This window comes from Flavobacterium branchiophilum FL-15, assembly GCF_000253275.1.
In the GTDB taxonomy this organism is placed as follows: Bacteria; Bacteroidota; Bacteroidia; order Flavobacteriales; family Flavobacteriaceae; genus Flavobacterium; species Flavobacterium branchiophilum.
Window position 1 is genome coordinate 3,336,199 of sequence record NC_016001.1, and the last position, 57,671, is coordinate 3,393,869.

The following is a 57,671-nucleotide window of genomic DNA, read 5'->3' on the forward strand; positions in this document are numbered from 1 at the left end:
CCAAACCATCAATAAATTGAATTTTTTAATAACTCTTTTTAGTTTCTTTATAAGTTTTGTCGCCACCGCAACAAACACCACCACCTTTGTCTACGACCAAATGGGCTTAGAAATACAACGCCTCCTACCTGGGCAAGTGCAACAAATCACCACCCGAGATGCCCTTGGCAGACCTACCGAGCAACTCACAGGGCACGCCAGCAAACGCCAACGCAGCCGAAAATACAACTGGACCACCAGCAACCGCCTCACCCAAATTATAGACAGCGCCACAGGCACCACCCACTTTGACTACAACAAAGAAGGCTACCTCACGCAAGCCAAATATGCCGATGGCACCACCACCAACCGCTACCCAGATGCAAAAGGCAACCTCTATGAAGATGCCAACCTCAAAGACCGAGAATATGCACATGGTGGCAAACTAATAAAAAAAGGCAGTTGGCACTACAAATACAACCACCAAGGATTTCTAACTACAAAATACAAAAAAGTAGGCAGAATATTTGTAATAAAAGAAGACGAATGGAACTATGAGTGGAACTCCGCAGGACTTTTAGAAAAAGTTTACAGACCCGATGGAGCGATTGTGAAATTTGGTTACGATGCTTTAGGCAGAAGAATTTTTAAGCATTATAAACAAACTTTTACTAATTTTGTTTGGGATGGAAACGTACCTTTACATGAATTTAAAAGTTTTCAAACGCAAGATGCTCTAACTCCCCCTTCGGGGGTTGGGGGGCTTATAACGTGGATTTTTGAAGAAGATTCATTTTCTCCTATAGCCAAATTGCGTGGCGAGAAAAAATACAGTATTTTAGCCGACCATTTAGGCACACCTTACGAAAGCTACGATGATAAAGGCGATTTAGTTTGGAGCAGAGAACTTAACAGCAACGGCAAAGTTTTAAAAGAAACAGGCATAGCCAACTTTTGCCCATTTTTGTACCAAGGACAATCATTTGACAATGAGATAGAACTTGCATACAACCGTTTTAGATATTATGATGTAGAGGATGGCAGGTATATAAGTCAAGATCCAATTGGGTTGCTCTCAGGGGAGTTTGGGTTTTATAATTATGTGGAGGATAGCAACTCGGTTATTGATGTTTTTGGACTTGCGAAAAGTTATGTAAGAAAAAACCAAGTGTTAACATATAATAATTTCAAGAAAAAATCAAAAGTTGGGGATAAATTAGCAGGACATGAATTACTACAAAATTCAATTTTAAAAAAGAAGGGATTAACAAAAAAAAGATTAGATACAGATGCATCAAAAAACAATCCTGTAATTGCTTTAGATGATGAAACACATAAAATTGTAAATAAAGCACAAATAGATCAAAAAACTTCAGAAATGAATGTTGTCGATAATATTGAAACAAATGCAAAAATACTTTCAGATAATGGAGTTCCGCAAACTAAAGTCAATGCAATTAAAAAACAAGCCATTAAACATGCAAAAAATTTAAAAATTTATTAATTATGAAAAATTTATTAAAAAAAATACAAGAACAAGTTAATTCATTAGATGTAGATGAATTAAATGAAATTATTTGTTTACTTGAAGCAAAACCTTATATGGAGTATAAAAATGAAATTATGGAAATACTCTTTTCTATTTTAGAGAATAATCCAGATGAAGATTTTGGAATTCCAGGAGAGATTGTACATTTTTTAGAAAAATTTTATAAAAATGGTTATGAGGAAAAGTTAGTTGATTCATTAAACAGAAAGCCAACAAGCCATACAGTTTGGATGCTAAACAGAATTATAAATGATACTGAAAATGAATCTTATAAAAGTTATCATCAGTTTATGGTAAATTTATTAAATAGAAATGATATTGAAAGTGATTTAAAAGATGAAATTAGAGATTTTCTGAATTAAAAGAAAATTTAGGTAATGTATCAAACATGTGGTTTTTATAAAAATAAAAGCACAATACATTGTTCGCCTCTGTTTTTTTTTTAACCGCTACCCCCAGCTCCGCAAAGAGTTCCTCTGAAAAGCTCCGCAAATGTCTCCTGACTTTGCGGAATTTCTTTTGGTAACGAAACCTTAGACAGAAGAATTTGGAAAAACTACCGCCAAACCACCACCCACTGGCATTGGGACGGCAACGTACCTTTGCATGAATGGAAAGGCTTTGTTAGTAAAGACCCGCTCTCCGAAAACCTCATAACGTGGATATTTGAGGAAGACAGTTTTAGCCCAATAGCAAAATTGCGTGGAAATAAAAAATACAGTATCTTAGCCGACCATTTGGGTACACCTATTGAAGCTTACGCAGATGATGGCAACCTAGTTTGGGAACGCTCTTTGAACGCCAACGGCAAAGTATTAAAAGAAACAGGCATACAAAACTTTTGCCCTTTCCTCTACCAAGGACAAAGCTATGACAGTGAAATTGAACTTGCTTATAATAGATTTAGATATTACGATGTAGAAGATGGTAAGTACATAAGCCAAGACCCGATTGGGTTAATGGGAGGAATGATTTTTTATGGGTATGTAGATGATGTAAATACTTTTATTGATGTATTTGGGTTAAGTGGTAATTTAGCTAGTGTTATTACTTTTACTGATTCTGCTGGCACTACTTTAACCACTAATGGTTATACAGATATAAGTCACTTAACTAATACACAGTTAAGTCAGTTAGAATACATGAACACTACAGGTCCAGGATTGTCACCAAAAGATAAACAAGGTAATGTGATTGTTGCCCATCATTATAAACAAAATCCTCAAGGACCAATTGTTATGATGCCAGCTAAACATCATGATAAGAAGCATACTAATCCAGGTCAACATCCTAATGGGAAGAAAAAAGGAGGAGGATTAACCGATGCTGAAAGAAAAGCATTCAATAATTGGAAAAAAGAATATTTTGCACATTTAGCCTCTGAAGAAAAGAAAAGAAGGAAAAACAAAACTTATAGTAAAAAGTAAATTTATGACAGAAGAATTATTAAAAAAATTATCAAATTATATCATTCCGAATGAATCTATAAATTTAGCTGGTATGCCTGCAAATGATGATGAAATAAAAGATGCGGAAAAACAATTAAATATAAAATTTCATGATGATTATATAAGTTTTATAAAAAAATTTGGCGGAGCATATGCTGGAATACCCATATACGCTTTTACAAATAATGAAATGTTGTCAACTGATAGTATTGTAGATTTAACCAATAGTTTTAGAGAAGATTATGCGGATGATTATAGAAGTAAAATAATTAAAGAAAGTTATGTTATTTCATTTGATGGTTCTGGAAATCCAATACTAATTAACAAAAAAGGAGAAGTAATTATTTTTTATCATGACAATAATGAATATAAGATACTTTCAGGTTCTTTATCAAAACTATTAGAAGATATTCTTGATGGGAAAATGGAAAATGAATTCTAACCCTGCTCCGCAAAGAGTTCCTGTAAAAAGCTCCGCAAATGTCTCCTGACTTTGCGGAATTTCTTTTGGTAACGAAACCTTAGACAGAAGAATTTGGAAAAACTACCGCCAAACCACCACCCACTGGCATTGGGACGGCAACGTACCATTGCATGAATGGAAAGGCTTTGTTAGTAAAGACGCCCTCTCCGAAAACCTCATAACGTGGATATTTGAGGAAGACAGTTTTAGCCCAATAGCAAAATTGCGTGGCGAGAAAAAATACAGTATCTTAGCCGACCATTTGGGCACACCAATAGAAATGTACCAAGATGACGGTTCTTTGTTTTGGAGTAGAGAAATTAATGCCAATGGTAAACTAATAAAAGGCGATAATAATAGTTGCCCTTTCTTATTTCAAGGGCAGTATTTTGATGCAGAAATTGAACTTGCTTACAACCGTTTTCGTTACTATGATGTTGAAGATGGTAGGTACATAAGCCAAGACCCAATTGGGTTAATGGGGGGAATGATTTTTTATGGGTATGTAGATGATGTAAATACTTTTATTGATGTATTTGGATTAAGTGCATATATAGGTAAAAAAAGAGGTCCAAAAACTAAAGATGATGGTGGACCCCACAATGATAAAATAGGTGATATTGCTAAAAAATTGCAAGATGATGGTTGGGTAATTGAAGCAGGAGGTAATGTGAAACCAGAAATTTTAGTTAAAACAGGAGGTAAAAAAGATAGAAGACCAGATATAATTGCCAAGAAAGAAGGAAAAACAAAGGTAATAAATGTAGGGAAAAATGATTCTAAAGGAAATCCTGTGCCTCGAGAAATTGATGCAAAAGCAGATTTAGAAAAAGTTTATGGACAAGGCAATGTAGATTTTGTACCTTATAATTAATTTAAATATGAAAAAAGTAAACATTCAATTTTATTCAACAATAGATGAAAATATATTGTTTATTAAAAATTTATTCGAGTTAAATGAATATAAAATTCTGTTAAGAATTGATGAGCCTAAATTAAATATTATTATAACATCTGAAAATATAGAGAATATAAAAGAATTACTGTTTGAAAATAATTTAAAATACTGGAGTACGGAAGTATATTTTTCAAAAAGTAAATTCAATATAGATCAGCCCTTTAATGTTTTTTCAGATTTTAATACAAATTCAATGTTTTTAAAGATTGGCAAACAAGATAATACCTCTTTAGAAGAAAGTTGGCTTGCAACATCGTTAAAATTTGATGATGAAGAATTACTAAAAAGATTTGTAAAAATTGGCAACGAATTAAAAAAGAATACTTCTTGTGGAGGATATTATAATGAAGGTAATTGGAAAAAAGGTAAATTTGATAAATTAATTAGATATACTGAAGGTGCTTTAAAGTTCAATCAACAAGGAGGGTTAGTCTATCAGTTTAATCCAAAAATAAATTTTATTTTAGAAAAATAAATTTAGTTTTAAAGAAGACGAATGGAACTATGAGTCGAACTCCGCAGGACTTTTAGAAAAAGTATATAGACCAGATGGTGCCGTAGTTTCTTTTGGATATGACGCATTAGGAAGAAGAATATGGAAAAACTACCGACAAACCACCACCAATTGGGTTTGGGACGGCAACGTACCACTACACGAATGGAAAGGCTTTGTTAGTAAATACCCGCTCTCCGAAAACCTCATAACTTGGATTTTTGAAGAAGATTCATTTTCTCCAATTGCCAAATTGCGTGGCGAAAAAAAATACAGTATCTTAGCCGACCATTTGGGTACACCCATAGAAGCTTATGCAGATGATGGAAATTTAATTTGGAGCAGAGAACTTAACAGCAACGGAAAAGTTTTAAAAGAAACAGGAATACAAAACTTTTGCCCATTTTTATACCAAGGACAATCATTTGACAACGAGATAGAACTTGCTTATAATAGATTTAGATATTATGATGTAGAGGATGGAAGGTATATTTCTCAAGACCCGATTGGGTTATTGAGTGGAGAATTTGGGTTTTATAATTATGTGCATGATACGAATGGGTGGATTGATAGCTTAGGATTAGAGGGTACTTATAGAGTTCGACATTATACAAATAAAAAAGGTCGAGATGGAATAGAGAAAGATAATCTTATTGTAGCTAAAGACCAAAATAAAGTATTTACAGTAAAAGCTAAAGGAAGAATGTCTAAAGGAAGTTCCAAAGATCTAGAAAGTAAGCTTGGTATAAAACCTGGAAAAGCAAAAAATTATGTGGAATTTGATGTAAAACCTGAAGAAGTCACCATTATTGACAACCCAATTACAGGAGCAACCGAACATGTTTTAAACGGTGATGTTTCATTAGAAGGAAGAAATCCAATTTTTAAATAACCTAAATTTATGAAAGATAAAGAACTGATAAGATTGTATAGATTACTCGAAAATTTAAATACTTTTTTTCATCAACCAATGAATTTTAATGACAAAGATGTTGTTATGGATTTTGCAAAAAAAAACTATCCAGAGATAAAAGATTTTTATTATAATATTGTTTGGGAACTTCTTACAGAAGAATTTAAGAAAGAAGTTGAGAATGAATAAATCACTTATTGTACATTAGTAACCTTTGGTTATGACGCATTAGGCAGAAGAATTTTTAAACATTATAAAAAAAATTTACTAATTTTGTTTGGGATGGAAACGTACCTTTACATGAATACAAAAGTTTTCAAACGCAAGATGCTCTAACTCCCCCTTCGGGGGTTGGGGGGCTTATAACTTGGATTTTTGAAGAAGATTCATTTTCTCCGATAGCCAAATTGCGTGGAAACAAAAAATACAGTATCTTAGCCGACCATTTAGGTACACCCATTGAAATGTACCAAGATGACGGTTCTTTGTTTTGGGAAAGACAACTAAACGCCAACGGAAAAACTATAAAAGAAACCCAACAAGGAAGTTGCCCTTTCTTATTTCAAGGGCAATATTATGATACTGAAATTGAGTTAGCATATAATAGGTTTAGGTATTATGATGTAGAAGATGGAAGATATATTTCTCAGGATCCAATTGGGTTGTTGAGTGGGGTGTTAAATTTTTATAGTTACATTGATAATCCGAACGATGAAATAGACCCATTAGGTTTAGTAGGTTTAAATACGACAGGGCAATATGTTTATGGTTTATATGATGCGGGTGCAACAGAACCTTATTACATTGGAATTACGAATGACCCTGCATTGAGAGAGGCACAACATCGAGGAACTGAAAGATTATCTGAAACTGGTGAATTGAGAGTTTTGGTTGGACAGGACGGAAATCTTACTTACGCACAAGCTAGAGCACATGAGCAAGATTTGATAGAAACTCATAAAACTAAAACTGCAAAAAGAGGTGAGAAAATTTCTTCTAAAAACAGAGGAAATAAAAACAATTCTTTTAATAAGAATCGAAAAGATAAAAGAGGCAAAGCATTTAAAAAAGCTTATAACGATATTCAAAAAAAGAAAAAACATAAAACAGGGTATAAAAAATGACAAAAACAACAAAATTAAAAGAAGGTGAGATATACGCTATTCCATTATTTCTTTCAGAGGTGCCAAGTTTGAAAAGAATTCTAAAAAAAGAATTTGAAAACAGAGGTAAAGAGTTCGCCTTTTGTAGAATTATAGCTGATAAACAAGGGGGTGGTTATTTTATTGAAGTTTTTGATTTAATAGGCGATTTAAATCAAAGTATGGAAAGTATAATTTCTGCTAATAGATTGTTTGAACCCATTGCCATATCAGGTTTAGCAATGATTAAAAATCGATGGAGAAAATTGTACACCCAAGATTTTTATGATAAAGAAAAAGATTCTAAGTATTCAGAAATTAAATTAGTGTTAGGAACAAATGACGATTTAAAGTTATTTCAAAATGGCAAAGAAACCCCTATTTCAGAAATTGAAGCTACCAAGTACGAGTTTTGGAAAATTTGGGGATCATCTCAATTAGAAAAACGAATTATTGAAGAATTAAATAAACACTAAACTCACCTAGCTCCGCAAAGAGTTCCTATAAAAAGCTCCGCAAATGTCTCCTGACTTTGCGGAATTTCTTTTGGTAACGAAACCTTAGACAGAAGAATTTGGAAAAATTACAAACAAACCACAACCCACTGGCATTGGGACGGCAACGTACCATTGCACGAGTGGAAAGGCTTTGTTAGTAAAGACCCACTCTCCGAAAACCTCATAACGTGGGTATTTGAGGAAGACAGTTTTAGCCCAATAGCAAAATTGCGTGGTGAAAAAAAATACAGTATCTTAGCCGACCATTTGGGCACACCAATAGAAATGTACCAAGATGACGGTTCTTTGTTTTGGAGTAGAGAAATTAATGCCAATGGTAAACTAATAAAAGGCGATAATAATAGTTGCCCTTTCTTGTTTCAAGGACAATATTTTGATGCAGAAATTGAACTTGCTTACAACCGTTTTAGGTATTATGATGTTGAAGATGGCAGATACATAAGCCAAGACCCGATAGGGCTTTTGAGTGGGGAGTTTGGGTTTTATAATTATGTGGAGGATACAAATGACTGGTTAGATGTTTATGGTTTAAGCAGTAATGCTTATGTAAAAAATGGAGTACTTAAAATTAAAAATAAGTTTGCTAAAAATTCAGCAGAAAGTAAACAATTAAAGAAATTTGTTAAAGAATGGAATAAACAAATAAAGAAAAATGGAGGTTCTATGACACGACAATCAGTAAGTAAAAAAGACAGAAGAAAAGCGAGTTATGAAGCAAAGAAAGAAAAAGTTAACAATCCATCATTATATCAAAACGGCGAAGTTGCTGGTCATATTAGTGATGTAGGCTGGGGTGGTAACGCAACGGGGCCTTTTATGCCTCTTGATTCATCTGTCAACTCTTATGTTGGTGGTCTAACACAAGGTGTTAATACAGGTACATCTTATACTTCAGTAGTATTATTTTAATAAATAAACATTATGTCAATAAAAAGTAAATTAAAGTTAATAATCAAAGAATTAAAGGAAGAAAGCATTATTTATCCAAAAGAGGAAAAAGATCAAATTCCTACTTTTGAAAAAGGTATTTATAAAAATTTTTCTCCAATGTTAAAGGTAAGGTTTGAGATTTTGGGAGCATGGGAAGATTCTACCCATGGAGATTGGTTAAGTTTATCAGAGATGGAAAATCTTTGGAATGAAAACATAAGTGATGATAGATTGAGAGATATTAAAAATAATTTAATATCAAACCAAAACAATTGGGATAATGATGCTTTATCACTCTTTAAAGATAATCGAATTTCAATATTTGCTGCATCAGCTTACACTAATGAAAGAGTATATCTTGTATGGCTAGATGCTGTATTAGAACCTGAGATTTGGGTTTATGATACAAATGGCTTTTCTAGATTTCAAAATTTAGAAAAGTATTTAGATGCTTATATAGATGATGAAGTTGTTATAACGGAATTTCCTTTAGAATATTTAAATACTTAAAAAGGCAGTTGGCACTACAAATACAACCACCAAGGTTTTCTAACTACAAAATACAAAAAAGTAGGCAGAATATTTGTAATAAAAGAAGACGAATGGAACTATGAGTGGAACTCTGCAGGATTATTAGAAAAAGTATATAGACCCGATGGTGCGATTGTGAAATTTGGTTACGATGCTTTAGGCAGAAGAATTTTTAAGCATTATAAACAAACTTTTACTAATTTTGTTTGGGATGGAAATGTGCCTTTACATGAGTTTAAAACTTTTACAAGTAAAGATGCTCTTTCAAATAATGTAATTACGTGGTTATTTGAAGAAGACAGCTTTAGCCCAATTGCGAAAATAAAAAACGATAAACATTATAGCATTGTAAACGACCATTTAGGTACACCCTACGAAAGCTACGATGACAAAGGCGATTTAGTTTGGAGCAGAGAACTTAACAGCAACGGCAAAGTATTAAAAGAAACAGGTATAGCCAACTTTTGCCCATTTTTATATCAAGGACAATCATTTGACAACGAGATAGAACTTGCTTATAATAGATTTAGATATTACGATGTAGAGGATGGCAGGTATATAAGCCAAGACCCGATTGGGTTACTCTCTGGAGAGTTTGGGTTTTATAATTATGTTGAAGATACTAATCGGTGGATAGACATCTTTGGGCTGACTAAAAGTTATACTCGTAGAGAAAAAACTGAAGGTGATATTGATTTCAAAAAAAGAAGATCTGCTAGAAGAGAGGCTATGAGAAGACAAGGTATCTCAACAAGTCAGTATTCGAGAAGTATTATAACTAGAGATTCTAAAGATAAAAGGTTTATGACAGAATCATTATATGATTCTCATGGAAATAAAATTGGAGAATTATCACTTCATCAAGACGGACACTACTTCGATGATACAAAAACATTTGAAAAACCACATTATCATGACAAAAATGGTGCTCATATAAATTTTGATAAAGGGAAAGTAAGAAGTACTAATCCGAATAAAAGTCCTATTGGCATTTAGATTATGGAACTAATAAAGGAAATTGAGGCTCAAGGATATTTTGTTTCTTACCATGATGTAACAAAATTTAAAGAATTTTATAGTGAATTTTTATTATGGGGATTTTTCAAGTTTTCAGAGTATAAAAAAACAAAAAATTATTTAATCAATCCTAAAATTATTAAAAACAAAAGTGCTTTTTTAAATATTGGATTTGAATTTAACAATGTTATTAAAAACAATATAGAGATTAATTCTGATATTTTATTTTATGATTCTGTTGAATTAAATGTTAACAGTATTAATAATTTTTTTAACATAAATATTTATTCATATAATATAGGTATATTATTGAAAAACGATAATGATATTGATTGGAATCAATATAAACTCATTTTTGAAAAGATATTAAAATACTATTATTTGAATACAAATCTAAAAGAATTACAAAATATGTATATAAAAAATTTCATTAGTTTAGGATTTGATATTCCCTTTTTTGTTAAAAATTTAAAAGAAGAGTACAAAGTTGTATTAGTTTCAAGTAAACCAATAAAGCATACTACAGAGATAGATTTCAATGATTTTGATAGAATTTTAAATTATTTTGATGTTCCAGCCTATGAATTAAGCTATTTTTACAAGTATCCATAACACCGTTAAACCCAGCTTCGCAAAGGTGTGCTGTGAAAAGCTCCGCAAATGTATCCTGACTTTGCGGGATTTTTTTAATAGTTTAATTTAACGAGAGGTAAACTTATTAAGAAGTGTCAAATACAACAACGGAAATTTCAAATACAACGATAAAAATGCCAAATCCACTAATGAAAAAAGCAAATACTTAAACCAAACCATCAAAAAATTGAATTTTTTAATAACTCTTTTTAGTTTCTTTATAAGTTTTGTCGCCACCGCAACAAACACCACCACTTTTGCCTACGACCAAATGGGCTTAGAAATACAACGCCTCCTACCAGGGCAAGTGCAACAAACCACCACCCGAGATGCCCTTGGCAGACCCACCGAGCAACTCACAGGGCACGCCAGCAAACGCCAACGCAGCCGAAAATACAACTGGACCACCAGCAACCGCCTAACCCAAATTATAGACAGCACCACAGGCACCACCAACTTTGAATACAACAAAGAAGGTTACCTCACGCAAGCCAAATATGCCGATGGCAGCACCACCAACCGCTACCCCGATGCAAAAGGCAACCTCTATGAAGATGCCAACCTCAAAGACCGAGAATATACACATGGCGGCAAACTAGTAAAAAAAGGCAGTTGGCACTACAAATACAACCACCAAGGTTTTCTAACTACAAAATACAAAAAAGTAGGCAGAATATTTGTAATAAAAGAAGACGAATGGAACTATGAGTGGAACTCCGCAGGACTATTAGAAAAAGTATATAGACCAGATGGTGCCGTAGTTTCTTTTGGCTACGATGCATTAGGCAGAAGAATTTTTAAGCATTATAAAAAAACTTTTACTAATTTTGTTTGGGATGGAAACGTACCTTTACATGAATACAAAAGTTTTCAAACGCAAGATGCTCTAACTCCCCCTTCGGGGGTTGGGGGGGCTTATAACGTGGTTGTTTGAAGAAGACAGCTTCTCTTCAATTGCCAAATTGCGTGGCGAGAAAAAATACAGTATTTTAGCAGACCATTTGGGTACACCTATAGAAGCTTACGCAGATGATGGTAACCTAGTATGGGAACGCTCTTTGAATGCCAACGGCAAAGTTTTAAAAGAAACAGGCATAGCCAACTTTTGCCCATTTTTATACCAAGGACAATCATTTGACAATGAGATAGAACTTGCATATAATAGGTTTAGATATTATGATGTTGAAGATGGAAGATATATTTCTCAAGATCCGATTGGGTTATTGAGTGGAGAATTTGGGTTTTATAATTATGTGCATGATACGAATGGGTGGATTGATAGCTTAGGATTAGAGGGTACTTATAGAGTTCGACATTATACAAATAAAAAAGGTCGAGATGGAATAGAGAAAGATAATCTTATTGTAGCTAAAGACCAAAATAAAGTATTTACAGTAAAAGCTAAAGGAAGAATGTCTAAAGGAAGTTCCAAAGATCTAGAAAGTAAGCTTGGTATAAAACCTGGAAAAGCAAAAAATTATGTGGAATTTGATGTAAAACCTGAAGAAGTCACCATTATTGACAACCCAATTACAGGAGCAACCGAACATGTTTTAAACGGTGATGTTTCATTAGAAGGAAGAAATCCAATTTTTAAATAACCTAAATTTATGAAAGATAAAGAACTGATAAGATTGTATAGATTACTCGAAAATTTAAATACTTTTTTTCATCAACCAATGAATTTTAATGACAAAGATGTTGTTATGGATTTTGCAAAAAAAAACTATCCAGAGATAAAAGATTTTTATTATAATATTGTTTGGGAACTTCTTACAGAAGAATTTAAGAAAGAAGTTGAGAATGAATAAATCACTTATTGTACATTAGTAACCTTTGGTTATGACGCATTAGGCAGAAGAATTTTTAAACATTATAAAAAAACTTTTACTAATTTTGTTTGGGATGGAAACGTACCTTTACATGAATACAAAAGTTTTCAAACGCAAGATGCTCTAACTCCCCCTTCGGGGGTTGGGGGGCTTATAACGTGGTTGTTTGAAGAAGATTCATTTTCACCAATAGCCAAATTGCGTGGCGAAAAAAAATACAGTATCTTAGCCGACCATTTAGGTACACCTATAGAAGGCTATGACGATACAGGAAACCTAGTTTGGGAACGCTCTTTGAATGCGAATGGTAAAACCATAAAAGAAACTGGCATACAAAACTTTTGTCCTTTCCTATACCAAGGACAATCATTTGACAACGAGATAGAACTTGCTTATAATAGATTTAGATATTATGATGTTGAAGATGGCAGGTACATAAGTCAGGACCCGATAGGACTGCTGGGTGGTTTACTCTTTTATGGATATGTGCATGATAGTAATTGTTGGATAGACGTTTTTGGATTAAGTGGTGCACAAGGGGATTTAGGTATTCATGGAACTTTAAAAAATATTACAGGAGGAGGACAGTCACATCATTTAAATCAGAATGCGGCATTTAAAGATGTTATTCCGCCAAATGATGGAGCAGCAATAAAATTAGAAGGAAACGCATTCAAAGACATAAATAGTGCTCACTATAAAGCACATGAAAATATGGAAAGCTTTTGGGATCAGTATAGAAAGGGAGGGGTTTTAGAAGGTAAGAAACCAACAAACTTGGAATACACAAAAGCTTTAAAAAGTTCTTTAAAAGCTGCTGGTCTTTCTGATGCGCAGATTAATAAAGCTTTAAGACATGCAATTAAAAACAGAATTAAATTTGGTCTTTTAGGAGGCGATAAGGTTCCTAAGATTCCTAGAAAAATTTATCAAAAGAAATAATTTAAATATATTTTAAGCAAAATGAAAAGTATTGAAGAAACCATAGACGAAGTATTTTCCAATAAACTTTTTTATAATATTGGAAACACAATTGATTCTATAAATATAAAAACAGAAAGTTATGAAAAATTTATTAAATCAATAAAATCTTTGAATTGGGAAAATACAAATCTTGATGGATTTAATGAATTATATAATTTTATTCATAATAGAAAAATAAAAGAGTATGAAAATTGGGATAGATATGTTGATATTATAAAAGAAAAAAGGGTTGTTTTAAATGAGTTAATTAAATTTAACGAAGAAGAGGTTTTAATTGATATAAAATATAATTTTTTATTTATTATTTTATATAAATATTACTCACAGTTCAATAAAAAAATCCCAGACTACTTTGATAAGCTTTATCAAGTTTATTTGTTTGGAAATATTCCTTGTAATTTTAAATATTTTGAAAAAGAAAATATAAATAAAGGGGTTTTTTATTATTGGTAATCTAATTTAGCAAGATTTCTGTCATCCCAGCCCCTGACGGTGCCGTAGTAAAATTCACCTACGATGCTTTAGGACGCCGCCTAACCAAAACCTACAAACAAACAACCACAAATTGGGTTTGGGACGGCAACGTACCACTACACGAGTGGAAAGGATTTGTTAGTAAAGATGCACTTTCCGAAAATTTGATAACTTGGATATTTGAAGAAGACAGTTTTAGCCCAATAGCAAAAATTAAAAACAACAAACATTTTAGCATAGTAAACGACCATTTAGGTACGCCAATTGAAGGCTATGACGATACAGGAGCTTTAATATGGGAAAGACAATTAAATGCAAATGGCAAAATTATTACCCAAAAAGGAATTGAGAATTTTTGCCCATTTTTATACCAAGGACAATCATTTGACAACGAGATAGAACTTGCTTATAACCGTTTTCGTTACTATGATGTTGAAGATGGCAGATACATAAGCCAAGACCCGATTGGGCTGGACTCAGGAGAGTTTGGGTTTTATAATTATGTGGAGGATACATGCAATATTATTGATGTTTTTGGATTAAGTTCAACTGTTTTAAATACCAATTTAGGAGGAGTAACTGGTGATGGAATGCAAGCTCATCATCTTATACCTGAACAAACATGGGGTAATAATAGCACTTTTTTAAATAATATAGGTTTATCAGGACAACGTGATGCCGCTTCAAATGGTGTTTTATTACACGATAGTGAAATTGGATCACAAAGTGCAGGAAAAGCCATTTGGCATAGAGGGAGTCATGCAAATTATAGCGATATGGTAAACCAAAGAATTAGAAGCATAGAAGCACGTCATAGAGTTCATGGTGATGATGCGAGAGCAAGGGCAGAAATTGCTGATTTACAGAGAAGATTAAGAAGAGCACTGTCAAGAAATTCTAAAGGCAAACATTATAGAGTAAGTTAATAATTTAAAAAAATATAAAATGAATGATTTATTTATTTGGTATAATACAATACCAAGAACACCAAAAGGTTTTCCACTTTTAGAAGATAGATGGTTAAGAGAAAAATATTATCCTAGTAAAAATCAAGAAGAAATGGATTATAAATGGATGAAATACAACCCATTAAAAGACGCTTTCCCTCCAAAAGGAGATTTAAAATTGCCAGATGAACTTTTTTTTATCGTTCAAAAGCAGAAAGAATTATTGTTTGATTTTATGAATTATCATTTTAATTTATTTATAGTATCAGATGTGTTTTTAAAATTAATTCAAGAATATAGATTAGATTTAAAATATGAAATTTCTAAATTAAAAATTGTTCATAAAAATGAAAAAGAATTAAAATGTGATAAAGATTATTACGCTTTAAGAGTTTCTACACATGATGATGATTTGTTCGATTATGTTGAAGATGGAAAAAAAAGAGCTTCTGGAGCAAGAGATTTCTTTCTTTATCCTAATTTAAAATTAAAACCAGATGTTCAAGATAAAGGAATATATTTTCTAAATGAATTTTGCTATCATCAAACAATTGTTGTAAATGAAGAATTAAAAAAAACAATAATCAAAAATTTTTATTCCCCAGAACTTTATAAATTAGAAGATTTCGCACAGGTCTATAATAATTCTTACAAATTGGAATTAATGCCAGAAAATATAAGATAACAAAGCTTTGGGTAATGTATCAAACGTGTGGTTTTTGGAAAAACAAAACTCACATTAAACGATATCATAAATTAAGAATAAAAAATATAGAAAGAAATGGTAAATCCCCCCCGCTACCGCACGAATCCTTTCGTGTGGTAGTTAAAAAACAGGAAGTGTTTTTAGCTTTAAAGAAGACCACTGGAAATACTTTTGGAACACCGCAGGACTATTAGAAAGTGTACAACGCCCAGATGGTGCAGTAGTAACCTTTGGCTATGATGCTTTAGGTAGAAGAATTTGGAAAAACTACCGCCAAACCACCACCAATTGGGTTTGGGACGGCAACGTACCTTTGCATGAATGGAAAGGTTTTGTAAGCAAAGACCCGCTCTCCGAAAACCTCATAACTTGGATTTTTGAAGAAGACTCATTTTCACCAATTGCTAAATTGCGTGGCGAAAAAAAATACAGTATCTTAGCCGACCATTTGGGTACACCAATTGAAATGTACCAAGATGACGGTTCTTTGTTTTGGAGTAGAGAAATTAATGCCAATGGTAAACTAATAAAAGGCGATAATAATAGTTGCCCTTTCTTGTTTCAAGGACAATATTTTGATGCTGAAATTGAGTTAGCTTATAATAGATTTAGATATTATGATGTAGAAGATGGAAGGTATATTTCTCAAGACCCAATTGGGTTGTTGAGTGGAGAGTTTGGGTTTTATAATTATGTAAGAAATAGTAATTTATTTGTTGATATTTTAGGATTAATTGCAAATGGTTCAACTTCATTTATAGGCGATGCTTTACATCCAAGCACATTAGCTGATAAAACTTTTGAAATAACAGCTACTGGAAATTATCATGATGATAAAAAAGCATTATACAAAGCAGCAGGAATTAAGGAAAAATTTTCAAGAGATTGGATTTCACACCATGTGAGTTATGATCCTACTACAAATACAATGACTATGCAATTAGTTCATAAAGATGTTCATAAAATAAAACATAATGGTGGAGTAAAAGAATATGAAGATCACCATCAAACAAAATACAAAAGAAATAGTTATAGTTAATTTAAATATATATAAATTTAATAAAAATGAAAAATAGTTTTTTATCAGAAAAATTAGAATTTGAAATTGATGGTAGTATTTTGACTGAAAATCAAATAAAAAGTATAATTCCAAATGACTTAAAAAATAAAGAAGATTTTATTAGTTTTTATATGGCTCATAATGGAATTTATTTTCATGATGGAGCTTTTATGAAGAGAAGTAGATTTTACAAGATTAATAAAAATGAATATGACGAACTAGAAGTTGAGTTTTTTTATGAAATTGGTAATGATTTAGAAAAAATGTGGAATGCTTCAAAAGAACATTCTGAAGATGCTAAATTGTTTGCTCAAAAACATATACCTTTTGCTAGTGATGCTGCTGGAAATGAATTTTGGGTTGAAATTGAAACAGGTATTGTTAAATATATTTCATGGGAATACGATTTTCCGGAAGCAATTACTATAGCAGCTCCAAGTTTTAAAGAATTTTGTCAAGCAATAGAGCCTTATAGATAAAAAACAGGAAGCCTATTTAGTTTTAAAGAAGACCAATGGTATTATGACTGGAACAGTGCGGGTTTATTAGAAGCCGTAAAACGCCCTGACGGTGCCGTAGTAAAATTTACCTACGATGCTTTAGGACGCCGCCTCACCAAAACCTACAAACAAACCACCACCCACTGGCACTGGGACGGCAACGTACCACTACACAGCCTGTCCCGATTTTTCTTCGGGAAATGGAAAGGCTTTGTTAGTAAAGACGCCCTCTCCGAAAACCTCATAACTTGGATTTTTGAAGAAGATTCATTTTCTCCAATAGCCAAATTGCGTGGCGAGAAAAAATACAGTATTTTAGCTGACCATTTAGGTACACCCATAGAAATGTACCAAGATGACGGTTCATTATTTTGGGAAAGACAACTAAACGCCAACGGAAAAACTATAAAAGAAACCCAACAAGGCAGTTGCCCATTTTTGTTTCAAGGACAATATTATGATGCTGAAATTGAGTTAGCCTATAACCGTTTTAGGTATTATGATGTAGAAGATGGAAGATATATTTCTCAGGATCCAATTGGGTTGCTATCAGAAGAATTTAATTTTTATGCTTATGTGGATGATTCTAACTTATATATTGATGAACTTGGTTTATATAAAAGTGCTTATAGAAAAAGAAGTAAAGCCAGTGTAAAAAAATTAAGGGATCGATTTAATAACAAAGTAAGAAAAAAATTTATAAAAAAACTTGCCAAAGACGAGAACTCATTAAAAGCAAGAGGATTTAGTGATACAAATATTGAAGCAATGAAAAAAGGAGATGTTCCAACAGATTATGTAGTTCATCATAAAAAACCATTATATAGAGGAGGAAATAACTCTTACGATAATTTAGAACTAATGAAAGAAAGTGACCATAGTCCTAAAGGGAAATACGGACCTTTACACGATTATCCAGAAGGTCAAAATCCGTTTGGTGCAAAATATAATTAATTTATAATAATATCTAAAAAAATGGAACATATAAAATGTGATTCTTGTAATATAGAATTCAATCCGTCAATTTTACAAATGGATGAGATTAAAAAAGCAGCAAATTCAGGAATAGAAAGATTTATTGTTTATTGTCCTAAATGCCATAGCTTAGTTTTTGTACACCCTTTGGTGCTTCTAGGAATGAAAGTAGAAAAACCTAAAGAAATTGAAGATTCAAGAATTTTTTGTTGTCCAATTACATCGTGCATTGGATTTGTCGAGAAAGATTATGATGCAAATATCTATGGTTGTTCTGAATGTGGCACAGAATGGAAAAATTTGAAGAAGATAAATGAAGATATTGATAAGATTGTTCAAAAATATGAATATAGAAAAGAAGTATATAAAAGAAAAGGGAAAACATGGGAATCAATAGATTTAGAGGAAATCCCTAAAGATTATTATAATAAAGTTCAAAAAGAAAAGTAATTTATCAACAGTAATTTCAACAATGGAAATGTCAAATTCACTAATAGAAACACCAAATCCATCAATGGTAATGATAAATCCGCTAACAGAAATGCTAAATCCAATGATGGAAATACTAAATCTAATGATAGAAATGTCAAATACACTAATAGAAACACTAAATCCATTAATGGAAACGGCAAATCTAACAATAGAAACAGCAAATCCATTAATGGAAATGCCAAATCCAATGTTAGAAATGCCAAATCTAATGATAGAAATGCCAAATCCACTAACAGAAACGGCAAATCCACTAATAGAAATGCCAAATCCACTAACGGAAATGGCAAATCTATTAGTGGAAAGAGCTAATACTTAAATCAAACCATCAAAAAAATGAATTTTTTAATAACTCTTTTTAGTTTCTTTATAAGTTTTGTCGCCACCGCAACAGGCACCACCAACTTTGACTACAACAAAGAAGGCTACCTCACGCAAGCCAAATATGCCGATGGCAGCACCACCAACCGCTACCCCGATGCAAAAGGAAACCTCTATGAAGACGCCAACCTCAAAGACCGAGAATATACACATGGCGGCAAACTAGTAAAAAAAGGCAGTTGGCACTACAAATACAACCACCAAGGTTTTCTAACTACAAAATACAAGAAAGTAGGCAGAATATTTGTAATAAAAGAAGACGAATGGAACTATGAGTGGAACTCTGCAGGACTTTTAGAAAAAGTTTACAGACCCGATGGAGCAGTAGTTTCTTTTGGCTACGATGCATTAGGCAGAAGAATTTGGAAAAACTACCGCCAAACCACCACCCACAGGCATTGGGACGGCAACGTACCACTACACAGCCTGTCCCGATTTTTCTTCGGGAAATGGAAAGGCTTTGTTAGTAAAGATGCACTTTCTGAAAACCTCATTACATGGATTTTTGAAGAAGACAGCTTCTCTCCAATAGCCAAATTGCGTGGCGAAAAAAAATACAGTATTTTAGCTGACCATTTAGGTACACCTTATGAAAGCTACGATGACAAAGGCGATTTAATTTGGAGTAGAGAACTTAACAGCAACGGCAAAGTTATAAAAGAAACAGGCATACAAAACTTTTGCCCATTTTTATACCAAGGACAAAGCCTTGACAACGAGATAGAACTTGCTTATAATAGATTTAGATATTATGATGTAGAAGATGGTAGGTATATAAGCCAAGACCCGATTGGGTTGGCAGGTAATAATCCTAATTTTTATTCATATACCAAGAACAGTAATTATTTAGTTGATCTATTTAGATTAGATCCTTTAGGAACAGGAGCTCCGCTCAAGAATGGGTTCTTATTTTATAAAAACGAATTATCGCTTTGGACAATTTATCATAAAAATGTTGATACAATAATGGCACATGTACATCTGGGTATTTTGGCTTACTGGCTTGTAAATACGATAAGATATCAACTCAAACAGCAAAAAAGTCATCACAACTTTATGGTCAAAATAATGATGATGAAATGATTTAGATGAGACGATACAAAGAAGCAAAAGTAAAAGAAATTTATGCCAAGCTAAAATATAAAATTACCCCTTCACAAAACGAAAATTTGTAGTGCACAAATCGGGACTCAAAAAAACTGAAACCCAATGTTTATGGAAAACAGACGATGGTTTGCTGCAAGTTGGGTTAAGTTATTATTGTAAGAAAAAATGATTTTGTTTTGATACCTATTTAGTCTGCTTTTGTTGCACTTTACCAATAAAAGGCAACTCATACATCACGTAAAATAGGGTGTTTTAATAGGTCGCTTCTACTCTATTAATCCAAATGGTGCCTTATTTTTCTCCTTGATTCAAATCAAAAACTTGCTCTACGTCCCAGTTTTCTCGGATATCAATTAGTTTTGGAAAATAAATGACCTCTTCAGATTGTGTTTTATTTAAAAAATGGCCCGCATCCCATTCTCTATTCCGATTGTCGTCATAAATGAGTCTCAACGTATATTTTGCAGGATCTATCAAATTGAACTCCAAACGGTTGTCTTTGTCTGAATAAGCCGTATATTTTACTGCTCCACTGTCGTCTGTAAGCGACACCATAACAGGAAATCGATGGACGTTTTGCAAAATTAAGCTCAAATTTCCATAATCCGACGTGTTTTGTGTTGTAACTTTAAAAGAAATTTTGCTGTTGTTTTTGTCAAATAAATCAGTAATGGCCCCTGGTTCTAACCAAAGGGTGTATTTTTCGAGAGGTTCTTTTTTAAACACAAATTTAAGTTCTTGCTGCCATTCGTCATATTCTGTTTTGAATGAAACTTGGGTAGAGTCTTTATTAATAAGCTTCATCTTAGACACATCAAACTTTTTTATTGGTGTACTTGATCGAAGCACTAAATCGTCTCTAAACGACAAACTGCCTTTTTGCAACGATTCTAGGTTTAGAGTATCTCTTTTTTCGGGTTTTATACGGATTTTAAACGATGTTTTGTACGATTCTTTTTCGTAAGAAATCCACAAACTATCTGTTTTTATGGGCTGATGCCAAATTAGTAACGAATCTTTTTGTGGCATTTTTGTAACCACAATGTCAAGCTTATGGTCTCGGTTTTTCAGTGTAAACTGTCCTCCTTTGGGCATTCCTTCATAAGGCACCAAGAGGCTATTGCCCGACTGTTGTTTGGGTTTTGCTATTTTCAATGGCCTTTTTTCTTTAAACAATTCTAACTCAAACACCGTGTCGTTTGGAATAGTAATGGGTTTAGTCTGGAATCCTATTTTTTCATCAGCTGGATCAAATTTATTATTGTTATTTTTGTCTTTTAACGCAATTAACAAATATTTTCCTTTTTTTAAATGATCAAAAGTAAATGTTTTTAAACTATCCAATGTATTGGTAATATACAACGGACTTTTTTTATAAATCACAGAATCGGTATATTTTGAATTGATTTCATACAACATAATCGATACAAAGTTGGTTACTTTTCGGTCAAAAGCATCTTTGATTGTTCCCTTCAATTGTAAGGAATCCAAATAACTTCCTGTCGAAAAAACATATTTGAATTGTTGTATGGGGTTGTTTTCATTGTTGTCCTGAATGCTTTGTCCAAAATTAAAACTATACGTTGTATTGGGTTTTAACGTGTCTTTTATATTGATAGTCAATTCTTTACTGGCTGTTGATGGCAATATTTCAGGCAAATGGTCAAGCGGTGGCGACACAATGAGCTGTTTGTTCAAATCTTTTGTTCTTACATATTCGTCAAAAGTTAGGGTTATTAATCCACCTTTGTAATTGGTACTGCCGTTTTTTGGAAAACTCATTTTCAAAATTGGGGCAATCGTGTCTTTTGCACCGCCTGTAATAGTGCCTCTTTTGGCACAACTTCCCAAAATGAATACTACAAATAAGGCTATTAACGAACGTTGTAACATTTGATTTTTATTTTTTTAATGAAAATACAAAATAACAACTAATTTTTTGTAATCAAAATTTTTTATTAAAATATTAGCATTTTTATAACGGTCTATAAATTATTTGTAGCACGCAAATTGTATAGTCCAAAAAATAGTAGCTTCATAAAAAGTTTTGTTTTTAGTTTGTATTGCATTTTTTTAAAGTTTTATACAAATAATATTAAAAACTTTATTGAATGTATTTTTAATAAATAATTTTTTATATTTTATTTTTATTAAAATAAAATATCTTACATTACAAAAACCATCATACTAATTCTTTTCGCATCAAATAATCGGTTTGAACTTCGTTGCCCATTGTAAAGGGATGTTTGTCAAAAATTTTGAAGCCATTTTTTTCATAAAACCGAATGGCTTTAGTATTAAATTCCCAAACACCTAGCCAAATGTATTGGGCCTTGTGTTGTATTGCTACGGCCACGGTTTGGTCCATCAAGCGTTGGGCAACTTGCTGTCCGTGATAGCTTTTCAAAACATAAATCCGTTGCAGTTCCATGCCTAAATTATCGTTTGGTTCTGTTTGAGCCGTTGCAAAATTACATTTGATAAAACCAATCATTTTTTGATTGTCAAAGGCTATATAAAATAACGAATTGGGGTTGCTCCACTCCGTAAACAATTGGTCTGGTGTAAAATGTGATGCTAAATAGGCATTCAAATTTTCAGTAGTATTATTCGATTCAAAAGTGTCCGAAAAAATGTTAATTGCCAACTGGCACAATGTTTCCAAATCATTGGAAGTTGCAGGAAGTATGGTTATCATATCAAAAGGTTAAAGGTTGTTGTGCCGCCATTCGTACAGCAATCAAATGTTCGCAAGGGCCTTTTTTTAATCCATTGTTCATATAAAAATGACACTGACATTCGCCCGAAATCAATCGTTGGTCTTTGTCTATTACAGCATTGACTTTATAAGTATAATTTTTTATTTTTATAACACCTTGCAATTCTAATTCGTTATTTTTTATATTTTTAGATACCTTAATGGATTCATTTTCAATAATATGATTGGCTTTTTGCTCTTGTTCTGATGCAAATCTGAAATGCTCAAAATTCAAAGGCTCTTGTGTTAGTTCTCGCAATCGATACACACCCAAATTCATGTCATACATTACCCTGCCTGCCTGTGTATAGGCCGTTAGAGCTGCAGCTACGGTTGCCGATTCAAGTTGTAAGTGCTTTGCCAAGTCGGTTGTGGTTGCAAACCAATTTTGTTTGAGACTTTCAAAAACTGTATTGCGAATATTTGCCGAAACATGGCCTCGAGGAGCCATCAAATCAAAATTTCCTGCCTTGCTCCAATCGTTGTTGGTCCATCCCGAAAGGCCTAATGTAAAAGTCATGTCGCCCAAATCGGCCATAAAAAAAGACGGCAACCCATTGCCCATCAAACTGACTTTAAATCGTTTGGCAATTGGTATCAAGCGTTCCAAAATGTGTAGCCTCCTGCGACCCCAAATCCGAATGGTTTTGGATGTATCGCCCTGATACACCGATCTATGAAAAATAATCGTTTCAAACCAAGGTTCAAAAACCACTTGTATAGGTTTCCCTGGTTCTAGTACAAATCGCATAGCTCGAGGGCCTTTTGTTTCACGAAATCTTCGCAAATACTGACAAATACCATGTATATCCATGGGATGCAAATAAAAACTAGTGGTTGGCAAAGTCATGGCTGCACTTACCTGCAAAAAACCTCTTACCCAAGAGTCGGGCAAATCTATTTTCATTTCCTTAAAAACATTTTCGTTGGTAGTTTGTGCCTCAAATCCAGAGGGATCTATTTTGAAAATGGTTTCTTTGTAATCTCTTATTTTTTGAAATTCATGATACAAATTTTCAGAATAATCTATGTTGGTTGTACCACATTTAAAATCTTCAATATCGTCAAACACATTGTAATTAGCACTCAATTTACCATAACTTGATTCGTCTTGACTAAAACACTCAAAAAACACTTCGTCTGGATGTACCGTTATCACAGGATCCAGTACAAACCATGCGTCTTTATCATTGCGATACAAATAATCAAAATACTGTTGTTTTGCTTTATTAAAAGGTCCTAGTAAGCGGTCTCTATCTTTATAAATTTCTGACAATCGATGCTTTACTTGTTGGATATTTTTTCGAATTTCTTCTATTTGATATTCTGCCATAAAATCACTCAACCAAAGTTTTTCTTGCTCCACAACCCATTCTTTATAAGCCGTTCGGTCTTTTGGTTTATACCTCAAATCCGATACCACCACATCGTGCAGAGCCGAAATAGCCTCTCTGAAAGGAATTTTTTTATTTAATTTACCTACAAAAAAAGTAGGATCCCGTTCCAAATCTGGAGCAAAAGCCATGTTTGTTTGCGAATTGGTGTTGTCTATTTGCGAGCTTTTAGAAAATTTATAATTAAATTCCATATCATTATATTATTTGTAAATGAATAGCTAGTTTTGGATAGCGTTTTTTCAAATCTGAAAGCAAGTCAATACACGTTGCTTTGTCTTGTATGCTTGAGGTAGCCGAAACTTCGTCTAAAATAGTGGCTACAATGGTGGCTACATCCTCCGAAAGGGTTGCTTTTTGATACAAAAGTTGGTAAATTCTATTTTTGGCAGCCCTCGATTGATTGACTTTTGTTAAAACCGATTTAAAATAATAGGCCATCGCTTGCCAACTTTTGGGGCTATCGTCTAAATATGTTTCTAATAATTGTGTTACAAGCAATTGAATATTACGGCTTGGATGTTGGCTTAATTGATACAAATAAGTTGGGGCATCTTTTTGATCAAAAAACAAGCTAATAAGCTCTTTACCAAATAGTTCCATATCTGGACGAACGGCATCTACTATACCAATAAGACATGCTGCATCCCAGTCGGTGGCAGTAAAATGGCTCCTGAAATAGTCAAATGCAAACTGCCTACTGTCTTGCCACGAAGCGTCCAAAATAGTAAGTGCAACCTTTTTTTCTTGCTTGATTCTATGGGTATGTTGTTTGTAATATTGCCAAACCCATTTTCTAACGTCTAAAAATTCATGACTTGCCAAGGCCACAATTTGCTTCATGCTAAAAGCATCAAAATCCAATCGCTTTTGCAAAAGTTCAAATCCTAACAAGGCATTTTCTTTATGATAGGCCAATAACAATTTGATGATCCATTTTGTATGTAAATTATTAATAATCAAAGCATCAGGAGATTTTATAAAAGTTCTAAATATAGAATATGCCCCTTCAAAATGTTCTTTTGAAACCAATAGCCAAATGGTTTTTTCTACCCATCGAAGTTGAATATCTTGGTTATTTCGGTCGATGTTTTGAAGTTCAAATAACGATTCAACCACTTCTTGATGAGCAGATTCAAATAGATGTAAAAAAGCCGTCCAATTTTGGGTCAATGTGCTGCTTTCATATTGCCTTAACAGCTCCAAACCATTGGCCCTAATTCGGATTTCGTCATTTTGCAATAACAACTGAATGATTCCAATGGGAAGGTCGTTGGCCTGTGTTATTTTTGATTTGGCCATTAAAATTTCGCTAGCCAACAAGGTATTATTTTCCAATTCGGACACCAATAATTGAGAAATGATTTCCCAACTAATACCCGACATTTTTTCGTAAGCCATCATTTTGAGCCTGTCGGTTACTATAATAGCCCTTTGGTTGTGGTCGTCATTGTTTTCAAAACCCATAAGTGCCACAACGGCTTTTCCTAAAATGGCCTCTTTTTGTACCTCGGTCAAACGACTGTTGTGTATCAACTCGTGTATAAATTGGTTCAAATTAGATTTGGTATTGAATATAACGGTCAGCCAAAAATCGATGTGGTTTGTAAAAAAAGACTGTTGATTCAGAATCATCTTTTGAGCCAACAGTTGGGCTTTTTCCGATTTTACATCCAATATTTTGCCAACCAATACAGCATCTGTACCAATGTTTTGTTGGTTGTGTTCAAGCACTTCAAAGCCCATTTCTTGTGCTTTTTCAAATGGTCTGTCCAATAAAATAAGCATCAACGAAGTATCTATTTTGGATATAAATTCGTGGTATTGAACATTATTTTTAATGTTTTGATATGCAAAATCTACAATTAAATTCATATTGGCTTGGGCCAAAAGTTGCAAATATGCCTCAGGAAAGGCCTCCCACAAATGAGGAAACATGGCCAAACTTTGGGGTTTTTTAGGTGCTTCATCAGTAGGTTTTGAAACTATTAACGAGGGTTCTGGTGTTTTAGTCTTGTCAAAAATTGTTTTGATAGTACTAAATACACTTTCAAAAACTGATGCTTTTTTTTGCGATGCATCTGTGGCTTCTTGTTCTGTTGTTCCATTTGGTGCAACAACAGTAGCTTTCTGGATATTGAAATAATAATCTTTGCTCGAATAAACGGTTTTTTTTGTATAAAACTGACATTTCTTATCCATAATTCTATTTGTATCATTGCCAAATAATATATAGGTCAATAAATAAGAATGAGAACACTCTGGATAGTCCACCATGGTATAATAATAGCGGCCTTTGTCATAATTGTAAGTACCGTAATCACTTAACAATTTAGATTTTGACGGGGTATAATCTGATTCTTCAAAATGCAATAACACATTCACTGCAAATTTTAAATAATCTGCCGCTACGTTTTGCATTCCTAAATTTTTCAAAAAATACACACTGTCTTTCTGAAAAAAGTATTTGGTGAACTGAGAAAAACCAATTTGACAATTGGCATTTTTATACTCTTTATGCAAGTTTATACTAGAATCTAAAGCATCAATATACTGTTGGGTTTGATACGCATTAGGGTCCAAACTTGCCGTTCGAAAATACATAGGTTGCTGTTTTTCAAAACAATAAAACAACAACGACAAGATGTGGTAATCTTTTTTAAATTTGGCCAATTTAAAAATGGCTCTAATACTTTTAAAATAAGGTGGTTTGAAAGGAATTGTGCTTAATATTTTTTTAAAAACAGGTACAAATGACTGATAATCAGTAGATAATAAATACAATATTGGTAGCTCTTTTGCAGGCATTTCATTTGCAATAGTATGAGTATAATATTGTTCTATCATAGTATATTGCCCGTCGTCTATGTGGTCTTTGATGGTATCTGGCAATAATTCCATCAAACTGTCAATGGTTTTTTGATGCTCAGTTGGATCTGAAAGTTGCAATAAAGCCTCAAAACTCAAATATCTAATATAGTCTTTTTGGCGGTTGCCGTGTGCCATACTTTCAAACAAAGGTATAGCATTTTGAGCCTTTAGGGTCATCAAGGCATATAACGAAGCGTACAACTGCATTTCATCGCCTTTTGTAGCTATTTTCAAAATATAAGGTACTGCTTCTGTAATGTTTAGCATTGCAGCTTTCCATATTACTCGTGAGGTTTTCCATACGGTTTTAAAAGAGTTTTGGCCTGTTGCTGCATCTTCCAATCGTTTTAAAATCCTACTTTTGGGAGTAGCTTCATTAGTGTTAGACAGTGTTGGCAATGCTACAAACACCTCTACTTCAGACTGGTAGCCTTTTTTTCGTTTTTCGTTTTCCAATGCCGCAAAAATGTCCAATCCCTTTTGATGGTTTACAAATTCGGGCGTTTTGGTCCCTTCTTTCAAAGCGGCACCACGTCTGCCGTATCTAAAATTGACAACATAAGCCGTTGGATTGATTTCGCATAAATCTATTTCATAAACTTTATCTGATTTGCCTTCAAAGAAAAATAATTTTACTTGTTTTATTAATTTCATCTTGTTTGCTTTAAAATAAGTTCCACCAATCTGTTTGTTTGTCGGTTGTAGCTTTTGAAATTGTTTTTTCAACAATTGGAGCTTCGGGAATAGCCGCTTTTGATACTTGCATTATTTTACTTTCAATAATTGGTCGGCCGTGTTTGGCAATAATGTTCAAAAGAGTTTGGTGAAATTTGGCCCCTTTTGCTGCATCAACCATTTTTACAAATTGAATATAACCTTCAACAGCATTGATCAAATGTATGGCTTTGCCCCAAGTTTGGTTTTGCCAACCATTTTGATCTATATTATGCAACAAAGCCCTAAATTGTCGGAGTCTTTTTCTGTCGATATTTAGCTTTTTATTTACAACGATACCTGTAACTTTTTGTTGATTTGACGGTCTCATAATCGATGTTTTATCGTTATTTACTTCAAAATCTTCAGATTTGATTGTTTTTTTGACAAAACACAAAAATTTACCCATATATTGCGCTGCTTCTTCGTTTCCTGAAAAAGTCAAATCATCGGCATATCGTGTATAGGTAAAACCATATTTTGAGGCCAGTCCATGCAAACGTTTGTCTAGTTTATAAGCGATCAAATTACTAATGGCGGGGCTTGCTGGCGAGCCTTGTGGCAAATAGCGTGGCCCTTTTTGAACATAATACGTTTCGCCATCTATTTGGATTTTTTCTATATCGCATGTTGTACAAGCCAACGCCAATAAGGTTGCCATTGATTCCGAATATCCAAAAATTCGGAACAAACCTTTGACTCTTTTGTATGAAATAGAAGGAAAAAAGTCTTTCAAATCTAAATTCAAAACCACATTTTTTTGCACATGTTGGTTTGCATTGCTCACAATAGAACGGTTTTGAACAAATCCATGAACCATAGGGGCTACAACAATTTTATTCAAAATATGTTCTAAAATCCAAAGTTGAAATGCTTTTAACTTGGTTTTTGGTGCAGTAATTTTTCGGGTGCCACCTGATTTTTTTGGAATTTCAAATACATGATAGTGTGTTGATTTGGATACTTTTCTGTTGTATGCCAAATATTTTAGGGTTGGCAAATCAAATCCAGATTGCACAGAAAAATCATAGCTGTTTTCAAAAAAATCTAAATTAAATTTTGAAAGAAGTATGGGGTTCTGCTGCTCATTTTGCAATCCTTTTGACACAGATTCGCCCAAATAAATCATTTGTTTTTGATTGACTTGCTGCCATTTTTCTGATTTCTCAATGATTTTCTGAGCCCGTTTTTGTTTATTAATGTCCCGTTTTTGCTTTGACTCCTGCATGCGTTGTTTTCGCATCGCCCTCAACATGGCTTCCTGATCGCTGTACTTTTTGTCCTGTGCCAGCAATTGATTCAATGTTTTTTGCAGTGCGGTTTCTTCGGCAATCAATTGTTCTGGCACCGATGGTATTTCAGAATTTTCCCAAAATCCAATTCTTTTCATCTCTTCTAGTATGTAACTATCTTTTGAAGAGGATTTTATCCTGTCATAAATTTGTTGTCTAGTCAATGCCACAATCGTATTTTTTAAAATCAATAATTAAAAAAAAATCCCTATTTATAATTTACTTACAAATAGGGATAAGAGCGTAACCTTCGTATTTACTAAGGACTATATCTATCAACTCCAGAGAAAGAGTACTATACGTGCATTTGGTTTCTCGGAAAATGGCCTGAAAATGCACGTATAGTACTCTTTCTCACCATAAAGATAGTATGTAGTGTAGTATGTCTTACAAACATGCAACGATGACGATACATCATCATTTCTATAAATAGAAAAGCAAGGTTATTCTTGAGCAAATATAATTTATTTTTTTATTAATCCTACTTTTTTTTTACTTTTTTTATTTTTTTATTTTAATCATAAAAAAACTAATTTTGCCCTAAAAAATTTTGCCTACTTTTAATTATAAAAATACCGCTATCAGCTACACCCTATCAGGAAGGGGGCCTGCTATTGTTTTGCTTCATGGTTTTCTTGAAAATCAATCGATTTGGCATTTTCATGCTGTCAATTTGTCTTTTCTACATACAGTAATTACCGTAGATTTACTTGGACATGGACAATCCGAATGTCTTGGATACATTCATACAATGGAAGAAAATGCTGCTATGGTTATCGAATTATTGAAACATTTAGAAATTGAAAAAGCTCATTTTGTAGGCCACTCTATGGGAGGTTATGTCGTTTTAGCTATTGCAGATTTGATGCCACAATGGGTAAAAAGTTTGGTTTTACTCAACTCTACCGCCTTGCCCGACAGCGAGGAACGCCAACAAAACAGAAACCGAGCCATACAATTAATCAAAAAAGATTGTCCAACGTATATAAGTATGTGTATTCATAATTTATTTAGCGAAAAAACACGTTCTCATTTTACGGCAGCCATAGAACAACTCAAAGTAGAAGCACTGCAAACGCCTGTTCAGGGCATTATAAAGGGATGAAAATTCGGAAGGACAGGGTTTTTATATTAAAAGAAAAAAATTACAAAAAATTGATAATACTAGGTCAAAACGATAGTGTTTTACCTATCGAGGAACAAAAAAAATCCCTCAAAAACACTTTTACAAAAATGGTTGTTCTGGAGGGAGGACATGTCAGTTTTATTGAAAACAAATTGGAATTGTTAGACGCATTGGTTTTGTTTTTCAAAAAACCTTAAATAGGCTCTTTGAAAGGCAAGTCCTGATTAAAAATTTCTTGCAATAATAGTACTATTTCTTCTATAAAACAAGCCATTATATCTGAGTCTATCACCGTATTAATCTCTTTTTCTTCTTTAAATGCAAATGGTAAAAAACCCGATTTCATATTTTTGAAAGAAATAATTCCGGCTTCCATTTGATTGTCAATAATTTGATTTTCAAACAAATAAGCATAAATCAAAATTTGAATAATTTTATCATTTTTTATATTTGTTGTCAATCCTTCCCATGATTTTAAGGTAACATTTGTTTTTTCGACTTTTCCAGTTTTATAATCTATAATTCGAACAACCTGATTACGTATTTCTATTCGATCAACCTTACCTTTCAACAAAATTGGAAAAGGAAGCAATGGGTGTTCTAAAATGCGTTTGTGTTCGGTTTCTAATGCCATAATTTTTATTGCATCGCCTTTTTTGATAGAGGCTAACTCTAGGTTCAAAAAATTCAGTACATTTCTTTTAGCCACTTCAAATGCCAATAAGTTACGGCCATGTTTAATGTCGCCTTCTTTATACACTTTTTGAAATTGTTTCAACACTTCGGCATCCATTCGATTTATAGCCTGTAAGATGTCACTTTCCGACAAAAACTTGTTCAAAAATGGTGTGTATAATACCTCTAAAGTATCGTGAATTATCGTACCCAAAGTGTTCAAAGCAATGTTTTCCTCTACCTCCTCGACTTCTTTGATTCGTAAAATGGTTTGGTAATAAAAATCTAATGGGTTTCGGATATAACTTGTTAATGTTGTAGGCGAAATACCGGCAATAGCCATTTCTTTTAACCTTTCCATAACCAAATTCGATTTTGGTATTTCAATAGATTTGGTAGTTGTATGTGGCAAAATAGGACTATATATGTCTTGTATAAGTTGGTGGTTGGGTAGTTTTTCTACCTCTAATTGTGTAATAAAACGGCTTTTTTCGCCTGCATCTATGCCATCACTTTCTGTATTATATAGCAAGTATATGTTTTTGGCTCGTTGTAATAAATGATAAAAATGATAGGTATAAATGGCATCTTTTTCTTTATATGTTGGCAGTTCCAACTCTCTTTTAACATCATAAGGAATAAAAGAATTCATGGATTTTCCTGCAGGAAATTTTCCTTCATTCATAGACGTTACAATAACCGTATCAAAATCCAACACCCTACTTTCTAAAACGCCCATGATTTGCAAGCCACTAAGTGGCTCTCCTTCAAAAGATACCTCTGCTAGGTCTATTACTTGTTTATAAATAGCGTTTAACGTTTCTATATGGTCTATTTCGGTGTGTTTGGTATAGTAATTTATCAATTTGATGATGGTTTTGTGGATAGCAAACAAAAAAGTTTTGGTTATTTTATCTGCCTCTATGTCGTCGCTCAAATTATTTTTAATTACCACCAACAAATCAGCAATAGATTCTAAAACGGGAATTGAACCATTCTCCCATTTTTGAAACAACAATAAAAACAAGTCGGTGTGTTTTTTATTCAGTTGATACAAATTTTTATGTGGAATAAAAGTATAATTATTTTTATTGATTAATCGTACCAAATCAGCCGTTTCAGCATAAGTTGCTACCATCGGATGGGTGAGTATTTCTAATACGTCTTTGTAATACAATACGTAGTTTTTAGAATCTCTATGTATAGCATTGGTGTGCATTTTAAATAACTTGGCAATCAATAGTTGTGCAGGATTGTTTTTGCTAGAAAATCCCATTGTAATATTCAAAGCTCCAACGCTTTTGGGCAAAGCATATAGCATCGGAATCAAAAGGTTTTCGTCGCCCAAAACGATGGCAACTTTATCTAAATTTTGCTTTTTTTCATGAATAATTTTTTCAATAATACTGCCCGCAATTTTGGCCTGACCAATTGTTTTTGGGGTTCCAATAACCTGAATGTTTTTGTGTTTTGAAAAATCATCAACAATCCATTCGAAAGGGTGGGATTGGTAGTAAGTCCATTTTTGCTTGAATCTTCTGATAAAAAGGCCAGCATCATGATAAGGGTCATTTAAAAATGATTGGTCTGCATCCCACAAAATTGTAGCTTTTTGTTCTTGCAACAAATACTGAATAATTTTTTCTTCGGCAGCATTTAAGGCATTAAATCCCGCAAAAACAAAACATTGGTTTGGTGTTTGTGTATTGAAATGGGCTAAATTCAAAACGGCTTCTCTATAGATGAGCCCTTGATATCCCACTTTGTTATGCAACAAATGTTTGTATAACGATTGATAATAAAGAGGCAATAGTTTCCAAAAATCGATATATCTTTCTAACAAACTGGTTTTGTTTTCAACTTCAAGTCCCCATTTTTTAATGTCTTCTATATCTTTCAAATACGTCAAAACATAATTTGGGTCTAGCAAATACCGGTCTATTTCATTAAAATCTTGCAAGAGTGTTTTGGCCCAATTGGCAAAAATTTCAAATGATTTTTGTTGGCTTACTTCGGTAATAGATAAATATACACTATAAAATTCAAACAACAATTCTATGGGGTCGATGGTTCGAATTCCAGAAATGTTTTGAATAAAATCTTCAATACTAATGATTTCGGGGGCAAATATGTTTTGTGTTACTTTGTGTTTCAATGCTTCTATTAAAAAAACTTTGGCACGCTTGTTGGGCAAAACTATCGTTGTGTTTATGAGTTTGTCCGAATAATTTTGAATGATAAAAGTAGCTAATTTATCTAAAAAAGTAAGGTCTTCCACGAATGTAAAATTTAACGATATAAATATAAAAAAAACGCTCCGAATAATCGGAGCGTTTTAAGAAAAATATTTTAAGAAAATTAGTTTACTAATTTTACTTCAACTCTTCTGTTGTTAGCTTTACCAGCTTTAGTTTTGTTAGAATCAATTGGTTTTGCTTCACCATATCCAACAGATGACAATCTGCTAGCTTCAATTCCGTTTTGAGTCAAATAAGTTACAACAGCTGCAGCTCTATTTTGAGATAATTTCAAGTTAGCAGCATCTTTACCGTCGCTATCTGTATGTCCTTCGATGCTGAATTTAGCAGTAGGATATTCTTTTAAGATAGCCGTAATAGATTGTAATACAGGCATTGTTTGAGCTTGGAAAGAAGATTTTCCAGTGTTAAACAAGATTGTTTTAGCATAGTCGTTTAATTTTTTCATAACTTCACCATCAACTACAGCTACTGGACAACCATTATTGCTAGCTGGCCCTTTTACAGTAGGACATTTGTCATCTTTGTCTAAAACTGAATCTCCGTCAGTATCTGGCCAAGGACAACCTGCGTTATCTTTAGGTCCTTTTACAGTAGGGCATTTGTCAGCTTTGTCAGCAATTCCGTCTCCGTCTGCATCTGGACATCCTTTTAACATTTTAGAACCAGCAACTTCTGGACAATCGTCATCTTTATCAGCAACTCCGTCACCGTCTGTATCAGGACAACCGTTGAAAGCAGCTAAACCAGCAACTTCTGGACAAGCATCATCTTTGTCAATGATTTTATCTCCGTCTGTATCAGGACATCCGTTAAATTCTTTTGTACCTGCAACTTCTGGACAAGCATCATCTTTGTCATAGATACCATCACCGTCTGTATCTTTACCACCAAATTTGAAAGTAAGACCAGCAAAGTGTTGCATGTGAACAGGCAAGTTGTCTGAAGCACCTCTTGTTGCTTTGTCATCAAAAGAATGTTTGTATGTAGATTGTAATGACAAACCTACTACATCTGTAAACCAAATTGTCAAACCAACACCTCCATTTACAGTTCCTCCTCTTGCATCATCTCCCCACCAAGTATAACCTCCACCAATGTGTGCACTTGGTTCAAAAGTTTTGGATTTGATCAAGCTCATAAAGCTATATTTTACAACTCCATCAACACCATAGTAACTCAAATCACCAGGATTTGATACCAAATATGGTCCTGAACCTACTCTTGGATTTACGAATCTAGAAATTTTATTTACAGATCCTGTTACTCCAAATGAAAAGTTATCACCAACATATTTAGAAACGTTCAAATAAGAAACAGATGGTAAAATGTTCCAGTTGTCTTTTGCGTTAAAAAATTGTGATATTTTTTCTTTTTTCCCAGTTGCAGCACTTACTCTAGTGTCTACTGCATTTGCCCCAAAGCTAATTGCCCAAGGATTGTTGCTATCTTGTGCTTGAGAAGTTACTCCCACAAACATTGCAGCAGCAACAAATAATTTGTTAAAATGTTTCATACTTAATTTTGTTAGATTACAATATTTATTGTGCAAAAGTAATACTAATATTTTAAATACAAAATTTATTGTCTTAAAAATACAAAAAATAAGCTGAACTGCTGATTTTTAATGGGCTGCAACAAAAAAACACCTTCTTTTTTAGGCCCAATTCATCGTTATTTTAGACCTTATTACATGACTATTTTGTATAAATTGATCCCTTTTTGAACCTTTTTACATTTGATTAACTAAATTTGTCGTCAATAATTAGTATGTAATAACATTATTTATGAAAACCTTAGCCGAACAAATTCAAACAATTCAAACATTGCATCAAGCGGGACAAACGATTGAGGCCGCATTGTATTTATTAGATGAATACGACCTTTATCATTATAACTTCAAAGGTTTTGAACTTAGAGAACCTGCTAAACCCGACTTTATATTAATGACTACCGAAGGTACTTTTGGCGAACCTCAAATTATTCGAATTCCCGAAAACACGTTTGAATTCCCTTTTGAACTGATGCTCAATTTATTAGCTCACGAAATGGTTCATGTTGTGCAAAAATCTGATGAACTTTGGATTGAAGATAAAAACGAACGAGAATGGCAAGCTTATTATGAAATGATTTTCCTTCAATTATATCCTAAAGTCCCCAATGTTTCTGTTTTTCATCAAAAATTTTTTGCCGAAAAAGCTTTTTTATATTATAACAGAATGGGCGAAAACACCCCTTTGCAACTCAAATATTTGAGCCAAAAACAACAACTTGAAGCATATATCCAAAAGTTGTAAATCATAATTTTATCCTATTTTTATGTTAAATTTCCTATTTATTTTATTATTGCAACTATCTTTGTTATTATAACTTTAAAATAAAATATAATGAAAAAATTCATGTACTTTGGACTATTTTTAATGTCATCAGGATTCATTTTTGCTCAAAGCCCACTCGAAAAAGGTGGTTTGCAAATAAATGCTGGTTTTGGAACCTCTAGCTGGGGTACTCCCGTATATGCAGGGCTGGATTATGGATTAATGGAAAATATCACCATTGGTGGCGAGGTATCTTATCGATCTAAAACCGATAATGGATTCAAATACAGCGCTTTAGGAATTATTGCTAATGGTAATTACCATTTTAACGAATTACTTCAAATTCCAAGTCAATGGGATTTGTATGGCGGTGCTAACCTAGGTTATTATAATTGGACTTCAAACATTACCAATTCTAATTACAATTCTGGTTTGGAGTTGGGTTTGCAAGTTGGCGGTAGGTATTTCTTTAACGACAAGTTTGGTGTCAATTTAGAACTTGGCGGTGGCGGCGTTTCAGGTGGGAAAATAGGTGTTACCTATAAACTTTAAAAGTCATACTTCATTAGAATAAAGAATCAATCTTAGTTGCTTATTTTTTAAAATATAAATACTATATTTTTTTAATTTATTTGTAAATTTTATCAGTATAATAATTTTTTAAGCAAGGCAAATGAATGAATTTGCCTTGCTTTTTTTACCCATGCACTTCCACTAATTGCGCTGCTGCTTTTGCTTTTTCAACCAGTTCGGTAAATGAGGTTTCTAGGGTGTCGTTAACCAAGGCTACTCCCATGCGGCGATACGGTCTTGAAGTAGGTTTTCCAAAAATCCTGAAATCGGTTTTGGGTAATGCCGCAATTTTTTCTATTCCTGTAAATGTTGGATTTTCCGAATGTTTTGAGGCTAAAATTACGGCACTGGCTCCAGCTTTTTCTAAAGTAATTTCGGCAATAGGCAAACTCAAGATGGCCCGAAGATGCAATTCAAATTCGTTAAAATTTTGTGTTCCTGCAAGCGTAACCATACCTGTGTCGTGTGGTCGTGGCGATAGTTCAGAGAAATAAACACCATCGGCTGCCAAGAAAAACTCCACGCCAAAAAGTCCAGCACCACCAAGGGCTTGGGTTACTTTTTGTGCCATTTCTTGGGCTTCTTGCAAGTCTTTTTTAGATACTAAAGCGGGTTGCCAACTTTCTTGATAATCGCCTCGTTCTTGTCTGTGACCGATGGGCGCACAAAACAAGGTAGGCAAATTATTTTGGGTTACGGTAAGCAAGGTAATTTCAGAAAGAAAGGGTACAAACGCCTCCACAATGACTTCTACCACATCGCCACGAGAGCCTTCTACGGCATAATCCCAAGCTTTTTGAATGTCGTCTTCGGTCTTGATGGTGGATTGCCCTTTGCCTGATGAAGACATGAGCGGTTTTACCACACAAGGCATCCCAATTTCCGCAACGGCTTGACGCAAGGTTTCGCCACTGGTGGCATAGCGGTAATTAGCGGTTTTTAGTCCCAATTCTTTGGCAGCCAAATCCCGAATGGCTTTGCGGTTCATGGTAAAGTTGGCGGCTTTGGCAGATGGAACTACTGTAATGCCTTGTTTTTCGTACTCATAAAAACGCTCGGTGCGAATAGCTTCTATCTCGGGAACGATAAAATCGGGTTGGTGCTTGGCAACAATGCGGTCGAGTGCCTCGCCATCAAGCATGTTGATGACTTCAAAATCATGGGCTACTTGCATGGCGGGAGCGTTGGCATAACTGTCCACCGCAATGACGGTTTGCCCAATGCGTTGGGCTGCAATTACAAATTCTTTTCCTAGTTCGCCAGAGCCTAATAGTAGTATTTTCATGGTTTTATGTTTTATTTGTGTTTTTTATGCCACAGATGCACAGATTTTTATTTTCCTTTGCGTGGTTTTTTTTGCCACAGATGCACAGATTTTATTTCATTTGCGTGGTTTTTTTTGCCACAGATGCACAGATTTTTATTTTTCTTTTTTCTTTTTTCTTTTTTCTTTTCTCTTAAATCTTACGAAAAACGTCTTTCAAAACGGGGGCTGCGTTAGGGATGGTAGCGGCATCCTTTTGTTTTTTTTCTTTAAAAAAACAAAAGATAAAGCCGAAAGCCCGACCCTTGGGGAACGCCCAAATTAATCTTCTGAAAATAATTCTTTTTGAATTAAAGTCTTATTCTCTCTAACCTCTAACTTTAATCTTCCTCTTCAATTTCAAACTCAGCGTCTTTTTCCCAGATTTCCATTTCGCAGGGTTTGCAGTTGAATTTGAGTTTGTATTCGAGTTCGCCTTGCTTCAAAACCAAAGGTTCTTTGACTTTTTTGTCGCGGTGCTCGGGATGGTATTTTGGACAACGCTCGAGTTCGTATTTGATGCAATATTTGGTGGTCATTACTCTCGATTTGCCTGGATCCCATTGGAGTTCAAAGGCTTTTTCGATTTCGGTAACGCCGTGACGTTCGTAGAATTTGCGTGCCATTTTATTGGCAACATTGTAGGTGAAATCCAATTGATCTACAGGAAAAGGATGGTCGGTTTTGACGATTTGGTGCTCTTCACGTTTGTAATTTTTTAAACGAATTTCAGTTAATTGTTCGTAAACGCTGCGACGCATTTCGTTGATTTTTGAAATGGGTAAAAACCAATTTTCTGAAAACTGAATCGTGATTTCGTCTGCCGTGTAAGGCGTAAAACCCGTTTTTGCCAACTGCGTTTTGATGTTGTCTTCTATGGACAAATTATTTTTGGTGGGTTCTTTGGCGTGTTCCAAATGGACTTGGCTCACAAAACCATCTTCGTCGGTGGCGGTGAGTTCAAAACCCGTTTCTTTTTCGGTTAAAACCAACGTGGTACTGATTTTTCGAACGGCACTGTCTTCACGTTCTACAATTTTGATGAAAGCCGCGTCGTTGTTGCGGTAAATGAACGTTCCGTCTTTGATTTCTTTTAAAACATTTGGGTAAATGATGCCATTTTCGGCTCGGTTGACATAAATCCCGTCTGCTTCGTTGTTTTCGTTGATAAAGCACAATCCATCGCCGTTGTTGAGCAAATGACCGTTCTCTATTTCATACGAATTGCCAACGGTTTTTATCAGTTTTCCAATGTATTGCCCTTTGGATTTTGGACTTTCCCAAGAGCCGATGCTTTGATGTCTTTCGTTGACGAAATAATCCGTATAACCTCGATTAAACGTGCGGTTCAATTCGGAATCGAAAGTGAAGGTGCATTTTCCTGAGGAAGCTTTGGTATAATTGGGGTTTTGTTCTAAAAAAGCATCCACTTTTTTGCGAAGAAACGACACATTATTTTTAACATAGACCATGTCTTTCAATCGACCTTCGATTTTGAACGAAACGATTCCGGCTTCAATCAAGTTCGGGATTTGGTCGGTTACATCAAAATCTTTGATGGAAAGCAAGTGGCTGTTTTTGATTAACGTTTCGCCGTGACCGTCAATTAAATTGTAGGGCAAACGGCAGTTTTGGGCGCACGAACCACGGTTGGCAGAGCGTTCGCCATTGGCAACACTCATATAACAATTGCCGCTGAAGGACACACACAAAGCACCCGTAACGAAAAATTCGAGTTCGACATCGGTGGTTTCGCTGATTTCTTTGATTTGGTGCAGGTTTAATTCACGAGCCAAAACCACACGCTTGATGCCTGCATCGGCAAGGAATTTGATGTTTTTTGGGTCACGGTTATTGGCTTGGGTGCTGGCGTGCAGTACAATTGGCGGTAGCTCCATTTCCATAATTGCCATATCCTGAATAATCAAGGCATCGACGCCAATGTGGTACAATTCCCAAATCATTTGGCGACAGGTTTCGAGTTCGTTGTCGTACAAAATGGTGTTGATAACCACAAAAACTTGGGCGTGATACAAATGGGCGTAGTTGACCAAAGCCGCCACATCTTCCATTGAATTGTGTGCGTTGGAACGGGCTCCAAATTGTGGTGCTCCAATATACACCGCATCGGCACCACTATTGATGGCAGCCATACCGTGGAGCAAGTCTTTGGCAGGTGCTAATATTTCTATTTTCTTTTTCATTATAAGAGGTATTTCTTTTTAGGGAAATTAGTTTGCAAAGTTCTTATAAATAATTAAAGTTTTCTAATTTCAACATGATTTTTATATAAAAGGAGGTTTAATTTTTATTATTTGCACTATTTTGCGTTAGGGATAGCAGTGGAAATCCATTAGAAGACCCCAGCCCCCAAAAGGGGTGTTCTATATTTTCTGAATGTGGTAATCAAAAAAGATTATTTCACAATATGATATTTCTTTTGGAGTTCCATGAAAGTTGTTTGGAACAGATAGCCCGATTCTTGTGGGAACGCCCAAAACAGCCTCTGTGTAATTTGGGTTCCATTTACTTGTACTTTTTTAGCATTTAATCCAAGATAGGGAGGAAAAATACAAAATAAATGGTTGAAAATAATAATTTTTTAAAATAATTTTTGTTAATCATAACAAAAATTCTATTTTTGAAAAAAAAATAATTACTTATAAATAATTACTTTTGAAAAGGTATTTAAGAATCAAAAAAACAAAGATGAAAAACCAACTTAAATTTATTTTACTTATTTTTTCGGCTGTTGTTATGGGGCAAGAAAAGTCGAAAATAATATTTAGTAATGAAGTCGTTACCATTAAAAAAGACAAAGAATTGAGCATTGAAAAATATGTTGAAGAAGAGAGAAAAATAGGGCAAAGTAAAAATATAAAAGATTATTCGGTTTGGATTCCTTATGATAATTTTCGGGAAATTACAGACATCAAAGGTGCTACTTATGATAATGAAAGAAAGAAAAAAAGTAAACTCAATGGGTCATACGTGGGCAGTTTTGATGCGAAACAAGAGAATATTTTTCATAGCGATGCCAAAGTGAAGTATTTTGAGATGCCCAATGTAGAAGATGGCGACATTGTTGATTATTCGTATATTATCAAGCAAAAAAATCCTCGCTTATTGTCTGGATTTTATTTTCAGAATGAATTGAAAACCCAATCAGCCAAAATTGAAATAAAAGTGGGTGAGGGAATCAATATTGGTTATACCATTTATGGAAATGACAAAGAAAAAATTAGTTTTTCGCAAAGAAAAGAAGCGGATTTTGATGTTTATAGTTGGGAAATGAAAGATAGTCCTGCATTTGAAGAAGAAGCCGGGATGCCCAATTCGAGCTATCATGTGCCACATTTGATTTATTATATCAAAGATTATGAATTAGATGGCAAGAAAGAAACCCTTTTGGGTAGTACCGATTTGTTATACAAATGGTATTATTCGTTGGTAAAAGACATTAATAAAACCAATCAGAATGATTTGAAAACCAAAACATTAGAATTGATTAAAGGTCAAAAAACCGATACCGAAAAGGCAAAAGCCATATTCCAATGGGTTCAACAAAACGTTCATTATGTGGCATTTGAATATGGGATGGGTGGTTTTATACCACGGGATGCTGGCGAAACCTATCAAAAATTGTATGGTGATTGTAAGGATATGGCTAATTTATTGAACGAAATGCTGCATTATGCCAATTTGAATTCGAGTTTAACCTGGATTGGCACAAGAGACAAACCCTATACCTATTCGGAAGTGCCAACACCTGTTGTGGACAATCATATGATTGCCTCGGTAGTATTGGATGGCAAAAGGATTTATTTGGACGCAACAGACAAATTTTGTCCGTTTACGTATCCTAGCAGCATGATTCAGGGGAAAGAGGCCTTGATTGGTAAAAGCGAAACCGAGTTTATCGTAGAAAAAGTACCGTTAGTGCTACCAAAAAGCAATCAAATCCTGATCAAATCGCAACTACAAATGGAAGAGGACAACCTAACGGGCACGGTTGATGCAGACTTTATTGGGTACAAAAAAAGTGATTTGTTGCACACCCTTTCAGCATTAAATCAAAAAGAAGTTGAAGTTTGGAAAAATATGGTTGTAGCTACCAATCCTAAAATAAATTTGGATATCTTAGAAAACCAAAAAAATGAGTATTTAGAAAAACCCGCAAAAGCCAAATACACACTCAAACTCGAACATGCCTCAAAAAAAGTGGGCGACAAAATACTTTTGAAAGCCTTGTTGTTTCAACCACTTGCAGAAGCAACAATAGATATTGAAAATCGCAAGCAAAGTATTGAAAAAGAATACCTTTTTGAGCATGAATTTGATTATCAAATAAGCCTTCCAAAAGAGTATAAAATAGATTTTTTGCCCGAAAGCAGTAAAGAAGACAGCACGTTAGGAGGTTTTGAAATTAGTTATAAAGTAGTAAACAACAGTTTGCAAATCAAACAAAAAGTTTATACAAAAGGGCTTATGATAGCACCCAAAGATTTTGAAAATTGGAATAATTTTATCAAAAAACTAAACAAACAATACAATCAATCTATAATATTTATCAAATAACAACAACAAAATAAAAAAAATACTTTTGATATTACTCTTGATATGCTGTATCAAAATAGAAGCACAAGAAATAAAAAACTATACTTGGGACGAAAAGCCAACCTTTGAAACCATACCCGAAAAGTATAAAAACCAACCCGCAGTAGTGCTTTTTGACAAGCGATGGATTCATACCCGCATTGGCAATTACTCGTTTGCAAGTTTTGTGATGAACCATTTTGCTATAAAAATCAATAGTGCCACAGAAATTAACAAATACAACAAAGTAAAAGCCGAAGATAATGGCTACATTCGTGATTTACGTGATTTTCATGCCAGAGTAATCAAACCTAATGGTGACATTAAAATTATACCAAAAGAAAAAATTGTGGAAGCCGAAATCGAAAAGGTAAAATCGATTGTATTTGAAGGGGTTGAAGCAGGAGATGTTTTGGAATATTATTTTATTTTAAAAGAAAATCCTACCTCTTATGCACTAGATATTTATCAAAAAGAAATTCCTGTATTGTTTGCAGAATTTAAAGCCACCAATTCTGGGGCCGAATTTTTTACAGTAGCCTCACCAGAATTTGACAATTTGAGCAAACGAAATGATCTATTGTATCAGGCCAAAAATTTGGAACCTTATAAAGAAGAGAACAATGCCAAAAATTTTAAAAATATTGCAAAAATTATATACAATTTGAACTCTTCTGGAAGTGCTTCTTATCAATATTGGCCTAGTTTGATGAAATTACGATTTGCAAAACCTTCATTTGAATATTTCAAAAAAAATCAAGCCCGTGAATTTATTGAAAACTTAGAGCTTGATCGATTAACTACCGACGAGAAAATATTGAAATTGGACAAGCACATCAAAACCTATTTTGATTTTGTATGGAAAGGCGAAAAACCCAAAAAAATATCCGATTTGAACGATGGTAAACTCAAATTGAATGCCAACGAAATATTTGGACTTTATGGTTTTATTTTCAAAGAACTCGAAATTCCATATCAAATAGTTGTAGCCACAGACCGCTATGTTGCCGATATCAATCCAGACAGATTAGTATATCCTATTCCACACGAATTTATGTACTACATACCCGAAACTAAAAAATTTGTATCGCCTTACGAAAAATATTTATCATACGGCAATCCAATGTATGAAATTCAGGGTACATCGGCAATTGCTTACGATCCTCAAAATAAAAGAGAGCCAATATCCAGATTGTCAATCCCGGTTATGCCAGCAGATTATACCGTTATGGAATCGCAAATAGAGGTATCATTATCAAACGATTTGACAACAACAAATATAGAAAAAACCAGTTTAAACTCGGGCTATGTAGGTCAGTTAGAACGAAATTGGACCAAATATATCAAAGAAAATGAAGACGATAAAAAAATGACTGAGTACATCAAAGACCGCCTTTTTGATGGAATTGATGTCAAACTATTGGAGCATCACTTTGAAAATGGGGAATTCAAATACAATTACAACAACACCCCCTTTATTACTAAAACCAAAGCTACTTCCAAAGAATCGATAGTTGAAGATGCCGGTAATTTGACCATTGTAAACATTGGAAAAGTCATTGGAAAGCAAACCAATTTGTATCAAGAAAACGAACGCAAATATGATATTGATTTGTATTATGCCAAAACTTTTAAAACAACAATTGTATTCCAAATTCCAGATGGTTATGTGGTAGAATCTATGAACGATTTGATTCAAGATAAAAAATTTATAACTCCCAACAAAGAGGAATTGTCTTTCAAATCAAGCGCCAAAGTAGAAGGCAATAAATTGATAATTAGTTTATTAGAGATATATGGAGGCCATCATTTTCCAAAAGAAACTTATCCAGAATACCGCAAAATTATTAATGCTTCTGCCGATTTTGTAAAAGCAACCGTAGTGCTCAAAGCCAAAAAATAATACCTTCAAAAGGCTGTCCTAAAAGTATTGGACAGCCTTTTTTTTTGATTTTATAATCAACTTCACATTGTTTATTGATACCAAAACATGAGCAGATTTGGTATGACTACTTTAAAAATACTACCACTTGCGGCTACTTTTTTATTATAATACCAAATATACATATAAAATAGTCCAATCTACTAGTTCTTTTTTGCTAAAATTATTCAAAAAAAAATAGTTCCGTAGCCCAGCTATGCAACGATTTTTTTTGAAAATTTTTTCTAAAAAATAACTACGCATCTTTGGACTATTTTATAAATATATTTGGTATAGCAAAAAAATGCTTGAAAAATACCTCACCAAGAAAGTAATTTTTTTTGGCCCAACTTTTAACAGGTTTTTTTAATGAAAAGTGTTGTATTATGTAAAATTTGATTAATTTTGTAAAAAAATACATTTATTGGTGTTTTCCATTTTAAAAAAATAAAAATTTATATGCGATTCTCTATTATTATACCCATGTTATTGTTAATCAGTAACTTATTTGCTCAAAATCAGACCAAAAAAGACAGTATTGCAAAACAAGAACTCAAAGAAGTAGTCATTCAAAACAACAAAAAAAGCATAGAACAAAAGGCCGATAGAACCATTTTTAGTTTTTCGGATCAGGCACACCTCAACTCGGGGTCGCTGTTGGAGGGACTAAAAAAATTGCCAGGACTCATCGTTTCAGACGTGGCCGGTATGATGTATCAGGGCAAACAACTCGAAGTATATATGGACGGAAGACCAACCAATATGTATTCTAACGAGCTTACCTCCTATTTGGAAGGGATGCCCGCCAATGCTATCGAAAAAATTGAAATCATTACACAGCCTGGTGCCGAATTTCCAGCTACTTCGGGTGGTGCTATTATTAATATTATTACCTCAAAAAATGCTAAAAAATATGTAAGTGCCACATATTCAAATGGGTATTCCTTTAGCAAATATACCAAATCCCGACACCGATTTAACAACAGTATTTTGATTAATGCAAAAAATGATTGGTTTGGCTGGCAAGTACAATTAGGACAAAACTATAACGAAAGTTTTCAAAAAACGATATTCAAATCAACTGATTTGTTGTTGTCGGACAATTATTCCGACAAAAAAAACAAACTCTATTTTATCAAAACAGGATTAAAATTTGATATAAAAAATGATCGATTGTTGCTCAATTACGACATCAATACTCAAGCTAATCTTGCCGATATTGCTGCTTTTGGATACGGATTTACAGCAAACGACAATAGTAAAACCAATAAATTGAGAAACGAAGTATCGGTAGTTTATCAAAAAAGGTTTCAAAACACGGCTAAAAAGTTGGACTTTAGTTTGGATTTCAATCAAAACCAAATCGATTTTAATCTGCACCCTATCAACCAAAATGCAGCAACTTTGTCCAATAATTCAGTACAAAATTATTATCAATTTAAAATTGATTTTACAAATGAATGGCATTTTTTAGACAAAACCAAATGGAGTATTGGAACATTAGCAGAGCGAACGGATTTTGAAACCCGTAATTTTGATGTGGTTAATTTAGATTATACCCGAAAAACCTTTTCAATCTACAACGAGTTGCAATCTAGCTACAAATCATTTGATTTTATTTTTGGAACCCGATTAGAATCATACGAAATAACGGGTAAAACAGATACCTACACCCTCAATACCTTCAAGCGTGTACGGCTTTTTCCAAACGCTACCATACAGTATAATCTTATGAAAGATATTTTTATTAATGCCAATTATAACCAAAAAATTAGTTTGCCTAATACATCTGCCTTAAATCCGAACAATACAAATTATCAAAATCCAAACGTAAATTTTTATGGAAATCCTAATTTGGATCCCACTTTATTTGATAATTATGAAATAAAATTAAGTGCCATGGAGTATTTCAACATTGGCTACTCTTGGACCAATGCACAAAACCAAGTTATTAGCCGAATTGTTTCGTCTAACAACAGTGCTGCCAATGTGTCGCAAAATTTACCCAAAATGTCGATTCATCATTTCACCTTTGGATTTCCTGTGCCTTTTATGATTTTTACAAAAGGAATCAAAAAAATGTTAGAATATAATTTTAACCCCGACGAAATCAATTTTATTTACTTGTATCTCGAAAATCAAAAACATATTATCGAGGGGCTTGATTCAAAAGGGGTTACTTATTTTGGCTTTATGGCACAAATAATATTGCCTCAAAAAATAAAATTTACAACCAATTTCAACTCCTCAACTACAGGTGGAAATTATTATTATTATCAAATGAACAGGCCATTTTATAACCAAATGGATTTTACATTTTCAAAGAAATTTCTTTCAAATAATTTATCTGCTTCTATTGTTTTGAATGATGTTTTGAATACCAATAGACAAGATTTATCGGGCATTGGAACCCCTTTTACATATCAAAACAAATATGATTCAAGACGAATTGGTTTTTCTATCAATTATAAATTGCCTAGCAAAAATAAGTTAGCAAAAGAGGAAAATATTTTGACTAAAGAACAAAAAGAAGATAGGACATTAGTAAAATAGTCATTGTTTAATGTTCTTATACAAAAAAAACCAAGTTATTCTATTGAAAGACTTGGTTTTTTTATGTATGATAAATTTTAGAAATTATATTTTCATCAACCAATTTTTTATCGAAACGGTATCGTTAATGATGTTTTTCAATTCAGAAATGGCGACTCTATCCTGTTTCATAGAATCTCTATGTCTAATTGTAACCGTTTGATCTTCAATAGTTTGATGATCTACTGTGATGCAAAATGGAGTTCCTAGAGCATCTTGTCGTCTGTAACGTCTGCCCACAGCGTCTTTTTCGTCGTAAGCCACATGAAATTCCCATTTTAAATCGTCTATTATTTGACGGGCTAACTCGGGCAAACCATCTTTTTTTACCAAAGGCAAAACGGCTGCTTTTGTAGGAGCTAAAACTGCAGGAAGTTTTAACACGGTTCTTGTAGAGCCATCTTCGAGGGTTTCTTCTTTCAAAGAATTAGAAAATACGGCCAAGAACATTCTGTCCAACCCAACAGATGTTTCTACAACATAAGGAGTATAATTTTTATTTTCGTCGGTATCAAAATATTGCATTTTTTTGCCAGAAAACTGTTCATGTGCTTTCAAATCAAAATCTGTTCGAGAATGGATACCTTCTAGTTCTTTGAAACCAAAAGGAAAATTAAACTCAATATCAGCAGCAGCATTGGCATAATGAGCTAACTTTTCGTGATCGTGAAAACGGTAATTTTCTTTGCCCAATCCTAATGACAAATGCCAGTTCAAACGGGTATTTTTCCAATAGTCATACCATTTCATTTCATCGCCAGGTTTAACAAAAAATTGCATTTCCATTTGTTCAAACTCTCTCATTCTAAAGATAAATTGTCTGGCCACTATCTCATTTCTAAAGGCTTTACCTGTTTGGGCAATTCCAAAAGGAATTTTCATTCGCCCTGATTTTTGAACATTCAAAAAATTGACAAAAATACCTTGAGCGGTTTCTGGACGCAAATATAAATCCATGGCATTGTCTGCCGATGCACCCAATTTGGTACCAAACATCAAATTGAATTGTTTGACTTCAGTCCAATTGCGAGAGCCCGATTCAGGACAAGCAATTTCCAGCTCTTCAATCAAAGCTTTAACGTCTTCGAGGTTTTCTGTTTCGAGGGAACGGGCCATCCGAGCCAAAATTTCATTTTTTCGGGTCAAATAGTCTTTAACTCTTGTATTGGTAGTTATAAATTCCGTTCTATCGAAAGCATCGCCAAAACGAACTGCTGCCTTTTCTATTTCTTTTTCGGCTTTTTGGTTCAATTTTTCGGCATAATCTTCTATCAAAACATCGGCTCTATACCGTTTTTTTGAATCTTTGTTGTCTATCAAGGGGTCGTTAAAAGCGTCCACATGCCCCGATGCTTTCCAAGTAGTTGGGTGCATTAAAATGGCTGCATCTAGCCCAACTATGTTTTCGTGCATCTGAACCATGGATTTCCACCAATAGTCTCGAATGTTTTTTTTCAATTCTACACCGTTTTGAGCATAGTCATAAACGGCACTTAAACCATCATATATTTCGCTAGATGGGAATATAAACCCATATTCTTTTGCGTGCGAAACCACATTTTTAAATAAATCTTCTTGTTTTGCCATAATGTTGCAAAAATATAAAATCCATTTTAAAATTTATAAAAATGTTGTACGAATTATTTTTTTTTTTAATTTTATAACAAAAAAAGTGCTTTTTATGAGTTTTAGTCCCCTAAATTTGTTTTTTCCTAAAGTTTGCTCGGGTTGTTCGATGGCTTTATTGTCCTCAGAATTTGTTATTTGTACCAGTTGTAGGCATTTGATTCCTAGAACCAATCAAATTTATGAATTACAAAACGAAACTTTTCGTCGTTTTTATGGACAAATAGAGTTGGAATTTGCCTTTTCATTAATGTATTTTCACAAAAAAGGCCTTGTGCAACAGTTGATGCACCACCTCAAATATGAAGGGCATCAAGACATTGGGGAAGCTCTAGTGTCTTGTTTTGCCGAGCCATTACTTCATTTTCCAAAAATAAATGATGTAGATGAAATTATACCCGTTCCTATTCATCCTAAACGATTAAAATCTAGGGGTTACAACCAACTCACACGTTTTGGACAATCGCTTTCTAAATTGATCAACAAACCCTACAACCCTCATATACTGGAACGTAGTATTTATACTGAAACTCAAACTAAAAAAAAATTAATTTCAAGAATTTCCGAGCATAAAACAGTTTTTAACGTCCATTTTTCGGAGCATGACTCGGGAAAGCATTTTTTACTTATAGACGATGTGATTACTTCGGGGGCTACTTTGGAAGCTTGTTGCAAAGCCCTTTTGAAAATTCCAAATATTAAAATCAGTATTATTTGTTTGGCAATGGCCCATTCTTAACAAAAAATTAAAAAAACATTTTAAGTGATAAAAAATAACTATTATTTAAGTTTTTAATTTATAAAAATAAATAAATTTGCAAAATAATAAATATTATAAAATCATGAAAAAATCAATTATTTTTGGTCTATTTGCATTAAGTACTAGTGCAATTGGATTGGCACAAGACAAAATTGCAGGAGCAGACCAAGACGCTCACGGATGCAAAGCTTCGGCTGGATATACCTACTCTACATTAAAAAAAGAGTGTATTCGTAGTTTTGAACAAAAAATTCAATTAAAAGAAATTGCTTCAAAAGGACAATTTAATGCCGCAGTAGTTTTTAATGCTGATAAATCAAAAGCTGAAATCTTTTTGAAAGAGGAAAAACTAGGGGTGGTTTTGACACACGCTGGAAAAGTTTGGAAAAACGCTGTATATTCACTTATAGTAATTAAAGGCAAATATGAATTGACTAAAAACAAAAAAGCCGTTTACAAGTCGTAAATATTTGATACGTTAAAAAAAACCGCCATTTTGATTGGATTCAAAAGAGGCGGTTTTTTGTTTTCTTTATTTTTGGATACTTTTTACAATTCTAGAAATCAATTGATTGAAATCGAATTTTGGATTTTCTTGAAGTCCCATCCTAACAATGACCAAGTCATAAGAAGGAATTATGGCTACCATTTGCCCCTGAAAACCGCTACAATAATACATGTCTGAAGGCACATCTGGAAAACGTTTTCCGGCATTGAGCCAAAAATGAGCTCCATAATTTTGATTGGAATTGGCCGTTGGGGTAGCTACATATTTTGCCCAACTAGGGTCAAAAATTGTTTCGCCATTCCATTTACCTTGATGCAAATACAACAAACCTAGCTTGCTCCAGTCTCGGGTGGTGGCCCAGCCATAAGATGAACCAACGAATTGTCCAGACATATCTGTTTCAACAATCATAGAGTGCATCCCAATTTTATCTATCAATTCTTGGTACCAAAAATCCAAATAAGCTTGTTGAGTAGGGAATTGATTTCTCAGTATTTTTGACAATAAATTAGTGGTTCCTGATGAATAATTCCAATGGGTGTTGGGTTTGAAAATGGCTTTTTTTTCTAATTGTACTTGTCCCATATCCGAGGCTAAAAACAGCATTTTAGTGGCATCTGATATTTCGTTGTAATTTTCGTCCCACTCTAATCCAGAGTTCATGTGCAACAAATCATTTGTTGTAATGTTTTTTCGTTCATCGGTTTGCCATGCTGCAATGGGTGCAGGTTTTTTGATGTCGAATTTGCCTTGATGTTCCAAAATACCAAAATAAGTTGCAGTCAAACTTTTAGTCATCGACCAACCTAATATTTTGGATTGTTGATTGAAACCCTGTGTGTATTTTTCTGCAATCAAGTGGTCTTTATAAAGCACTAATACAGAGCGAGTTCGTTTGAATTTTTGACCTTCTAAATCAAAAGCTTCTGTTACGGCTTGTTCTAATTTTTGATAATCAATAGTCTCAAAAATACTATCTTTTGGTTTGCCATTACCATAAGGAAACGGAATGTTTGAGGCTAACCGCTGTCGTTTTGGAACATACACTTTTGCATCAGGATCGTAGGTATCGTTTATCAAAGTAGCCCCAAGCCCCTCTCTATAAATGGCTTTTCGTTCTTTTAGCCCAAAAACAGAGGCACTAGCCCATTTTTGAAGGTTGTTTATTTGATTTTTGGCTAATGAAATCAACGGAATATCATTGTCTGTGGTTTCAATAAGTTGTTGTGGCCTTTGATCTATAAAATGTGCAGATGCAATACTCTTAGCCGAAAATCCCGAGATTAAATCGAGTTTAGGATAGGTTGTATAACCAAAATAAACCAGAACTATTGCTATGATATAAGCTACATATTTTAATATTTTTTTCATTTGTTTGGATTTTTTATACGATGGATTAATCGATAACTCGATTGGTAAATGTATATTTTTTTTTGAAAAAGACAATGGCAGCTACATTTTTTTTTTGAAGTATTTGAAAATAATTTTTAATTTAGGCTTAAAACATGTATTTTTATCCAAATTTTTTTAAACGATGAATTGGAGTTATTGGGAACTAAAAAACTGGTTTACAAACCTAGATTTTACCATTGTGGGCAGTGGCATAGTGGGTTTACATGCTGCATTGCAACTAAGGGAACGTTTTCCTGAAAGCCACATATTGGTACTCGAAAAAGGGGCTTTGCCTCAGGGTGCTAGTACCAAAAATGCTGGTTTTGCATGTTTTGGAAGTCTTTCGGAAATTATTGACGATTTAAAAACCCACTCGGAAGAAGAAGTTTTAGATTTGATTCAAAAAAGATGGCATGGACTACAATTACTACGCAAAAATCTGGGCGATAAGGTATTGGATTTGAAACCTTATGGTGGCTATGAATTATTTTTAGCATCGGACGAGCAGCATTATTCTGAATGTGTGCAAAAATTGCCTTTGATCAACGACATGCTTAAATCGGTTTTCAAATCGGACGTTTTTTCTAAACAAATAGACCGTTTTGGATTTCAAAATATTCAAGAATCCCTTTTTTTCAATCCTTTTGAATCGCAAATCGATACGGGCAATATGATGCAGGCCTTGCTAAAAAAAGCTGTTGCAAATGATATTTTGATACTCAACCAACAAACGGTTTTAGATTATCATGACAATGGAAATCAAGTAGTTGTACAATTAGAAGGGTTTGATTTTTGTACAAAAAAATTACTTTTTGCTACAAATGGTTTTGCCAATAAACTAACAAACGGTGCCGTAAAACCCGCACGAGCCCAAGTACTGATTACCAAACCAATTCCAAATCTGGATATCAAAGGTACTTTTCATTTGGATAGAGGTTATTATTATTTTAGAAACATTGGCGATAGACTTCTTTTTGGCGGTGGGCGAAATTTAGATATTCAGGGCGAAACCACCACCGAATTTGGACAAACCGACATGATTCAAAACCAATTAGAACATTTGCTTCAAACCGTTATTTTGCCCAATTATTCGTATGAAATAGAACACCGTTGGAGTGGCATTATGGGTGTTGGTTCTGTAAAAAAACCCATCGTTGAGGCCCTTTCAAATAACGTTTATTGTGGTGTTAGGCTTGGAGGCATGGGGGTTGCTATTGGCAGTCAAATTGGAACAGATTTAGCAAATTTGATATAGAAAAAAAATGGACGACATTTATTTTATAAATTTGCAAATTAAAATAAGTGGACAATCTATTGTATAAAACATCCAAAAGCATAGGGTTTATTTTTGGAAAAATGATATAGAAACAAAGACTGGAGCTGTCAAAATGTTGATAATCAAGTTTTTAGTGCTTTATACTTATTCATGTAATAAGGCATTTATGATGACCTTTAAATTAGTAAAACAAAAAAATATTTTTAATTAAAAAATGAGATATGATTGATAGTTTTTTTTCAATATCAAAAAAAATAATAAAATGGTTTTTTATTCTTTCGATAGTTTCTGTAATTCTATTCAGATGGTTGCCTGTTCCATTTACACCCTTGATGATAACCCGACTGTTTGAACAAAAATTTGATGGCAAAGACCTCAAATGCAACCACGATTGGGAACCGTTAGAAAACATTTCGCCCAATTTGCAAAAAGCCGTTATAGCCAGCGAAGATGCCTCGTTTTTGACCCACAAAGGATTTGATTTTACGGCTATGAAGCTGGCTTTTAAAAACAACAATAAAGGTAAAAAAATAAAAGGCGGCAGCACCATTTCTCAACAAACTGCCAAAAATGTTTTCCTTTGGCAAGGTCGCAGTTATATTCGTAAAATTTTGGAAGCTTATTTTACGGTTTTGATTGAAGTTTTTTGGGGCAAAGATCGCATAATGGAAGTTTATTTGAACTCTATCGAAATGGGCGAAGGCGTTTATGGGGCTCAAGCCGCATCGCAATATTGGTACAAAAAAGATGCTTTAGACCTTAATGTCAATCAAGCAGCGGGTATTGCAGCCATTTTGCCCAATCCCCGAAAATACAAAGCTACCAACTCGTCTCGCTATATAGAAAATAGAAAAAACAGAATTGTCCGAACAATGAAACTTATGAAAAAAGTGAAATACCAATAATTACGTGAAAAAATACCTCTTTGCTATATTATGTTTTGCAAATTTATGGATTAGTTGCACAAACCCAACGCCACCTCAAGTGGCATTTTATTATTGGAAAACACAGTTCAGACTTTCGGAATCAGAACAGCAGACCTTGCACAAAAATCATATAAAAAAACTGTATATTCGATATTTTGATTTGGTAAAATCAGACAAACAAGTTTGCTACCCAGAAAGCCCCATACATTTTCAAACGGCTACAAACAATTATGACATTGTACCCGTAGTGTATATTCAAAACAAAGTGTTTATCAACCAACAAGATGTAGTGGCATTGGCCCGTAAAACCTTTGATTTTATCGATCAAATCAATCAAAAGAATGCCATCACATGTCATGAAATTCAATTGGATTGTGATTGGACTTTACAAACAAAAGAAAATTATTTGGCATTTATAGAAGCTTTCAAAAAAATATCACATCAATCACTATCGGCCACTATTCGATTACACCAAGTAAAATATTACAAAAAAACCAAAATACCAAGTGTAAATTCAGGTGTTTTGATGTATTATAATATGGGCAAAATAGCTCCCGACGAGCAAAACTCTATTTATAACCAAAAAGTAGCCCAAAAATACATACAACATCTCGATACCTATCCGTTGCAACTTCGATTGGCTTTGCCTATCTTTTCGTGGGGCATTCAAATCAGAGACGGTAAAATAATTGGATTAATAAACAAAATAAATGATAATGATATAGAAAAAGATAGTAATTTTGTAAAAATAAAACCGCATTTTTATACCATAAAACAATCTGTATATCAAAATGGTCGTTTTTATCGTTCGGGTGATGTTTTGAAAATAGAAAAAATTACAGAAAACGATTTGGAAAACATGATTGCGGATTTAAAAAACCAACATTTTGAACCAAAAGAGATTATTTTTTATGATTTGGATGAAAAAAATACAATTAATTATGAAAAAAACATATACCAAAAACTGGCTCATCGTATGTACTAGTAGCTTATTAATGATTTATGGCTATATTTATGCTTGTTCAGATTATGGCGACGATTGGGGCTGGGGTTTTGATTCCAATTTTACTCCAGAAACATTTGTGGACGAATCCTATACCCCTTTAAACTTGTCTTTGGATGTGTTTTATAAAATAGGGTATGATAATCAACACAATACCCGATTTGACGACGAAATTTTAACAGATTGGAAACAGTATTTGGGCCATGAAATGAAGCCCCAAATGGTACAACATTTTTTGAAAGATTCGAGCTTGGTAGATGTAGAAATATTGAATAATTTTTTCAATGTGAATAGAACCAATCCTGTTGCAAACAAATGGCGTTCAAAAATAGACATCGTAGGAAAAAAAACCAAAGAATTTATTACTTTTCTGTATTTTGCAAAAAAAATAGAAGCTTTTTCAACAGATTCAAGTTCATGGTATTATGAAAAAACACCCGTAAAAACCTTAAATGATGCTGATTTGGTAAAATTGTTGGAAAACAAATTCCAAACTGCTACCTCTGATTTTGTAAGAAATAGATATTGGTTTCAAATCATCAAAGCTCATTTTTATAGTACAGACCCCTCAAGAGCCATTGCTTTTTTTGAAAAAACTGCATTTACAGTACCCAAAAACACCTTGTATTACAGGGCCTTGTCTTATGTGGCAGGCATAGAATACCGCCAAAAAAATTATGTGAAATCTAATTATTTATACAGCATTGTCTTTGATAAATGTCCGAAATTGCGGGTAGTTGCGGCTTATTGTTTTCATCCTCAAAACCAAGAAGATTTTTATGGATCATTAAAAATGGCTAAAAACGCTAAAGAAAAAGCAGCGCTTTGGGCGGTGGCTGGCTATTATGGTGACGAAATAAATGCTGTTGAAAATATTTACAAACTAGACCCTCACAATGTCCATTTGGATTATTTGTTGAGCCGACTGATCAATATTCAGGAGCAGCATTTGAAAGTCGATTACGCTACCAAAAACCTCTCCGAAAACAAACAAGCCATTCATCAAATCATAAATGCCAAGGCTTATCAATTGGTTTTGAAAATTGCCGACGAAAATGAAACTACCAAGCCTTATATGTGGCAAATAGCTGCGGGTTATTTGGCTACTTTAAACGAAAACTATTCACTTGCCAATGGGCTATTGGACAAAGCAAGTCAAAATATTCCGCAAACTACTTTGGTCAAGAACCAATTGAGATTGCTCCGATTTGTAAACCAATTGAGTAGTATAAATGAATTGAACCCTGAAAAAGAAGCATCAATTATAGCTGATTTGAACTGGTTGTATTTTGAATTGCCTAAACAGAACATCGAAAATTTTCGTTATCAAAAGGCCAGTCAATGGAGTAAAAATTATGTATCGGCTTTGTTCAAACAGCAAAACAATCATGTAATGGCAGAATTGTTTAACAGACAAACTCCTTTTTATGACGATGCCCAACAACTACAAAACATGAAAAATTTTATGGAAAAATTGCAAAAAACCGATTTGGAAAAAATTGGGGAGCAAATATATACTGTTAATTTTTCCGACATCAACGAATATCAAGCCGTACAAGCTACATGGGACAACCGCATTCAAGAGGCTATTGATTTGATGCAACATGCAATAAACAAAAAAGACATCGCATTTTTGGCTAATCCATTTAATGGCAATATCAAAGACTGCCATGATTGTGATTTTAATGCCTATCAAAAAAAGAAATACAGCCAACTTGCGTTTTTAAACCTGATCAAAACGATGCAAACAAATTTGACCAAAAAACAAGATGTATATACTAATGCTTTGCTGCTAGGCAATGCTTTTTATAATATTTCATACTATGGCAATGGTCGCATTTTTTATGAAGGCAACATCAATGGAACGGGGTCTGCTCCTTATGATTTTAGAGACAACATCAAGAAAAGAATTATTAATACAAATCTGGCCCAAAAATATTATGAATTGGCCTTTATTAATGCCAAAACCGATGAACAAAAAGCCAAGTGCCAATACCTTTTGGCCAAATGTGAACGAAATGATTATTACAATCAAAAATATTACTACATTGATAAATGGTGGGAAGTTAAAGAGGACAACATCCACTTTTTGGCATGGAAAGGGTTTCAAAATTTGAAAACCAATTATGCCCATACGGCCTATTACAAAGAGGTGATTGCCGAATGTGGATACTTTGTAACGTATCTCAAACTTTAAAAAAATAGCGGTTTTGTACCGCTATTTTTTTTTAGAAAACCCTATATAATATTGAATACCAATGCCAAAAGCATTTTTGATGGTGACAGGCGTGTTGCTATACTTTAGCCTAGATACAGCGTTTCCAAAATTAATATTATCATAATATAAATTGAAAGCCAAGCCATCGGAGTTTCGGCTAGAGAGTTGGGTATAATAGCCCACACCTAGTCCAATACTATGCCGAACTTCCTGATACGAAAAAGTTTCGTTTGTAGTCCCTGCCGCAGGATTGGATGGGTTTTGAGAAAAAAGATTGCCTTTTGCAACAATTTTTGTCAAACTATAACGGGGCAAAATTTGGAAATAACCTTTGTTAAGGGTTTTTAGTTCCGATCCTCCAAAACAAACTTTGGGAACAAAAGCCAAGCCAAAAGCCCTAAAATCTCTGTCCAAAGATTGGAGTAAAAGGTCCTGAGCATTGGTTTTTTCTTGGGTTTGTAAGCTTCCAAAATACACATTGGCTTCCAGTTCGGGCACCAGCCAGTGGTTTATCCGATAATCTGTGCCAAGCCCCAGTTTGACATAGCTAGAACGGTCCAATTTGGTATCCAAATAAGCCGAAACCCCCGTAAAAAAACGGGCTTTTTGAGCCTGAATAACACCACTCGAAATACTTAACATAATGACAATGGATTTTTTCATTTGATAGAAGGGTTTATTTTAAATTATTTTTATAAGCATATATACACAAATCTACTGCTATCCCAAAGGCAACCATCGAAAAAATCCGAATACCATCGCTGTCAAAAAACGAGTCTTTGTACCATGTTGAAATAAAAACAAAAAAAATAATTACTGTTAGTAATACCAATTCTACAAAAAATTTTCGGTTGTTGTTTGTCATTTTATTTTTATTTTATTGATGTTGATATTATTAAAACCTGTATTCCATTTTCAAAAGTACATATCTTGGCAATAACCTGTATGTAGTTTGTGTGGTATTAACATCTGAAACACTATAATTTTTAAATGTTTTTGTATTAAAAAGATTATTTCCAGATAAGAAAAAAGTTAGTTTGTTTTCTTTAAACACATATCGAGCTTCTAAATCTAAAAAATAATATTTATTATTATTGTTTTCTATATTTCCAAAAAAGTATCGTTCTGATTGCACTTGAATATTAAAAGCATTACTAAATATAAAAGACAAATCTAAAAAACTCATATTGTTTGTAAAGTTGTTTTTTAATGTGGTTTGAACTTCATTATAGTTCCATTTTGATCCAACATGATAGTTAAAAAATCCTCGAAAACCCGAACGTAATTCAAAACCATAATCGGCATTGAAGTTTTTAACTTCTCTTAAACTAGAATTGTTTACAATGTTTTTGAAGTTGGTTTTGGTTGCTCCTAAATTGATTTTTAAGTTGGCTTTTACGGGCTTAAAATAGCGGTCGATGCTTGCTGAAATAGATAAAAATTCACGGTTTTTGATGATTATTTTTTCAGATTGTGAATAATTTTGACCAATACTAGAACTCGTACTGAAAAAGTCATTATTTTTGGAATATAAGATAAAAG

Annotated in this window: 51 protein-coding genes and 4 pseudogenes (1 of these 55 running past the window's edge); 41 read left to right on the plus strand and 14 right to left on the minus strand. The window is 33.6% G+C overall.

Annotation, left to right across the window (positions count from 1 at the left end; genetic code table 11):
- The first annotated feature begins 16 nt into the window (after positions 1-16).
- From FBFL15_RS17020 to FBFL15_RS17105, 28 genes and pseudogenes are all read left to right on the plus strand, one after another.
- Positions 17-1,483, plus strand: coding sequence for an RHS repeat domain-containing protein (locus FBFL15_RS17020; RefSeq protein ID WP_148267937.1), 1,467 nt, complete (start codon positions 17-19; stop codon positions 1,481-1,483).
- Between the two features lie 2 nt (positions 1,484-1,485).
- A complete protein-coding gene (locus FBFL15_RS14575) occupies positions 1,486-1,890 on the plus strand; it encodes a hypothetical protein (RefSeq protein WP_014085291.1) in 405 nt (134 codons plus the stop codon).
- Between the two features lie 240 nt (positions 1,891-2,130).
- Positions 2,131-2,955 carry an RHS repeat-associated core domain-containing protein gene (locus FBFL15_RS17085; protein WP_050881321.1) on the plus strand — a complete coding sequence of 275 codons (825 nt, stop codon included), beginning with the start codon at positions 2,131-2,133 and terminating at the stop codon, positions 2,953-2,955.
- 4 nt (positions 2,956-2,959) lie between these two features.
- On the plus strand, positions 2,960-3,418 hold the full coding sequence (locus FBFL15_RS14585; protein WP_014085292.1) for an SMI1/KNR4 family protein: 459 nt from the start codon (positions 2,960-2,962) through the stop codon (positions 3,416-3,418).
- A 148-nt stretch (positions 3,419-3,566) separates the two neighbouring features.
- Positions 3,567-4,313 carry an RHS repeat domain-containing protein gene (locus tag FBFL15_RS15915; RefSeq protein WP_050881322.1) on the plus strand — a complete coding sequence of 249 codons (747 nt, stop codon included), beginning with the start codon at positions 3,567-3,569 and terminating at the stop codon, positions 4,311-4,313.
- 7 nt (positions 4,314-4,320) lie between these two features.
- Positions 4,321-4,872 (plus strand): hypothetical protein, encoded by a 552-nt coding sequence (locus tag FBFL15_RS14595; RefSeq protein WP_014085293.1) that lies wholly within the window; start codon positions 4,321-4,323, stop codon positions 4,870-4,872.
- Positions 4,873-4,894: 22 nt separating this feature from the next.
- Positions 4,895-5,461: pseudogene (locus FBFL15_RS17275) on the plus strand (RHS repeat domain-containing protein); the annotation flags it as partial.
- Positions 5,435-5,782 (plus strand): HYD1 signature containing ADP-ribosyltransferase family protein, encoded by a 348-nt coding sequence (locus FBFL15_RS17280; RefSeq protein WP_231847514.1) that lies wholly within the window; start codon positions 5,435-5,437, stop codon positions 5,780-5,782. The pseudogene FBFL15_RS17275 and the gene FBFL15_RS17280, both read left to right, overlap by 27 nt.
- A gap of 9 nt (positions 5,783-5,791) precedes the next feature.
- Positions 5,792-5,992: a hypothetical protein gene (locus FBFL15_RS14605; protein ID WP_014085294.1), complete on the plus strand. Its 201-nt coding sequence runs from the start codon at positions 5,792-5,794 to the stop codon at positions 5,990-5,992.
- 218 nt (positions 5,993-6,210) lie between these two features.
- Positions 6,211-6,927 (plus strand): RHS repeat domain-containing protein, encoded by a 717-nt coding sequence (locus FBFL15_RS14610; protein ID WP_050881324.1) that lies wholly within the window; start codon positions 6,211-6,213, stop codon positions 6,925-6,927.
- Entirely contained in the window at positions 6,924-7,421 is a 498-nt protein-coding gene (locus tag FBFL15_RS14615) for an immunity 26/phosphotriesterase HocA family protein (RefSeq protein WP_014085295.1), read from the plus strand. The genes FBFL15_RS14610 and FBFL15_RS14615 overlap by 4 nt, the downstream gene beginning before the upstream one ends.
- Positions 7,422-7,574: 153 nt before the next feature.
- On the plus strand, positions 7,575-8,372 hold the full coding sequence (locus FBFL15_RS14620; RefSeq protein WP_050881325.1) for an RHS repeat domain-containing protein: 798 nt from the start codon (positions 7,575-7,577) through the stop codon (positions 8,370-8,372).
- Between the two features lie 12 nt (positions 8,373-8,384).
- Positions 8,385-8,903, plus strand: a complete 519-nt coding sequence (locus tag FBFL15_RS14625) for a hypothetical protein (RefSeq protein WP_014085296.1) — start codon at positions 8,385-8,387, stop codon at positions 8,901-8,903.
- 15 nt (positions 8,904-8,918) lie between these two features.
- Positions 8,919-9,920: pseudogene (locus tag FBFL15_RS17035) on the plus strand (RHS repeat domain-containing protein); the annotation flags it as partial.
- Positions 9,921-9,923: 3 nt separating this feature from the next.
- Positions 9,924-10,553: a hypothetical protein gene (locus tag FBFL15_RS14635; protein ID WP_014085297.1), complete on the plus strand. Its 630-nt coding sequence runs from the start codon at positions 9,924-9,926 to the stop codon at positions 10,551-10,553.
- 208 nt (positions 10,554-10,761) lie between these two features.
- Positions 10,762-11,508, plus strand: a complete 747-nt coding sequence (locus tag FBFL15_RS14640; RefSeq protein WP_148267938.1) for an RHS repeat domain-containing protein — start codon at positions 10,762-10,764, stop codon at positions 11,506-11,508.
- Positions 11,501-12,175: an HYD1 signature containing ADP-ribosyltransferase family protein gene (locus tag FBFL15_RS17095; RefSeq protein ID WP_050881326.1), complete on the plus strand. Its 675-nt coding sequence runs from the start codon at positions 11,501-11,503 to the stop codon at positions 12,173-12,175. Before FBFL15_RS14640 ends, FBFL15_RS17095 begins: the two co-directional genes overlap by 8 nt.
- 9 nt (positions 12,176-12,184) lie before the next feature.
- Positions 12,185-12,385 carry a hypothetical protein gene (locus FBFL15_RS14650; protein ID WP_014085294.1) on the plus strand — a complete coding sequence of 67 codons (201 nt, stop codon included), beginning with the start codon at positions 12,185-12,187 and terminating at the stop codon, positions 12,383-12,385.
- Entirely contained in the window at positions 12,386-13,348 is a 963-nt protein-coding gene (locus FBFL15_RS17045; protein ID WP_083839280.1) for an RHS repeat-associated core domain-containing protein, read from the plus strand. It abuts the gene before it with no gap.
- Between the two features lie 21 nt (positions 13,349-13,369).
- Positions 13,370-13,843 (plus strand): hypothetical protein, encoded by a 474-nt coding sequence (locus FBFL15_RS14665; protein ID WP_014085298.1) that lies wholly within the window; start codon positions 13,370-13,372, stop codon positions 13,841-13,843.
- A 23-nt stretch (positions 13,844-13,866) separates the two neighbouring features.
- A complete protein-coding gene (locus FBFL15_RS17100) occupies positions 13,867-14,790 on the plus strand; it encodes an RHS repeat domain-containing protein (protein WP_476729677.1) in 924 nt (307 codons plus the stop codon).
- 19 nt (positions 14,791-14,809) lie between these two features.
- Positions 14,810-15,496, plus strand: a complete 687-nt coding sequence (locus FBFL15_RS14675; RefSeq protein ID WP_014085299.1) for an Imm43 family immunity protein — start codon at positions 14,810-14,812, stop codon at positions 15,494-15,496.
- A 187-nt stretch (positions 15,497-15,683) separates the two neighbouring features.
- Positions 15,684-16,556, plus strand: a pseudogene (locus tag FBFL15_RS15930) (RHS repeat domain-containing protein); the annotation flags it as partial.
- Between the two features lie 26 nt (positions 16,557-16,582).
- The gene (locus FBFL15_RS14690; protein WP_014085300.1) at positions 16,583-17,056 is read left to right on the plus strand and encodes an SMI1/KNR4 family protein; all 474 of its coding nucleotides are present in this window, start codon (positions 16,583-16,585) and stop codon (positions 17,054-17,056) included.
- Between the two features lie 39 nt (positions 17,057-17,095).
- Positions 17,096-18,031: pseudogene (locus FBFL15_RS16950) on the plus strand (RHS repeat-associated core domain-containing protein); the annotation flags it as partial.
- Positions 18,032-18,052: 21 nt separating this feature from the next.
- On the plus strand, positions 18,053-18,502 hold the full coding sequence (locus tag FBFL15_RS14700; protein ID WP_014085301.1) for a hypothetical protein: 450 nt from the start codon (positions 18,053-18,055) through the stop codon (positions 18,500-18,502).
- A 28-nt stretch (positions 18,503-18,530) separates the two neighbouring features.
- Positions 18,531-18,860, plus strand: coding sequence for a hypothetical protein (locus tag FBFL15_RS14705; protein ID WP_148267939.1), 330 nt, complete (start codon positions 18,531-18,533; stop codon positions 18,858-18,860).
- A gap of 17 nt (positions 18,861-18,877) precedes the next feature.
- On the plus strand, positions 18,878-20,005 hold the full coding sequence (locus FBFL15_RS17105) for an RHS repeat domain-containing protein (protein ID WP_044032351.1): 1,128 nt from the start codon (positions 18,878-18,880) through the stop codon (positions 20,003-20,005).
- Positions 20,006-20,320: 315 nt separating this feature from the next.
- Here the strand turns inward: FBFL15_RS17105 and FBFL15_RS14715 are convergent, their stop codons facing one another.
- The 5 genes from FBFL15_RS14715 to FBFL15_RS14735 form a co-directional block, all read right to left on the minus strand.
- Positions 20,321-21,922, minus strand: coding sequence for an Ig-like domain-containing domain (locus FBFL15_RS14715; protein ID WP_014085303.1), 1,602 nt, complete (start codon positions 21,920-21,922; stop codon positions 20,321-20,323).
- A gap of 289 nt (positions 21,923-22,211) precedes the next feature.
- A complete protein-coding gene (locus FBFL15_RS14720; protein ID WP_014085304.1) occupies positions 22,212-22,727 on the minus strand; it encodes a GNAT family N-acetyltransferase in 516 nt (171 codons plus the stop codon).
- Position 22,728: 1 nt separating this feature from the next.
- A complete protein-coding gene (locus tag FBFL15_RS14725) occupies positions 22,729-24,375 on the minus strand; it encodes a hypothetical protein (RefSeq protein WP_014085305.1) in 1,647 nt (548 codons plus the stop codon).
- Positions 24,376-24,379: 4 nt separating this feature from the next.
- Complete coding sequence (locus FBFL15_RS14730; protein WP_014085306.1) at positions 24,380-27,706, minus strand: WGR domain-containing protein; 3,327 nt, start codon at positions 27,704-27,706, stop codon at positions 24,380-24,382.
- Between the two features lie 10 nt (positions 27,707-27,716).
- Positions 27,717-29,228, minus strand: coding sequence for a retron St85 family RNA-directed DNA polymerase (locus FBFL15_RS14735; RefSeq protein WP_014085307.1), 1,512 nt, complete (start codon positions 29,226-29,228; stop codon positions 27,717-27,719).
- Positions 29,229-29,608: 380 nt separating this feature from the next.
- Between FBFL15_RS14735 and FBFL15_RS14740 the strand changes: the two genes are divergently transcribed.
- Together FBFL15_RS14740 and FBFL15_RS17165 are read left to right on the plus strand one after the other, a co-directional pair.
- Positions 29,609-30,163, plus strand: a complete 555-nt coding sequence (locus FBFL15_RS14740; RefSeq protein WP_338030111.1) for an alpha/beta fold hydrolase — start codon at positions 29,609-29,611, stop codon at positions 30,161-30,163.
- Positions 30,160-30,381 (plus strand): hypothetical protein, encoded by a 222-nt coding sequence (locus FBFL15_RS17165; protein WP_338030112.1) that lies wholly within the window; start codon positions 30,160-30,162, stop codon positions 30,379-30,381. Before FBFL15_RS14740 ends, FBFL15_RS17165 begins: the two co-directional genes overlap by 4 nt.
- Here FBFL15_RS17165 and FBFL15_RS14745 read toward each other — a convergent pair.
- Positions 30,378-33,137, minus strand: coding sequence for a PD-(D/E)XK nuclease family protein (locus FBFL15_RS14745; protein WP_014085308.1), 2,760 nt, complete (start codon positions 33,135-33,137; stop codon positions 30,378-30,380). The two genes, FBFL15_RS17165 and FBFL15_RS14745, sit on opposite strands and share 4 nt — an antisense overlap.
- An 80-nt stretch (positions 33,138-33,217) precedes the next feature.
- On the minus strand, positions 33,218-34,633 hold the full coding sequence (locus tag FBFL15_RS14750) for an OmpA family protein (RefSeq protein ID WP_014085309.1): 1,416 nt from the start codon (positions 34,631-34,633) through the stop codon (positions 33,218-33,220).
- A gap of 271 nt (positions 34,634-34,904) precedes the next feature.
- Here FBFL15_RS14750 and FBFL15_RS14755 point away from each other — a divergent pair, with 271 nt between their 5' ends.
- On the plus strand, positions 34,905-35,414 hold the full coding sequence (locus tag FBFL15_RS14755; protein ID WP_014085310.1) for a hypothetical protein: 510 nt from the start codon (positions 34,905-34,907) through the stop codon (positions 35,412-35,414).
- A gap of 90 nt (positions 35,415-35,504) precedes the next feature.
- Positions 35,505-35,987, plus strand: a complete 483-nt coding sequence (locus FBFL15_RS14760) for a porin family protein (RefSeq protein WP_014085311.1) — start codon at positions 35,505-35,507, stop codon at positions 35,985-35,987.
- A gap of 145 nt (positions 35,988-36,132) precedes the next feature.
- Here the strand turns inward: FBFL15_RS14760 and purT are convergent, their stop codons facing one another.
- Together purT and FBFL15_RS14775 are read right to left on the minus strand one after the other, a co-directional pair.
- On the minus strand, positions 36,133-37,308 hold the full coding sequence (gene purT / locus FBFL15_RS14765) for a formate-dependent phosphoribosylglycinamide formyltransferase (RefSeq protein ID WP_262493594.1): 1,176 nt from the start codon (positions 37,306-37,308) through the stop codon (positions 36,133-36,135).
- Positions 37,309-37,652: 344 nt separating this feature from the next.
- Positions 37,653-39,515, minus strand: coding sequence for a peptidase U32 family protein (locus FBFL15_RS14775; protein WP_014085313.1), 1,863 nt, complete (start codon positions 39,513-39,515; stop codon positions 37,653-37,655).
- A gap of 505 nt (positions 39,516-40,020) precedes the next feature.
- Here FBFL15_RS14775 and FBFL15_RS14780 point away from each other — a divergent pair.
- From FBFL15_RS14780 to FBFL15_RS14790, 3 genes are all read left to right on the plus strand, one after another.
- Positions 40,021-41,889 (plus strand): DUF3857 domain-containing protein, encoded by a 1,869-nt coding sequence (locus tag FBFL15_RS14780; RefSeq protein ID WP_014085314.1) that lies wholly within the window; start codon positions 40,021-40,023, stop codon positions 41,887-41,889.
- Between the two features lie 25 nt (positions 41,890-41,914).
- Positions 41,915-43,810, plus strand: a complete 1,896-nt coding sequence (locus FBFL15_RS14785) for a DUF3857 domain-containing protein (RefSeq protein ID WP_148267940.1) — start codon at positions 41,915-41,917, stop codon at positions 43,808-43,810.
- Positions 43,811-44,287: 477 nt separating this feature from the next.
- Positions 44,288-46,381 (plus strand): outer membrane beta-barrel family protein, encoded by a 2,094-nt coding sequence (locus FBFL15_RS14790; protein ID WP_014085316.1) that lies wholly within the window; start codon positions 44,288-44,290, stop codon positions 46,379-46,381.
- Positions 46,382-46,465: 84 nt separating this feature from the next.
- Here the strand turns inward: FBFL15_RS14790 and FBFL15_RS14795 are convergent, their stop codons facing one another.
- Positions 46,466-48,007 carry a glycine--tRNA ligase gene (locus FBFL15_RS14795; protein ID WP_014085317.1) on the minus strand — a complete coding sequence of 514 codons (1,542 nt, stop codon included), beginning with the start codon at positions 48,005-48,007 and terminating at the stop codon, positions 46,466-46,468.
- 94 nt (positions 48,008-48,101) lie between these two features.
- Between FBFL15_RS14795 and FBFL15_RS14800 the strand changes: the two genes are divergently transcribed.
- Positions 48,102-48,785 carry a ComF family protein gene (locus FBFL15_RS14800; RefSeq protein WP_014085318.1) on the plus strand — a complete coding sequence of 228 codons (684 nt, stop codon included), beginning with the start codon at positions 48,102-48,104 and terminating at the stop codon, positions 48,783-48,785.
- A gap of 103 nt (positions 48,786-48,888) precedes the next feature.
- Complete coding sequence (locus tag FBFL15_RS14805; protein ID WP_014085319.1) at positions 48,889-49,272, plus strand: hypothetical protein; 384 nt, start codon at positions 48,889-48,891, stop codon at positions 49,270-49,272.
- A 66-nt stretch (positions 49,273-49,338) separates the two neighbouring features.
- Here FBFL15_RS14805 and FBFL15_RS14810 read toward each other — a convergent pair whose 3' ends face one another.
- Complete coding sequence (locus FBFL15_RS14810; protein WP_014085320.1) at positions 49,339-50,685, minus strand: serine hydrolase domain-containing protein; 1,347 nt, start codon at positions 50,683-50,685, stop codon at positions 49,339-49,341.
- A 163-nt stretch (positions 50,686-50,848) separates the two neighbouring features.
- On the opposite strand from FBFL15_RS14810, the gene FBFL15_RS14815 reads away from it, so the two are divergent.
- From FBFL15_RS14815 to FBFL15_RS14830, 4 genes are all read left to right on the plus strand, one after another.
- Positions 50,849-51,961, plus strand: a complete 1,113-nt coding sequence (locus FBFL15_RS14815; protein WP_014085321.1) for an NAD(P)/FAD-dependent oxidoreductase — start codon at positions 50,849-50,851, stop codon at positions 51,959-51,961.
- 242 nt (positions 51,962-52,203) lie between these two features.
- Positions 52,204-52,887 (plus strand): monofunctional biosynthetic peptidoglycan transglycosylase, encoded by a 684-nt coding sequence (gene mtgA, locus FBFL15_RS14820; RefSeq protein ID WP_014085322.1) that lies wholly within the window; start codon positions 52,204-52,206, stop codon positions 52,885-52,887.
- A gap of 4 nt (positions 52,888-52,891) precedes the next feature.
- A complete protein-coding gene (locus FBFL15_RS14825) occupies positions 52,892-53,893 on the plus strand; it encodes a hypothetical protein (protein ID WP_014085323.1) in 1,002 nt (333 codons plus the stop codon).
- The gene (locus FBFL15_RS14830; protein WP_014085324.1) at positions 53,850-56,108 is read left to right on the plus strand and encodes a hypothetical protein; all 2,259 of its coding nucleotides are present in this window, start codon (positions 53,850-53,852) and stop codon (positions 56,106-56,108) included. Before FBFL15_RS14825 ends, FBFL15_RS14830 begins: the two co-directional genes overlap by 44 nt.
- Before the next feature lie 21 nt (positions 56,109-56,129).
- Here FBFL15_RS14830 and FBFL15_RS14835 read toward each other — a convergent pair whose 3' ends face one another.
- The 3 genes in view from FBFL15_RS14835 to FBFL15_RS14845 are tightly spaced (at most 30 nt apart) and all read right to left on the minus strand, a layout consistent with a single transcriptional unit that may run on beyond the window.
- Positions 56,130-56,792, minus strand: a complete 663-nt coding sequence (locus FBFL15_RS14835) for a hypothetical protein (RefSeq protein WP_014085325.1) — start codon at positions 56,790-56,792, stop codon at positions 56,130-56,132.
- Between the two features lie 13 nt (positions 56,793-56,805).
- Positions 56,806-56,994 (minus strand): hypothetical protein, encoded by a 189-nt coding sequence (locus FBFL15_RS14840; protein ID WP_014085326.1) that lies wholly within the window; start codon positions 56,992-56,994, stop codon positions 56,806-56,808.
- Between the two features lie 30 nt (positions 56,995-57,024).
- A protein-coding gene (locus FBFL15_RS14845; protein WP_014085327.1) for a carboxypeptidase-like regulatory domain-containing protein crosses the window boundary here: on the minus strand, positions 57,025-57,671 show its end. The gene runs 1,981 nt beyond the window's last position; 647 of the gene's 2,628 nt are visible here — the last part of the coding sequence; its start codon lies beyond the right edge, outside the window — the gene reads right to left on this strand; it ends in the stop codon at positions 57,025-57,027.

What these genes read in the sequence shown, in the direction of transcription:
- FBFL15_RS14575 (WP_014085291.1), top strand. Translation starts at nt 1,486, where the DNA reads ATGAAAAATTTATTAAAAAAAATACAAGAACAAGTTAATTCATTAGAT.
- FBFL15_RS14585 (WP_014085292.1), top strand. Translation starts at nt 2,960, where the DNA reads ATGACAGAAGAATTATTAAAAAAATTATCAAATTATATCATTCCGAAT.
- FBFL15_RS14595 (WP_014085293.1), top strand. Translation starts at nt 4,321, where the DNA reads ATGAAAAAAGTAAACATTCAATTTTATTCAACAATAGATGAAAATATA.
- FBFL15_RS14605 (WP_014085294.1), top strand. Translation starts at nt 5,792, where the DNA reads ATGAAAGATAAAGAACTGATAAGATTGTATAGATTACTCGAAAATTTA.
- FBFL15_RS14615 (WP_014085295.1), top strand. Translation starts at nt 6,924, where the DNA reads ATGACAAAAACAACAAAATTAAAAGAAGGTGAGATATACGCTATTCCA.
- FBFL15_RS14625 (WP_014085296.1), top strand. Translation starts at nt 8,385, where the DNA reads ATGTCAATAAAAAGTAAATTAAAGTTAATAATCAAAGAATTAAAGGAA.
- FBFL15_RS14635 (WP_014085297.1), top strand. Translation starts at nt 9,924, where the DNA reads ATGGAACTAATAAAGGAAATTGAGGCTCAAGGATATTTTGTTTCTTAC.
- FBFL15_RS14650 (WP_014085294.1), top strand. Translation starts at nt 12,185, where the DNA reads ATGAAAGATAAAGAACTGATAAGATTGTATAGATTACTCGAAAATTTA.
- FBFL15_RS14665 (WP_014085298.1), top strand. Translation starts at nt 13,370, where the DNA reads ATGAAAAGTATTGAAGAAACCATAGACGAAGTATTTTCCAATAAACTT.
- FBFL15_RS14675 (WP_014085299.1), top strand. Translation starts at nt 14,810, where the DNA reads ATGAATGATTTATTTATTTGGTATAATACAATACCAAGAACACCAAAA.
- FBFL15_RS14690 (WP_014085300.1), top strand. Translation starts at nt 16,583, where the DNA reads ATGAAAAATAGTTTTTTATCAGAAAAATTAGAATTTGAAATTGATGGT.
- FBFL15_RS14700 (WP_014085301.1), top strand. Translation starts at nt 18,053, where the DNA reads ATGGAACATATAAAATGTGATTCTTGTAATATAGAATTCAATCCGTCA.
- FBFL15_RS14705 (WP_148267939.1), top strand. Translation starts at nt 18,531, where the DNA reads ATGTCAAATTCACTAATAGAAACACCAAATCCATCAATGGTAATGATA.
- FBFL15_RS17105 (WP_044032351.1), top strand. Translation starts at nt 18,878, where the DNA reads ATGAATTTTTTAATAACTCTTTTTAGTTTCTTTATAAGTTTTGTCGCC.
- FBFL15_RS14715 (WP_014085303.1), bottom strand. Translation starts at nt 21,922, where the DNA reads ATGTTACAACGTTCGTTAATAGCCTTATTTGTAGTATTCATTTTGGGA.
- FBFL15_RS14720 (WP_014085304.1), bottom strand. Translation starts at nt 22,727, where the DNA reads ATGATAACCATACTTCCTGCAACTTCCAATGATTTGGAAACATTGTGC.
- FBFL15_RS14725 (WP_014085305.1), bottom strand. Translation starts at nt 24,375, where the DNA reads ATGGAATTTAATTATAAATTTTCTAAAAGCTCGCAAATAGACAACACC.
- FBFL15_RS14730 (WP_014085306.1), bottom strand. Translation starts at nt 27,706, where the DNA reads ATGAAATTAATAAAACAAGTAAAATTATTTTTCTTTGAAGGCAAATCA.
- FBFL15_RS17165 (WP_338030112.1), top strand. Translation starts at nt 30,160, where the DNA reads ATGAAAATTCGGAAGGACAGGGTTTTTATATTAAAAGAAAAAAATTAC.
- FBFL15_RS14750 (WP_014085309.1), bottom strand. Translation starts at nt 34,633, where the DNA reads ATGAAACATTTTAACAAATTATTTGTTGCTGCTGCAATGTTTGTGGGA.
- FBFL15_RS14755 (WP_014085310.1), top strand. Translation starts at nt 34,905, where the DNA reads ATGAAAACCTTAGCCGAACAAATTCAAACAATTCAAACATTGCATCAA.
- FBFL15_RS14760 (WP_014085311.1), top strand. Translation starts at nt 35,505, where the DNA reads ATGAAAAAATTCATGTACTTTGGACTATTTTTAATGTCATCAGGATTC.
- FBFL15_RS14775 (WP_014085313.1), bottom strand. Translation starts at nt 39,515, where the DNA reads ATGAAAAAGAAAATAGAAATATTAGCACCTGCCAAAGACTTGCTCCAC.
- FBFL15_RS14780 (WP_014085314.1), top strand. Translation starts at nt 40,021, where the DNA reads ATGAAAAACCAACTTAAATTTATTTTACTTATTTTTTCGGCTGTTGTT.
- FBFL15_RS14790 (WP_014085316.1), top strand. Translation starts at nt 44,288, where the DNA reads ATGCGATTCTCTATTATTATACCCATGTTATTGTTAATCAGTAACTTA.
- FBFL15_RS14795 (WP_014085317.1), bottom strand. Translation starts at nt 48,007, where the DNA reads ATGGCAAAACAAGAAGATTTATTTAAAAATGTGGTTTCGCACGCAAAA.
- FBFL15_RS14800 (WP_014085318.1), top strand. Translation starts at nt 48,102, where the DNA reads ATGAGTTTTAGTCCCCTAAATTTGTTTTTTCCTAAAGTTTGCTCGGGT.
- FBFL15_RS14805 (WP_014085319.1), top strand. Translation starts at nt 48,889, where the DNA reads ATGAAAAAATCAATTATTTTTGGTCTATTTGCATTAAGTACTAGTGCA.
- FBFL15_RS14810 (WP_014085320.1), bottom strand. Translation starts at nt 50,685, where the DNA reads ATGAAAAAAATATTAAAATATGTAGCTTATATCATAGCAATAGTTCTG.
- FBFL15_RS14815 (WP_014085321.1), top strand. Translation starts at nt 50,849, where the DNA reads ATGAATTGGAGTTATTGGGAACTAAAAAACTGGTTTACAAACCTAGAT.
- mtgA (WP_014085322.1), top strand. Translation starts at nt 52,204, where the DNA reads ATGATTGATAGTTTTTTTTCAATATCAAAAAAAATAATAAAATGGTTT.
- FBFL15_RS14830 (WP_014085324.1), top strand. Translation starts at nt 53,850, where the DNA reads ATGAAAAAAACATATACCAAAAACTGGCTCATCGTATGTACTAGTAGC.
- FBFL15_RS14835 (WP_014085325.1), bottom strand. Translation starts at nt 56,792, where the DNA reads ATGAAAAAATCCATTGTCATTATGTTAAGTATTTCGAGTGGTGTTATT.
- FBFL15_RS14840 (WP_014085326.1), bottom strand. Translation starts at nt 56,994, where the DNA reads ATGACAAACAACAACCGAAAATTTTTTGTAGAATTGGTATTACTAACA.